The sequence below is a fragment of the Vineibacter terrae genome (assembly GCF_008039615.1).
GTDB classification, from domain to species: Bacteria; Pseudomonadota; Alphaproteobacteria; order Reyranellales; family Reyranellaceae; genus Vineibacter; species Vineibacter terrae.
Window position 1 is genome coordinate 1 of record NZ_VDUZ01000040.1, and the last position, 56,096, is coordinate 56,096.

General features: G+C 69.1%; 50 protein-coding genes, 2 pseudogenes and 1 riboswitch (1 of these 53 running past the window's edge). Of the genes and pseudogenes, 17 read left to right on the forward strand and 35 right to left on the reverse strand.

The genetic code is table 11. The annotated features are described in order from the left end of the window. Positions 1-133: 133 nt before the first annotated feature. The 11 genes from FHP25_RS28725 to FHP25_RS40975 all read right to left on the reverse strand — a co-directional run bounded on the left by FHP25_RS28725 (position 134) and on the right by FHP25_RS40975 (position 12,579). Positions 134-1,687, reverse strand: coding sequence for an alkaline phosphatase D family protein (locus tag FHP25_RS28725; protein ID WP_147850428.1), 1,554 nt, complete (start codon positions 1,685-1,687; stop codon positions 134-136). 4 nt (positions 1,688-1,691) lie between these two features. Next, positions 1,692-2,891, reverse strand: a complete 1,200-nt coding sequence (locus FHP25_RS28730) for an ABC transporter permease (RefSeq protein WP_218578677.1) — start codon at positions 2,889-2,891, stop codon at positions 1,692-1,694. A 5-nt stretch (positions 2,892-2,896) separates the two neighbouring features. Beyond that, the gene (locus FHP25_RS28735; protein WP_147850430.1) at positions 2,897-3,895 is read right to left on the reverse strand and encodes an ABC transporter permease; all 999 of its coding nucleotides are present in this window, start codon (positions 3,893-3,895) and stop codon (positions 2,897-2,899) included. A gap of 61 nt (positions 3,896-3,956) precedes the next feature. Then, positions 3,957-5,978, reverse strand: a complete 2,022-nt coding sequence (locus FHP25_RS28740; protein ID WP_178133853.1) for an ABC transporter substrate-binding protein — start codon at positions 5,976-5,978, stop codon at positions 3,957-3,959. Positions 5,979-5,980: 2 nt separating this feature from the next. Next, entirely contained in the window at positions 5,981-7,987 is a 2,007-nt protein-coding gene (locus FHP25_RS28745; protein WP_147850432.1) for an ABC transporter ATP-binding protein, read from the reverse strand. Beyond that, entirely contained in the window at positions 7,984-8,484 is a 501-nt protein-coding gene (locus FHP25_RS28750; protein WP_147850433.1) for a hypothetical protein, read from the reverse strand. Before FHP25_RS28750 ends, FHP25_RS28745 begins: the two co-directional genes overlap by 4 nt. A gap of 28 nt (positions 8,485-8,512) precedes the next feature. After that, complete coding sequence (locus FHP25_RS28755) at positions 8,513-9,304, reverse strand: polysaccharide deacetylase family protein (RefSeq protein ID WP_178133854.1); 792 nt, start codon at positions 9,302-9,304, stop codon at positions 8,513-8,515. Beyond that, complete coding sequence (locus FHP25_RS28760; RefSeq protein WP_147850434.1) at positions 9,301-10,479, reverse strand: glycosyltransferase family protein; 1,179 nt, start codon at positions 10,477-10,479, stop codon at positions 9,301-9,303. Before FHP25_RS28760 ends, FHP25_RS28755 begins: the two co-directional genes overlap by 4 nt. A 129-nt stretch (positions 10,480-10,608) precedes the next feature. Next, on the reverse strand, positions 10,609-11,202 hold the full coding sequence (locus FHP25_RS28765; protein WP_147850435.1) for a histidine phosphatase family protein: 594 nt from the start codon (positions 11,200-11,202) through the stop codon (positions 10,609-10,611). Continuing rightward, positions 11,199-12,383: a glycosyltransferase family 4 protein gene (locus tag FHP25_RS28770; protein ID WP_147850436.1), complete on the reverse strand. Its 1,185-nt coding sequence runs from the start codon at positions 12,381-12,383 to the stop codon at positions 11,199-11,201. The genes FHP25_RS28765 and FHP25_RS28770 overlap by 4 nt, the downstream gene beginning before the upstream one ends. Positions 12,384-12,417: 34 nt before the next feature. Further along, positions 12,418-12,579, reverse strand: coding sequence for a hypothetical protein (locus tag FHP25_RS40975; protein ID WP_178133855.1), 162 nt, complete (start codon positions 12,577-12,579; stop codon positions 12,418-12,420). Positions 12,580-13,029: 450 nt separating this feature from the next. Between FHP25_RS40975 and murA the strand changes: the two are divergent. Beyond that, positions 13,030-14,221: pseudogene (murA, locus tag FHP25_RS28775) on the forward strand (UDP-N-acetylglucosamine 1-carboxyvinyltransferase). 118 nt (positions 14,222-14,339) lie between these two features. On the opposite strand, the gene FHP25_RS28780 reads toward murA, so the two are convergent. After that, positions 14,340-15,464 (reverse strand): protein kinase family protein, encoded by a 1,125-nt coding sequence (locus FHP25_RS28780; protein ID WP_147850437.1) that lies wholly within the window; start codon positions 15,462-15,464, stop codon positions 14,340-14,342. Between the two features lie 388 nt (positions 15,465-15,852). Here FHP25_RS28780 and FHP25_RS28785 point away from each other — a divergent pair. Continuing rightward, positions 15,853-16,947: pseudogene (locus tag FHP25_RS28785) on the forward strand (IS110 family RNA-guided transposase); the annotation flags it as partial. 688 nt (positions 16,948-17,635) lie between these two features. Beyond that, entirely contained in the window at positions 17,636-18,280 is a 645-nt protein-coding gene (locus tag FHP25_RS28790; protein WP_147850438.1) for a glutathione S-transferase family protein, read from the forward strand. Between the two features lie 236 nt (positions 18,281-18,516). Here FHP25_RS28790 and FHP25_RS28795 read toward each other — a convergent pair whose 3' ends face one another. After that, the gene (locus FHP25_RS28795) at positions 18,517-18,915 is read right to left on the reverse strand and encodes a hypothetical protein (protein WP_147850439.1); all 399 of its coding nucleotides are present in this window, start codon (positions 18,913-18,915) and stop codon (positions 18,517-18,519) included. A 170-nt stretch (positions 18,916-19,085) separates the two neighbouring features. Here FHP25_RS28795 and FHP25_RS28800 point away from each other — a divergent pair, with 170 nt between their 5' ends. Together FHP25_RS28800 and FHP25_RS28805 are read left to right on the forward strand one after the other, a co-directional pair. After that, the gene (locus tag FHP25_RS28800) at positions 19,086-20,219 is read left to right on the forward strand and encodes an MGDG synthase family glycosyltransferase (protein WP_218578680.1); all 1,134 of its coding nucleotides are present in this window, start codon (positions 19,086-19,088) and stop codon (positions 20,217-20,219) included. A 145-nt stretch (positions 20,220-20,364) separates the two neighbouring features. Continuing rightward, complete coding sequence (locus FHP25_RS28805) at positions 20,365-21,213, forward strand: enoyl-CoA hydratase/isomerase family protein (protein WP_178133856.1); 849 nt, start codon at positions 20,365-20,367, stop codon at positions 21,211-21,213. Here the strand turns inward: FHP25_RS28805 and FHP25_RS41545 are convergent. The 4 genes from FHP25_RS41545 to FHP25_RS28825 form a co-directional block, all read right to left on the reverse strand. Then, complete coding sequence (locus FHP25_RS41545) at positions 21,210-21,503, reverse strand: pilus assembly protein HicB (protein ID WP_218578682.1); 294 nt, start codon at positions 21,501-21,503, stop codon at positions 21,210-21,212. The genes FHP25_RS28805 and FHP25_RS41545 overlap by 4 nt on opposite strands. 648 nt (positions 21,504-22,151) lie before the next feature. Continuing rightward, positions 22,152-23,246, reverse strand: a complete 1,095-nt coding sequence (locus FHP25_RS28815) for a malate/lactate/ureidoglycolate dehydrogenase (RefSeq protein ID WP_147850441.1) — start codon at positions 23,244-23,246, stop codon at positions 22,152-22,154. A gap of 202 nt (positions 23,247-23,448) precedes the next feature. After that, positions 23,449-24,252: an enoyl-CoA hydratase-related protein gene (locus FHP25_RS28820; protein WP_147850442.1), complete on the reverse strand. Its 804-nt coding sequence runs from the start codon at positions 24,250-24,252 to the stop codon at positions 23,449-23,451. A gap of 13 nt (positions 24,253-24,265) precedes the next feature. Then, a complete protein-coding gene (locus tag FHP25_RS28825) occupies positions 24,266-25,129 on the reverse strand; it encodes a DUF2272 domain-containing protein (RefSeq protein WP_178133857.1) in 864 nt (287 codons plus the stop codon). 127 nt (positions 25,130-25,256) lie between these two features. On the opposite strand from FHP25_RS28825, the gene FHP25_RS28830 reads away from it, so the two are divergent. Next, positions 25,257-26,627, forward strand: coding sequence for an MFS transporter (locus FHP25_RS28830; protein ID WP_178133858.1), 1,371 nt, complete (start codon positions 25,257-25,259; stop codon positions 26,625-26,627). A gap of 136 nt (positions 26,628-26,763) precedes the next feature. Here the strand turns inward: FHP25_RS28830 and FHP25_RS28835 are convergent, their stop codons facing one another. Further along, positions 26,764-27,672: a LysR family transcriptional regulator gene (locus tag FHP25_RS28835; RefSeq protein ID WP_147850445.1), complete on the reverse strand. Its 909-nt coding sequence runs from the start codon at positions 27,670-27,672 to the stop codon at positions 26,764-26,766. An 80-nt stretch (positions 27,673-27,752) separates the two neighbouring features. On the opposite strand from FHP25_RS28835, the gene FHP25_RS28840 reads away from it, so the two are divergent. Then, entirely contained in the window at positions 27,753-28,181 is a 429-nt protein-coding gene (locus FHP25_RS28840) for a hypothetical protein (RefSeq protein WP_147850446.1), read from the forward strand. A 15-nt stretch (positions 28,182-28,196) separates the two neighbouring features. Here the strand turns inward: FHP25_RS28840 and FHP25_RS28845 are convergent, their stop codons facing one another. The 4 genes from FHP25_RS28845 to FHP25_RS28860 all read right to left on the reverse strand — a co-directional run bounded on the left by FHP25_RS28845 (position 28,197) and on the right by FHP25_RS28860 (position 32,631). After that, positions 28,197-29,354 (reverse strand): CaiB/BaiF CoA transferase family protein, encoded by a 1,158-nt coding sequence (locus tag FHP25_RS28845; protein ID WP_147850447.1) that lies wholly within the window; start codon positions 29,352-29,354, stop codon positions 28,197-28,199. 35 nt (positions 29,355-29,389) lie between these two features. After that, complete coding sequence (locus FHP25_RS28850; protein WP_147850448.1) at positions 29,390-30,580, reverse strand: CaiB/BaiF CoA transferase family protein; 1,191 nt, start codon at positions 30,578-30,580, stop codon at positions 29,390-29,392. Between the two features lie 206 nt (positions 30,581-30,786). Next, positions 30,787-31,965, reverse strand: a complete 1,179-nt coding sequence (locus FHP25_RS28855; RefSeq protein WP_147850449.1) for an acyl-CoA dehydrogenase family protein — start codon at positions 31,963-31,965, stop codon at positions 30,787-30,789. Positions 31,966-32,112: 147 nt separating this feature from the next. Further along, positions 32,113-32,631, reverse strand: coding sequence for a MaoC family dehydratase (locus FHP25_RS28860; RefSeq protein ID WP_147850450.1), 519 nt, complete (start codon positions 32,629-32,631; stop codon positions 32,113-32,115). A gap of 189 nt (positions 32,632-32,820) precedes the next feature. On the opposite strand from FHP25_RS28860, the gene FHP25_RS28865 reads away from it, so the two are divergent. Continuing rightward, positions 32,821-34,101 (forward strand): hemolysin family protein, encoded by a 1,281-nt coding sequence (locus FHP25_RS28865; protein ID WP_147850451.1) that lies wholly within the window; start codon positions 32,821-32,823, stop codon positions 34,099-34,101. 134 nt (positions 34,102-34,235) lie between these two features. Here the strand turns inward: FHP25_RS28865 and FHP25_RS28870 are convergent, their stop codons facing one another. From FHP25_RS28870 to FHP25_RS28880, 3 genes are all read right to left on the reverse strand, one after another. Further along, positions 34,236-34,841, reverse strand: a complete 606-nt coding sequence (locus FHP25_RS28870; protein ID WP_147850452.1) for a CarD family transcriptional regulator — start codon at positions 34,839-34,841, stop codon at positions 34,236-34,238. 553 nt (positions 34,842-35,394) lie between these two features. Beyond that, the gene (gene fdxA / locus FHP25_RS28875) at positions 35,395-35,730 is read right to left on the reverse strand and encodes a ferredoxin FdxA (RefSeq protein WP_147850453.1); all 336 of its coding nucleotides are present in this window, start codon (positions 35,728-35,730) and stop codon (positions 35,395-35,397) included. Positions 35,731-35,827: 97 nt separating this feature from the next. Then, positions 35,828-36,025 (reverse strand): succinate dehydrogenase assembly factor 4, encoded by a 198-nt coding sequence (locus FHP25_RS28880; RefSeq protein WP_147850454.1) that lies wholly within the window; start codon positions 36,023-36,025, stop codon positions 35,828-35,830. Between the two features lie 121 nt (positions 36,026-36,146). On the opposite strand from FHP25_RS28880, the gene htpX reads away from it, so the two are divergent. Further along, positions 36,147-37,160 carry a zinc metalloprotease HtpX gene (gene htpX, locus FHP25_RS28885; protein ID WP_147850455.1) on the forward strand — a complete coding sequence of 338 codons (1,014 nt, stop codon included), beginning with the start codon at positions 36,147-36,149 and terminating at the stop codon, positions 37,158-37,160. Between the two features lie 163 nt (positions 37,161-37,323). Here the strand turns inward: htpX and FHP25_RS28890 are convergent, their stop codons facing one another. Continuing rightward, entirely contained in the window at positions 37,324-39,072 is a 1,749-nt protein-coding gene (locus tag FHP25_RS28890) for an ABC transporter ATP-binding protein/permease (protein WP_147850456.1), read from the reverse strand. A 142-nt stretch (positions 39,073-39,214) separates the two neighbouring features. Between FHP25_RS28890 and FHP25_RS28895 the strand changes: the two genes are divergently transcribed. The 3 genes from FHP25_RS28895 to FHP25_RS42295 all read left to right on the forward strand — a co-directional run bounded on the left by FHP25_RS28895 (position 39,215) and on the right by FHP25_RS42295 (position 42,612). Beyond that, entirely contained in the window at positions 39,215-40,546 is a 1,332-nt protein-coding gene (locus FHP25_RS28895; protein ID WP_147850457.1) for an RsmB/NOP family class I SAM-dependent RNA methyltransferase, read from the forward strand. A 650-nt stretch (positions 40,547-41,196) separates the two neighbouring features. Then, on the forward strand, positions 41,197-41,685 hold the full coding sequence (locus FHP25_RS28900; protein WP_147850458.1) for a hypothetical protein: 489 nt from the start codon (positions 41,197-41,199) through the stop codon (positions 41,683-41,685). Positions 41,686-42,483: 798 nt separating this feature from the next. Further along, positions 42,484-42,612, forward strand: coding sequence for a hypothetical protein (locus tag FHP25_RS42295; protein WP_269434412.1), 129 nt, complete (start codon positions 42,484-42,486; stop codon positions 42,610-42,612). Between the two features lie 79 nt (positions 42,613-42,691). Here FHP25_RS42295 and FHP25_RS28905 read toward each other — a convergent pair whose 3' ends face one another. The 3 genes from FHP25_RS28905 to FHP25_RS28915 all read right to left on the reverse strand — a co-directional run bounded on the left by FHP25_RS28905 (position 42,692) and on the right by FHP25_RS28915 (position 45,413). Beyond that, entirely contained in the window at positions 42,692-43,513 is an 822-nt protein-coding gene (locus FHP25_RS28905; RefSeq protein WP_147850459.1) for an exodeoxyribonuclease III, read from the reverse strand. 119 nt (positions 43,514-43,632) lie between these two features. Beyond that, entirely contained in the window at positions 43,633-44,235 is a 603-nt protein-coding gene (locus FHP25_RS28910; RefSeq protein ID WP_147850460.1) for a DsbA family protein, read from the reverse strand. Between the two features lie 2 nt (positions 44,236-44,237). Continuing rightward, entirely contained in the window at positions 44,238-45,413 is a 1,176-nt protein-coding gene (locus FHP25_RS28915; RefSeq protein WP_231712518.1) for a M20 aminoacylase family protein, read from the reverse strand. 103 nt (positions 45,414-45,516) lie between these two features. Between FHP25_RS28915 and FHP25_RS28920 the strand changes: the two genes are divergently transcribed. Next, on the forward strand, positions 45,517-46,449 hold the full coding sequence (locus tag FHP25_RS28920) for a diacylglycerol/lipid kinase family protein (RefSeq protein WP_178133859.1): 933 nt from the start codon (positions 45,517-45,519) through the stop codon (positions 46,447-46,449). Between the two features lie 263 nt (positions 46,450-46,712). Then, positions 46,713-48,455 carry a SulP family inorganic anion transporter gene (locus tag FHP25_RS28925; RefSeq protein ID WP_147850463.1) on the forward strand — a complete coding sequence of 581 codons (1,743 nt, stop codon included), beginning with the start codon at positions 46,713-46,715 and terminating at the stop codon, positions 48,453-48,455. A 172-nt stretch (positions 48,456-48,627) separates the two neighbouring features. Here the strand turns inward: FHP25_RS28925 and FHP25_RS28930 are convergent, their stop codons facing one another. After that, the gene (locus FHP25_RS28930; RefSeq protein ID WP_218578683.1) at positions 48,628-48,852 is read right to left on the reverse strand and encodes a DUF1127 domain-containing protein; all 225 of its coding nucleotides are present in this window, start codon (positions 48,850-48,852) and stop codon (positions 48,628-48,630) included. A gap of 145 nt (positions 48,853-48,997) precedes the next feature. Between FHP25_RS28930 and gcvA the strand changes: the two genes are divergently transcribed. Continuing rightward, positions 48,998-49,882: a transcriptional regulator GcvA gene (gcvA, locus tag FHP25_RS28935; RefSeq protein ID WP_147850464.1), complete on the forward strand. Its 885-nt coding sequence runs from the start codon at positions 48,998-49,000 to the stop codon at positions 49,880-49,882. A gap of 29 nt (positions 49,883-49,911) precedes the next feature. Here the strand turns inward: gcvA and FHP25_RS28940 are convergent, their stop codons facing one another. After that, positions 49,912-50,139 carry a hypothetical protein gene (locus FHP25_RS28940; RefSeq protein WP_147850465.1) on the reverse strand — a complete coding sequence of 76 codons (228 nt, stop codon included), beginning with the start codon at positions 50,137-50,139 and terminating at the stop codon, positions 49,912-49,914. Beyond that, positions 50,139-50,999 (reverse strand): DUF4846 domain-containing protein, encoded by an 861-nt coding sequence (locus tag FHP25_RS28945; RefSeq protein WP_147850466.1) that lies wholly within the window; start codon positions 50,997-50,999, stop codon positions 50,139-50,141. The genes FHP25_RS28940 and FHP25_RS28945 overlap by 1 nt, the downstream gene beginning before the upstream one ends. 146 nt (positions 51,000-51,145) lie before the next feature. Between FHP25_RS28945 and FHP25_RS28950 the strand changes: the two genes are divergently transcribed. Next, on the forward strand, positions 51,146-52,261 hold the full coding sequence (locus FHP25_RS28950) for an LLM class flavin-dependent oxidoreductase (RefSeq protein WP_218578686.1): 1,116 nt from the start codon (positions 51,146-51,148) through the stop codon (positions 52,259-52,261). Positions 52,262-52,380: 119 nt separating this feature from the next. Here FHP25_RS28950 and thiE read toward each other — a convergent pair whose 3' ends face one another. Then, entirely contained in the window at positions 52,381-53,004 is a 624-nt protein-coding gene (gene thiE / locus FHP25_RS28955) for a thiamine phosphate synthase (RefSeq protein ID WP_147850468.1), read from the reverse strand. Positions 53,005-53,401: 397 nt separating this feature from the next. Between thiE and alkB the strand changes: the two genes are divergently transcribed. Then, on the forward strand, positions 53,402-54,055 hold the full coding sequence (gene alkB, locus FHP25_RS28960; RefSeq protein ID WP_147850501.1) for a DNA oxidative demethylase AlkB: 654 nt from the start codon (positions 53,402-53,404) through the stop codon (positions 54,053-54,055). Between the two features lie 47 nt (positions 54,056-54,102). Here the strand turns inward: alkB and thiM are convergent, their stop codons facing one another. Both thiM and FHP25_RS28970 read right to left on the reverse strand, forming a co-directional pair. Then, positions 54,103-54,930 (reverse strand): hydroxyethylthiazole kinase, encoded by an 828-nt coding sequence (gene thiM, locus FHP25_RS28965; RefSeq protein WP_147850469.1) that lies wholly within the window; start codon positions 54,928-54,930, stop codon positions 54,103-54,105. Then, positions 54,923-55,019: riboswitch (TPP riboswitch) on the reverse strand. (Overlaps the previous gene by 8 nt.) Positions 55,020-55,166: 147 nt before the next feature. Beyond that, positions 55,167-56,096, reverse strand: the 3' portion of a protein-coding gene (locus FHP25_RS28970; protein ID WP_147850502.1) for a peptide chain release factor 3. Its footprint extends 693 nt past the window's final position; only the last 930 of its 1,623 coding nucleotides appear in the window; its start codon lies beyond the right edge, outside the window; the stop codon is at positions 55,167-55,169.

Consider the following 56,096-nt stretch of genomic DNA (forward strand, 5'->3'; position numbering starts at 1 on the left):
ATGTCCAGCAACGCGCCTTCGATCTGCTCGACCTGACACCCTCGCTGTAGGCAGCACGAAACACTTCGCAGTCAACAAATCCCTGCGATCACAACAACTTGCTCAATTCCCTCAGGGGTAACTTCGGTCTAACCTATGCGCCGACGATCCCGGGCCGGCCGCTCTCGACCGTGAAGCTCCGGAGCGTGCGCGCGGCGGTGAGCCGGTCGCCCACGTCCTCGATGATCCGCAGGTCGGCCACCAGCCGGTCGCGCGTGAGGCTGACGGCGAGATGGCCGCGGTGGCGGTTGTTGAACAGCCGCAGATGCGGGTTCTCCGCCAGGCGTGCGGCGAACCAGGCATCGTCGCGCTGCGGCGCGCCCGAGGTGATGGACGTGCCGGCGAACTCGGCCGCGACCGGCGCGTTGCCGGCCGCGGGATCAAGCAGGTCGGCTGCGATGTGGGCATGGAAGTCGCCGGTCAGCACGACGGGGTTGGACAGCCGCGCTGCGCGCATCGCCGCGTAGAGCCGCGCCCGTGCCGCGGGGTAGCCGTCCCACTGGTCGGTGCGCCACTGCTCGCCGGGCCCGATCTGGAAGTCCAGCGGCGCCATCAGCACCGGGTTGGCGAGCAGGCTCCAGCGCGCGCCGCCGGCGCGGAAACCGTCGTAGAGCCAGCTTTCCTGCGCCTGGCCCAGCAGGCTGAGCGCCGGGTCGAGGCGCGCGGCGCAATCCGGACCGACGATGCTGGAGCCGCCGCGGCCGGGTCGCGGGCACGGCTGTGGGCTGCGGTGCTGCCGGCCGTCGAGCAGGTCGATGCGCGCGAGGTCGCCGAACCGGACGCGGCGATGGATCGTGGCGCGCGGCCCTTGGGGCCGCAGCGCCGGGCGCACGGGCATGTGCTCCCACCAGGCGCGGTAGGCGGCGGCGCGCAGCGCCAGGAACGCGGTGCGGTCCATCAGGCCCTGCGACTGCGCGTCGGCGTAGTCGTTGTCGACCTCGTGGTCATCCCAGATCACGAGCCAGGGCGCGGCGGCATGGGCACGCTGCAGGTCCGGATCGGCGCGGTAGAGGGCATAGCGGCGGCGGAAGTCGTCGAGCGTGACCGGGTTGTCCAGCACATTGTGGCGCCGTGGCGGGGTGCCGCCCACGGACGACTCGTAGATGTAGTCGCCGAGGAACACGACGGCGTCGAGCGGCCGGCCGCGCTCGCGGATGGCGTCGCGCCAGGCGCCGTAGTAGCCGCCTTCGTAGTGCTGGCAGGAGCCGACCACCAGGTCGAGCCGCTCGACCGGCGCGCCCGGCGCCGCCGTGGTGCGGGCCCGGCCGATGGCGCTGACATGCCCTGGCGGCAGCAGGAAGCGATACCAGTAGTCGCACCCCGGCTGCAGGCCGCTCACCTCGACATGCACCGTGTGCGCATCCTGCGGCAGGGCCACCACCTCGGCGCGGCGCAGGATGCGGCGGAAGCCGGGGTCGCCGGCGACCTGGTAGGCCAGCCGGAAGGCATCGCCGGCCAGGGGCGCCGGCGTCACCGGGTCGGCCAGCACCCGTGTCCAGATCACGAAGCCGTCGGGCGTCGGCTCGCCCGACGCCACCCCCAGCCCGAACGGGTTGCGGTCGAAGCGGGGATTGGCCAGCCCGCGGCCCGGCGCCGCCACCGCGACCGCCGCGCCGGCCGTCAGCAGATGGCGGCGCGACAGGCTCATGCGCTCAGTGATACGGGTCGGCGGCGTCGCGCAGGCCGTCGCCGAAGAACTGGAACGACAGGATCACCAGGATCACCGGCACCACCGGCAGCATCAGCCACCAGTTCACGGCCACGACATTGATGTCGGTGGCCTCGTTGAGCAGCACGCCCCAGGAGGTGATGGGCGGCCGCAGGCCCAGGCCGAGGAACGACAGCGCCGTCTCGGCCAGGATCATCGACGGGATCGACAGCGTCGCCGAGGCGATCAGGTGGCTCATGAAGCTGGGGATCAGGTGGCGCCCGATGATGCGCTGCGGCGAGGCCCCCATCAGCGCCGCCGCGGTGGCGAAATCCTCCTCGCGCAGCGACAGCAGCTTGGAGCGCACGGCGCGCGCCAGCCCCGGCCAGTCGAGCAGGGCAAGGATGATGGTGATGCCGAAATAGACCAGCAGCGGCGACCAGGTCACCGGCAGCGCCGCCGACAGCGCCAGCCACAGCGGCAGGTGCGGGAAGCTTTTGATGATCTCGATGGCGCGCTGGATGATGTTGTCGATCCAGCCGCCGTAGTAGCCGGCGATGCCGCCGATCACCAGCCCGAGCACGAAGCTGAGCGAGATGCCGAACAGGCCGACCGTCAGCGAGATGCGCGCCGCGTAGACGATGCGCGAGAACATGTCACGGCCCAGCCGGTCGGTGCCGAGCAGGAACAGCGTGCCGCCTTCCGACGGGCAGGCGAGATGGAAGCGGCCCTCGATGAGCCCCCAGAACTCGTAGCTCTCGCCCAGGCAGAAGAAGCGCACGGGATGGGTCGTGCTCTTGTCCTCCGTGTAGATCCGCTGCAGGGTGTCGGGGTCGCGCTCCATCTTGTAGCCGTAGGTGAACGGCCCCACGAAGCTGCCCTCGTGGAACAGATGGATGCCCTGCGGCGGCGCGAAGATGTGCCTGATGTGCCGCGTGTGCTGGTCGTAGGGCGCGATGATCTCGCTGACCAGCGTGACCAGGTACATGAACAGCAGGAAGCCGCCGCAGATCACCGCCGGCTTGTGGCGGCGCAGGCGCCACCACATCAGCTTCCACTGCCCGGCCATGTAGAAGCGTTCCTGCTCCGCCGTCAGCTTCTCGGCGACGTACGGATCCCACGGCTCCTTCGACACGACATGTGCCGGCGGAGGGGCGGGGGGCGGGGTCGCGACCGCGCCGGCCGCCTGTCGCGCCTCGTCCATGGCCGTCATTTCTCCCTGCCGCCCTGCAGGCGGATGCGCGGGTCGAGCGCGGCCAGCAGAAGATCGGAAATCAGCGTCCCGATGACCGTCAGCACCGCCACGAGCAGCAGGAAGGTGGCGGCCAGGTTGGTGTCCTGCGTCTTGAGCGCGTTCAGCAGCATCGGTCCCGTCGTCGGCAGCGACAGCACCACCGAGACGATCACCGACCCCGAGATCACCTCCGGCAGGATATGGCCGATATCGGACACGAAGGGGTTCAGCGCATGGCGCAGCGGGTACTTCATCAGCAGCTTCAGCGGCGGCAGGCCCTTGGCGCGGCCGGTGGTGACGTACTGCTTCTGCAGCTCGTCGAGCAGGTTGGCGCGCAGGCGGCGGATCATGCCGGCGGTGCCGGCGGTGCCGATCACGATCACCGGGATGATCAGGTGCTCGAGGACGGACCGGGTCTTGGCCCAGCTCCAGGGCTGGTCGATGTATTGCGGGTCCATCAGGCCGCCGACCGAGACGCCGAAATAGCGCTTGCCGACATAGAGCAGCACCAGGGCCAGCAGGAAGTTGGGGATCGCCAGCCCGATGAAGCCGATGAAGGAGGCGATGTAGTCGCCGGGCCGGTACTGATGGGTGGCGGCGTAGACGCCGATGATGAACGACACCACCCAGATGAAGATGATGGTCGAGATCTCCATCACCATGGTGAGCGCGATGCGCTCGCCGATCAGCTGCGATACCGGCTGGTTGTCCTGGCACGAGAGCCCGAAATCCCAGGTCAGCGTCCCCGACGCCCAGATGGCGTAGCGCTGGATCCAGGGCTTGTCGAGGTCGTAGAGCTGCTCCAGCTGATGCACCTTCTCCATGGCATTGGAGCCGCCGCTGGAGAGGATCTCGTCGATCTGCGCCGTCACGCAGTTGCCGGGCGGCAAGGTGATGATGAAGAACACGAGGAAGCTGATGATGACCAGGGTGGGCACCATGATCAGGAAGCGCTTGGCGACATAGCGCAGCACTAGCCTGGCTCCCGCGGCGCTGCCGCCGCATCCCGCTTCCCCGTCGACACTGCGTGCACCATCACTTCTTCTCGCTCAGCCAGAACGTGTCGGGCCGGTAGGCGCCGAAAAAGGCGTAAGGCTCCCAACTATAGACCCCGCTGTGCGGGACGTTCTTCAATTTCGACGTCACCACCACGGGCTGCTTGACGCCGCTGACGATGCCGATTGTGTACTGGAAATCGGCATGGATCTGCAGCATCCGGTGCCAGATGCGCTCCTGCTCGCGGCAGTCGGCGGTGCGGCTCCACCGCTCGGCCAGATCCGACAGCTCGCGCACCACCTCGAGGCTTTCGGGGATCGCCTCGCCCGACTTGCCGCCGGTTTCGCGGTACTGGCCGAACTTGGGGCACCACAGGACAGCCTGCGACAGGCAGGCGAGCTCCGCCGGATTGGAGCGGGCATCCGGCACGCTGTTTTCCAGGCCGCCCCAGATGGTCATCATCGCCTCGCCGCTGTAGATGCGGCCGCGCAGGATCTCGCGGGTCTGCGGCCGGGTCACCAGCTCGACCCCGATCTTCTTCCAGCTGTCGGCGATCAGCCGCAGGACGTCGGTCTCCTCGGTGCTCTCGCCGGCGGTCTCCAGCACGATCACCATCGGCCGGCCGTCGGGCAGCAGCCGCACGCCGCGCCCGTTGCGCTTGCGCACGTCGCCCTCGCTGCCGTCGGGCAGCGTGAAGCGCACCTTGTCGAGGACGCGGTTGGCTTCCTTGTAGTCCAGGCGGGTGTACTTGCTGCGGTATTCGTCGCGGAACAGCGGCGATTCGGGCCGCACCGTGTTGTTCGACGGCGTCGCCATGCCGACATAGAGGATCTCGTTGATCTCCTCGCGGTCGATGGCCATCGACAGCGCGCGCCGGACATTGGGCTCGCGCAGCACCAGCTGCCAGATCGGCTCGGCGTAGTTGAGGTTGGGGTAGAGCGCGAGATGCGAGCCGAGCCCGGTCTCCCACAGCCGCACATCGAAGCCGAACTGCTTCGCGCCCTGGCGCAGGAAGGTGTAGTTGTCGAAGCGCAGGTAGCGGGCCTGCAGGTCGCTTTCGCCCGAGCCGGCCTTCAGCGGAATGAGGCTGGGCGACACCAGGTTCATGTGGACCCGGTCGATATAGGGCAGCTGCACGCCGCGGGCATCGACGCGGTGGTAGTACGGATTGCGCACGAAGGTGATGCGGTTCTGGAACGGCGGCCGCGACTCCAGGATCCACGGCTGCAGCGACGGCAGGTCCGGGTTCTCGTTGCGGTACATGTCGTCGAGGCGGTTGTGCAGCGACGCCCAGGTGCGCTGCCGCAGCGCGTCGATCTTCTTCTTCAGCTCGACCGGGTCGGCGTATTTCTGATGGTACTGCTTGAGGTAGTGGGCCGGCCGGTAGATGAAGAGCGGCGCCGGCCGCGCCTGCGCCGGCAGGAAGAACGGGTTGGGCTTGTCCCAGGTGTAGCGGATCGTCGTCGCGTCGATGACCTCGACCTTGGGCGGCTGGCCGTCGACCAGCATCTCCAGCGGCGGTCCGCTGGGCGACAGCTCGGCGTTGTTGGCCACGTCCTCCCAGAAATAGCGGAAGTCCTCGGTCGTGAACGGCGCGCCGTCCGACCAGCGATGGCCGGGGCGCAGCTTGAGCGTGAAGATGCGCCCGTCCTCGACATCGACGTCCTGCAGTATGTCGGGCACCAGGTGCAGGCGCTCGTCGAAACCCACCAGCCGGGCATAGCCGTAGACCACCATCATCCGCACCTCGCGGGCGATGGCCATCAGGGTGACGATCTCGCCGCCGGACCGTCCGGGGCCGTCCTTGCCGGCGAAATGATCGACCACCGACGGCACGCGCGGCATGCGCTCGGCGACGGTGGCGATCTTGCCGGCCTTGACGCTCTCGGCCAGGAACGGCGTCTCCTGCAGGGCCGGCAGCCGCGCGGTGTTGTCGACGATCTGCTGGGGCGCCGGACAGGCGTCGTCGGCGGCCGCGGGCAGGGCGGTGCCGGACAGCAGGGCCGCGGCGAGTGGCACGATCAGGCACCGCAGCCAGCCGGCCCGGGATGTCTGCCGCATCGTCACGCCGCCTTCTCGGTGGTGCGGCCGGTCAGCGCCGCCGTGGCGCGCACGAAATGATCGTTGCCGAGGTCGAGCCAGTCGAGCGGCTCGCTGCCGCTGTCGCGGAACGGCACCGGCCATTCGGCTGGGATCGAGGCCTTGCCCTCCATCAGCGCGGTGAGGTCGAGCTTCTTCGACGGGTCCGGCTCTGGCACGGCCGACACCAGCGCCTGGGTGTAGGGATGCACGGGATTGCGGAACAGCTCCTTGCCGGGCGCCAGCTCGACAAGCCGTCCGGCGCACATCACCGCGATGCGATCGGCGATGTAGTCGACCACCGCCAGGTTGTGGGAGATGAAGAGGTAGGTGAGCCCCAGGCGGTCCTGCAGGTCGCGCAGCAGGTTCAGGATCTGGGCCTGGATCGAGACGTCCAGCGCCGAGACCGGCTCGTCGCAGATCACCATGTCGGGGCGCAGCGCCAGCGCGCGCGCGATGCCCAGGCGCTGGCGCTGGCCACCGGAGAAGGAGTGCGGATAGCGGCTGAGATGGCGGCGATCGAGCCCGACCAGCTCCATCAGCTCGCCGACCATCTCGCGGCGATGCGCGGCGTCGCCGACATCGTGGATCACCAGCGGCTCGCTGATGATGTCGAACACCGTCATGCGCGGGTTGAGCGAGCTGAACGGGTCCTGGAAGATGAACTGCAGCTTGCGGCGGAATTCGATCAGCTCGTGGTTGCGCAGCGCCAGCACGTCGATCTTGCGGCCCCAGTCGTCGTAGACCACGCCACCGCCCTGGTCCGACATGGCCTGGTCGGCGGTGATGGCGCGCATCAGGATCTTGCTGAGCGTGGTCTTGCCGCAGCCGCTTTCGCCCACCAGGCCCAGGCACTCGCCGCGCCGCACGTCGAAGCTGACGTCGTTGACGGCGTGCACGGTGCGCGTGCGGCCGATGCCCCATAGCGCTTCGAAGAGCGTGTCGGCCTTCTTGATGGCGTAGGTCTTGTGCAGGTGCCGCACCGACAGCACCGGCGCGGCGGGATCGTAGCCTGACGCATGCGCGACCGGCTTCTTCTCGGCCAGCAGATGGCCGGTGGCCGGCTTGATCTCGCGGATCGGCACCAGCCGCTCGTCGTCGGGCATGCCGAAGCGCGGCACGGCGTTGAGCAGCGCCTTCAGGTAGGGATGCTCGGCGTTGCGGAAGATGTCGTCGATGCCGCCGCTCTCGACCACGCGGCCGCGATACATCACCACCACTTCCTCGGCGACGTTCGCCACCACGCCCAGGTCGTGGGTGATCATCAGCATCGCCATGCCGAGCTCGGCCTGCAGATCCTTCATCAGCTTCAGGATCTGGGCCTGGATGGTGACGTCCAGGGCCGTGGTCGGCTCGTCGGCGATCAGCAGCGCCGGGCGGCAGACCAGCGCCATGGCGATCATGGCGCGCTGGCGCAGGCCGCCGGACAGCTCGAAGGGGAATGTGCGCAGCGCCCGCTTGGGATCGGGGAAGCCGACCATGCGCAGCATCTGCTCGGTGACCTCCAGCGCCTGCTTGCGGTCGAGCTTCTTGCCCGCCGGCGTGCGCAACCCGTCGCCGATCTGCTCGCCGATCGAGTGCATGTCCGACAGGCGGCTGCCGTGCAGCTGCACCGCCTCGCCGATCTGATCGCCCACGGTGTGCAGCGCCGACAGCGAGGTCATCGGTTCCTGGAAGATGATCGAGATGCCGCCGCCGCGAATGGCGCGCATCTCCGGGCCGTCGCGGCGCAGCTTGGCGATGTCGATCGGCGCGGTCCGGTTGGTCCGCGGGTCCTGGAACAGGATCGAGCCGCCCACGATCCTGGCCGCCTTGGGCAGCAGCCCCATGATGGCCTGGCTGCAGACCGACTTGCCCGAGCCCGACTCGCCCACCAGGGCGACGGTCGCGCCGGGGTTGATGGTGAAGCTGACGCCGTCGACGGCTTTCAGGGTGCCGTCGTGAACGCGGAAGTGGACCTTGAGGTCATCGACCCGCAGCAACGCGTTCATGCCGGCGTCTCCGCACCGGCGGGCAAGGCGATGTCGAGCGCCGCGAAGTTGGCGCGTGTCGCGGGGCTGATCTCGAGGTTGTTGGCGACCCCGGCGCGAGCGGCCAGACGTGCTACGTCGTTGAAGCCGTCGAGCGACGAATCGAGCCGCAAGGTGCGGCCATTCCCCGCCAACGTCATATGCATCCATCCTCCCTTCCGGTCGCGCCGGGTCGCGTAGTAGGCGAGCTTCAGCCGCTCCAACCGCTCCCACGCGATCCTGCCACCGAACGGGCCACGCGCCGCAATCCCTGAATCGTCGGCCACGATCTGTGTCGCATGCCGCAGCGCCGTGCGCGCGCCGAACAGAAGGAACAGCGCACCCAACGCAGCCAGAGCCAATGTGACAGCATTGCTGGCCACGAACAACAGCGGCAGGAAGCAGATGGCGACACCGACGGCGGCGCGCGCGTAGTCGGCGTAGAGCGCCGGACGGGCATAGTGCAGCGTCACGGTCATGGCCTCGCCGCGGCGGCGCGAAGATGCGTCATGAGCGAACGTCCTGGGGTTGGGGGAAAACCTCCGCTGGCGGGACTATGCGTACCGCAGGATGAGCGCACAATCGACTCCATAACCGGTCCAAAAACGTCCAGATGTCGTCGTCGTGCACCAGGTGATGCGTGAGCATGCCGGTCGGCTCGTCGGCGATCGGCGACGAGGCCGCCGCGGTCCGGCGCGCGCGCAGGGTGTCGACCAGCAAGCCCACGATGAAGTCGTCACCGAGGAAGCCCTGCGTCGGGCGCCAGCGGATCGGGCCGGCATGGGTGTTGACCTGCAGCAGCCCGCGCACGGGGTTCACCCGTGTCCGCGCCGTGTAGGTCGACAGGCCACGATAGCCGATTTCCGGCAGCGCCGGCACCAGGGCCGGCGCGATGCGGTTCCACGGCGGCACCAGCACCGGCAGGAAGCGCTCGCCGAAGCCCTGCATCATCGCCAGCAGGCCGGTGCCCAGCTCGCCGATCACCACCTGCGCCGGCCGATGCGGGCCCAGCTCGACGCTCTTCTCGCCGGCCGGGGCATGGTTCTGGTGCGCGTAGCCATGCTGCAGCACGGCGACGTCGGCCGGCTCGGCCTGCAGCCGCGCCGTCAGCGACGCCTGCAGCGTGGCCGGAATGACGGCCAGCGCCAGGCCGATGCCGTAGGACGCGCGCATCGCCAGAAGCCGGTCCAGCGCCGGGCTGGCCGCCACCGCGTCGTCGTCGCGCCACCACAGGGTGGCTGAGCGCCCGGCATCCGCCCAGCGCGACAGCTCCTCGTCCAGGCTCGCCCACACGCTCACGCCGTCTTCCTTTCGCGCGCTGTCAGCCATTGCTCGATCAGCGACACCGTCTTGGCGATGCCGCCGGCGTCGATCCTGGGAAAGGTGCGAATCGACGGGCCATCCAGGGCGCGGTCGATGCCGGTGGCCAGCGTCCGGGGCGACAGGTCCGCTTCCGGCACCACCTGGAAGACGCCGCGTTCGGCCAGCAGTTCCGCCCGTAGCTCCTGCTCGGTCTCCAGCCCGCCGGCATAGGGCACGATGACGGCCCGGTCCGCCACCGACAGCGTCTCGATCATGGTGTTGTAGCCGCCTTGCGAGATCGACAGCGTGCAATTGCGCAGCAGGGTGGTGAAGTCGCGGCGGGCCGGCTCGATCACGACGCCGTCGCCGGCCGCCTGCGCCCGGGCGCGCAAGGCCGCGACGTCGGCGGCCGGCATCGCCGGTCCGCACAGGAAGCGCCAGGGCGCCTCGCGCATCCGGCTGAACGGGCGCGCGGCGAGGGCCGCCTGCAGCAGCGGCCCGCCCACCGCGCCGCCGCCGGCCGACACCAGCACCTCGCCGCGCCCGCCCTGCGTCGAGGCATCGCCTGCCGGCAGGCCGTCGATGACATAGCCGGTGTGGAAGGTGCGGTCGGCGATATCGCGCCAGCGCGGGAAGGTGCGCGCGAAGGGGATGAAGGCGGGATCGCCGTGCACCAGGGTGTAGTCGAAATAGCGGCCGAACAGGTCGATCATCTCGTCGACCCGCTCGGGCTTGGGCGAGCGCACGAGGATGTCGCGGACCGACGACACGACCAGGGGCCGCCGCGGCAGCGCCCGGGCCGCCTCCACCAGCGGCACGAGCTCGAAGCGCAGCTGCCGGCGGCCGAACGGGAACAGCTCGGTGATCAGCAGGTCGGGCCGGTGCTGCCGCAGCGTGTCGAGCAGCAGCGCGACGCGCCGGTCCTTGAAGGCATCGTCGATCACGACGTCATGGCTGTCGACCAGGATCTTGAAGCGCTTGTCGGTCGCGCGCACCGGCGGCAGCTGCACCAGCCGCGCGCCGCCGAGATCGAGGCCCGGCACCGGCAGGCCGCCCGAGGTGAGGATGACGTCGTGTCCCGCCGCCGCGAGGTGGCGCACCAGCGTCGCGGCGCGGCGCAGATGGCCGATGCCCAGCAGATGCTGGACGTGGAACAGGATGCGCGCGCTCATGGGGTGTCTCTTGCCGGACCGCGCGCGTCCACGCGCGCCTCGGCGCGGCAGCGCCGACTGCCTTTCGCTCTTCGCTTCGCTGCGAGCGAATGCGGGCGTGGACGCCCGCGGTCCGAAAGACGAACGGCGCTAGGCATGCGTCAACGCCACGTTGAGCCGCTCGACGGCGGCCGATCCGTCGGCCTGGGCGCGGAAGACATGCATCGATTGCCAATCCAGCTTCAGGGGTTGCCGGCCCTTCATATCCCATCCCGTGGCCAGGGCCAGCACGACGCGGATGACGCCCTTGTGGCTGACGGCGACGGTGTCCCGCCCGTCGGCCGCCAGCGCCGCCAGCCAGGGCCGCAGCCGCGCCATCACCTGGCGCGGGCTCTCGCCGCCGGGCGGGACCAGGTCGATGCCGCGGGCCTCGTTGCCTTCCATCTCGGCGCCGAACCGCTGGCGCAGCTCCGCCAGCCGATAGCCCTCCCAGGCGCCGAAGCTCATCTCGCGCAGGGCCGGCTGCGGCTCGGCCTCGAGTCCGCCGCGCAGCAGCTGCGCCGTCTCCATGGCACGCGCCAGTGGGCTGGACTGCCAGCGCCAGCCGGCGACGTCGGCGGGCAGGACCCAGCGCTGCACCTGCGCCCGGCCTTCCGCCGACAGCTCCACGTCGGTCATGCCCTGCAGCCGCTTCTCGACGTTCCACGCGGTGGGGCCGTGGCGCAGGAAAGCGACGCGGGTCATGGTGCCGTCTCGCATGCTGCGGCACGGCGGGCCTGCATGGCGTCCAGCGCCCCGCCGATGACCCGGGCGGCGGCATCGAGATCATGGTCGCGCGCGATGCGCGCGACCGCGGCGCGGCCCATCGCCGCGTGGCGCGCCGGGTCGTCGAGCAGGACGCGCAGGCAGGCCGCGAACGCGGCGGCATCGCCCAGTGGCGTCAGCAGGCCCGTCTCGCCGTCGGCGACCACGGCCGGCACCCCGCGCGTGCGGCCGGCAACCACAGGCAACCCGGCCGCCTGCGCCTCCAGCAGGCTGATGCCGTAGGCTTCGTTGACGGCCGGCCAGGCATAGAGGTCGGCACCGGCGTAGAGCGCCGGCAACGCCTCACCGGCCTGGGAGCCGGCGAAGGCGACACGATCGCCCAGCGGCGCGAACAGGCGCTCGACCTCAGCCCGCGCCGGGCCGTCGCCCACCAGCAGCAGCCGCCAGTCGCGATCCACGACCGCCGCCATCGCATCGGCCAGCACGCGGTATGACGCCAGCTTGTCGGGCGGACGCATCATCGCGACCGTGATCAGTACCGGCGCCGACGCCGGCCAGCCGAAGCGCTGCCGCAGCGCCGCGCCGGCCGATGCCCGGGCGGCGGCGTCGGAGCAAAACGGCGCCGTATCGAGGAACGGCGGCACGATGGTCATGATCTCGAGTGCCGCGAGCAGCGGCAGCAGGCAGGGCCCGTCATCGGGATTGAGGGTCAGGATCAGGTCGGCCGCGCGCACGGCAGCTTCCGTGGCGCGATGGCCGAGGTCCCAGGGGCCGCCCGCGCGCTTGGGGGCATAGGACGCTTCGGCGATCACGTAGGGGATGCCGAGCGCCGCGGCGACGGCGGGGCCGAGCCAATCCGGCCTCTTGTACCAGGCATGATAGGTGAACCAGGCGGTCGGCCGCATCGGGTCGTGCGCCGCCAGCGCCGACCACTGGGCGATCAGAGCCGCGGCCCGTTGCTGCGCCGCCGCCTGCAGGACCGGCAACGACTGCGGCGCCATCGGCGGCAGCCCGCTGCCGGCGCAATAGGCGTCGAGCGGCTGCACCGCGTGGCCGAGCCGCCGCAGCAGGGCCACGAGCGCCCGTCCCATGGCACGGTCGCCCGACGGTGTCGGGTGGTCGAGCGGCTTCAGCGGCGTATGAAAGGCGAGGCGCAGCATGGCAGCATGACACTGTCCCACCCCGGCTTGGGCTTCAACTGTTTCGGGGTTCATGAGAATTCTCAAATAATAACAATGACTTACCGTTTTCAGGTCGAAAAACCGCGTGACGGAAATGTCGGAAAATACGAAAATTCGGCGCTGCCGGTGCAGTCAACCGCGCACGGACATGCAGGGCAATGGCGACAGCAGCCATGCGGCGACTCCTGTTTCCGAGGGTGGTGCCTGACGGCGGCTCCGTGCGTGGAGCGGACGACACGCCCGAAGATCGGCCCGGCGACGGCCTCGCCCCTTGCGCCGGGGCCCACGAAAGCGCCCGTTGGCCCCGGCGGCGGGAACGCAGACTACTGTCATGCTTATAGATAATTCTCCGCGAGAGATCAATTCATTTCGTCGAGTCGACACCGCACCCGACAGCTCACCCTCGTCCCTGCTGCGCGCGGAATGACAGTCCAGATTTTCCGGGCGCAAGCTCTCCCTTAGGCTGGGGGCGCGAATCAGTGGAGCCGCGCCAATGCATGATCCGTCCTTGACCGCCTTGCATGCGGCGGCGCCGTGATGGCGTCCGCAGCAGGGCCAGCGGCTCGCCATACGCGGCGGCCGGCCGCTGGCGGGAACCTATGCGATCAGCGGCGCCAAGAACGCCGTGCTGCCGCTGATGGTGTCGGCATTGCTGACACCTCATCTCGTGACATTGCGCAACGTGCCGGCCAGCCTCGACGTCGCCGTGCTGGCGGCGCTGCTGCAGCGCCTTGGCGCCGGCCTGCAATGGTCGACCAGCGCCGGCACGCTCTGCCTCACCATCTGCGCCGATCGCATCCTGGCGGGGAGCATCGAGCCTGACCTGGTCGCGCGCATGCGCGCATCGGTGCTGCTGCTGGGCGCGCTGCTGGCCCGCTGCGGCGAGGCGCGCCTGCCCTTGCCCGGTGGCGACGCCATCGGCCTGCGCGGCATCGATTTTCATGTCGCCGGCCTGCGGGCGATGGGCGCGCGGGTCGAGCTGGCCGATGGCATGATCCACGCGCGCGCGCCGGCCGGCTTGAAAGCCGCCGATATCCGCCTGCCGCTGCCTTCGGTCGGCGCCACCGAGAATCTCATGCTGGCGGCCGTGCGCGGACGGCACGACCGTGATCCGCAACGCCGCGCGCGAGCCGGAAATCGCTGATCTCGCCCGCTGCCTTGTCGCCATGGGCGCGACGATCACCGGCCTTGGCAGCCATACGCTGACCATCACGGGCGGCGCGTGTCTCATGGGAGCCGTGCATACGGTCATGCCCGATCGCATCGAGCTGGGCACGCTCGCCTGCGCGGCGGCGGCCACCGATGGCGAGATCCTCCTGCAGCACGCGCAGCCCGACTTGCTGGGCGCCGCCGGGCCTGTGCTGGCAGCCGCCGGCGTCGAGCTGTGCCCGACCGGTCACGGCGTCGTGGCGCGGCGCTCCGCGACTGGCGTGACCGGCACGGATGTCGTGACCCAACCCTATCCCGGCTTCGCCACCGACCTGCAGGCGCCGATGATGGCATTGCTGGCGGCAGCGCGCGGTGCCAGCGCCATCACCGAAACGATCTTCGAACAGCGGTTCCGGCATGTCGACGAGCTGCGCAAGATGGGTGCCGACATCACCGTGCGCGGCCGGACCGCCTGGGTACGCGGCGTGCCGTCGCTGCGGGGCGCGGCCGTATCCTGCACCGACGTCCGCGCGGCGGCGGCGCTGGTGATCGCGGCGCTGGGCGCCTCAGGCGAGACGGTCATCGACGGGCTGGACCACCTCGATCGAGGCTATGATCGGATCACGGAAAAGCTCGTGGCATGCGGCGCGGTGATGACCCGGGCATGAGCCGCGCCGCCGGCCGCGGTGGCAACAGTCTCGATGCAGGGGCGATCGCATATGGCTCTTCTGCCGTCCCGAGCGCCGCGAGGGATGACCGGTATGTCAGCGACCGATGTTCCAGGTTCTAGACGTGCCTGCTGCGGCGCTTGAAATCCTTGTAGGCGGCAAGCGACTCCAGGAGCAGCGCATCGGCGCCGTCGCTCGCCATGTGATACTCGTTGACCAGGACCCATTTGCGGTAGGCTTGGTCGTCGCGCGCGTCCTTGATGGCCTCCTGGGTCGCCTCTTCCGTGCCTTCGCCTTCCGCCATGAGCCGAAGAAGGCGTTTGCGGACGCGGAAGCTGCGGATCGTGTCCTCCGTCGCGCCATCCTTGCGTAGCTTGTCCTTCCAGCCTTGGCCGCGGGCCAGCAGCGCCTGCATGGCCTCGTAGGCGCCATTCGCAACATTGGTCTGGAAGGTCGGCTTGCCGGAGCGTGCCTGCTCGATCTGCGGTCCGGCATCGGGATGGTCGTTCTCGGCCGTGGACAGGAACAGGTCGAACAGCAGGCCCGCTTCGTGCTTCGCCAGCTCGACATTGCCGGCAGCCAGGCTGCCCCACTGGACACCCATGCCGCCGAGGTAGCGGCCCCAGGGCGCCGTGGCGTCGAAGACGTGTGGCTGGAAGGCGTTGTCGATCGCCACGGCATTCGGCGATCCGTCGCTGCTTTTGGCCATGAACAGGTTCTGCTCGTGGTACCAGCCTGCGAGCTTCGGATCGAAGCCGATCTTGCCGGCAAACATCCGGTCCGGGTTCCCGGCGAACGCATCCGCCGCGATGACCTTGCCGAGCGCGATCTGGAACGATCGATCCTGGATGACGGCCAGGAATTCATCCACGGCATCTTCGCGCTTCGCCTTGAGCGTGGCGCCCTCGGCGAACTCCATCAGCAGCACGTGCTTGAAGCTCGATTTTGCCGATTCGAACGCCTTGCGCAGCGCCGCCAGCTCGAAGGCGATGTTCGCAACCGCATGCGAGAGAATGCCGACGTCGATCCTCGATGCCAGACGCACCCCGGGCGTGCTGCCGCCTGCCACCTTCATGATGCGCGTGCCGGCAAGCGCTTCCGTCGGAGCCTCATTCTGGAACTTCACGACGAGCTTCTCGCCGCTGTCGTTTTCGAGCAGGAAGAGAACCCCCTTGTGGCCCCCCTTCAACTCACGCATGCCGGTCAGCTTTCCCGGCGCAATGGGGTTTTCCGAGAGCTTCATGACCGCCTCCCTGCGCAATTGGCCGGCCATCGCTGCCGGCCCCGCAATGACGTCAGGGACCCGAGTGTGTTGCACGTTCCGGTTGAGGTCAATTCGGCCGAGCCGCCATCGGTCCAGGCTGGACTGGATCGGCGGATGCTTCGGCGCCGCAGACCGTTACTGCCCGGAACTGCCGCGCCGCTGCCGCGCGCAGGCCCATCAGCCGGGTCGCGTCGCGTAGCTCGTGCCGGCGATCTCCGGCGGCAAGGTGCACGGTGCGCCATTCGCGGGAGATCCCTTGCTGCGCTCGAGTCCATATGTCCGGTCAGGCGACCGGCCCCCTTGCATGCGAGAACGAGGATTGCGGCGGGAGGTCCGCCGCCGAGCCTCAAGCATGAGGAGACCGGTCATGGAGAAAGATACGCTGTACGTAGGTCTGGATACAGACAAGAAGCATATCGACGTGGCGGTGGCGGAGCCGTTGCCGGCCGGCGAGGTGCGGTACTGGGGCAAGATCGCCAACGATGCCGCATCGGTGGAACGGCTGCTCAAGCGGCTGTGTCGGGACGGTCGGGATGTGGTGCTGTGCTACGAGGCCGGGCCCTGCGGCTACGGGCTGTACCGGCAGCTTGCGGGACGGCCTGGGGTGCGCTGCGATGTGGTGGCGCCCTCACTGATCCCGCGCCGGCCGGGCGAGCGGGTGAAGACGAACCGGCGCGATGCGCTGGCCCTGGCGCGGCTGCTGCGGGCGCAGGAGCTGACGGCGATCTGGGTGCCGGACGCGGCTCACGAGGCGATGCGCGATCTTGTGCGGGCCCGGGCCAGCGCCGTGACGGCGGTGGTGCGCTGCCAGCAGCAGATCGGCGCGTTCCTGCTGCGCCAGGGGATCCTCTACACGGCCGGCCGGCCGTGGACGAAGAAGCACCGGCAGTGGCTGGGCACGCTGCGCTTCGAGCAGGCGGCGCACCGGCTGATGTTCGGCGAGGCGCTGCTGGCGCTGGACCAGGCGGCAGCGCGGCGCCAGCGCTTGACCGAGCACATCGAGGAGCTGGTGCCGAGCTGGCCGCTGGCGTGGCTGGTGGAGGCGCTGCAGGCGCTGCGCGGCTTGCGGCTGATCAACGCCGCGGTGCTGGTCAGCGAGATCGGCGACCCGCGGCGCTTCGCGACCCCGCGCAAGCTGATGGGCTTCCTGGGCCTGGGCGTGTGCGAGCATTCGACCGGCGACAGCGTCCGGCGCGGGCGCCTGACCAAGACCGGCAGCAAGCGCGACCGCAAGGCCCTGATCGAGGCCGCCTGGACCTATCGCGCGCCCGCCCGCAAGCCCAAGGTGCAAGCCTCACGCCAGAATGCCGCCGTGCAGGCCATCGCCGAGAAGGCCAACCATCGGCTGAGCCGGCGCTACCGCTACCTGGTCCGGCGCGGCAAGCTCTCCAAGGTCGCGGTCGCTGCCGTGGCGCGCGAGATGCTGGGCTTCGTCTGGGCCATCGCTCACGCCGCCGCGCCGGCACAGCAGCAGCCCCACGCCACAACCGTGGCCCACACCACCAGGGGTTTGCGAGGCATGCGGAAATCTTCGGTGATACGCACGCCTGCGATGCCCCCCAACAGCGACGCCGGCAAGCAGTGCCCGCCGGCGTCGGCCGCATCACCGTGAGTTCCCGGCCGGCTATTCCTTGGCAGGTTGCTCCCCAGCAGCGCCTGCCGCCGCTTCGCCGGCCGACCGCAGCTTACGCCCTCCCGTCCACCACCACCAGGAGACCCCCCGTCTCGACAGCCTCGATGCATCGGCCTGGGAGCAGGCCGCAGGTGAGGGGAGCCCTCGTTGTCATCCAGAGCGGCCCAGCCGGGCTACGCACGATCTCGAGTCCGAAGGCAGCCCCTGTGACGAAACCTTGGTCATGTGAAACTTACGCATCAGAGATCGATCAACCGTCGCAGCTCAAGCCTGCTCCCAGACCCATGCACCGACTTCACACGCCCTCGCCTGTGCCGGACCACTCGGCGCAAAACTATTCTGCGGCCTGGGCCTTGAAAGACCGGACATCAGGGATGACGGAAGGGGAACTGGCGGCGTTGCGCCCTATGCGTCCGCGGCCCCGCTCCGCCTGGAGCAAAAAATTCGGCGGCGCTGTCGACTCGGCGCCGGCTCGCACGTCCTTGGGGTATCGCGCTGATGCAAAGGAGCACGGTACATGATCACGATCTCCGCCTTCCGATGGGTTCCCGATTTCGCGCAGGGCCAGGTGCGCGATCTGCGCGCGCGCTGGGCGCTGGAGGAGGCTGGCCTGCCTTACAGGACGCGCCTGCTCGAGCAGGGCGACCAGGACAAGCCGGACTATCGCGCGCTGCAGCCCTTCGGCCAGGTCCCGATCCTCGAGGAGGACGGTCTCGTCCTGTTCGAATCGGGCGCCATCGTGCTGCATATCGGCGAAAGGAGCGAAACGCTCCTGCCGAAGGACAAAGTCGCCCGCGCCCGCGCGACGCAGTGGCTGATCGCGGCGCTCAACTCGATCGAGCCATTTCTCATGAATGTGGCGCTGATCGATATCTTCTACGCCAACGAGGAATGGGCAAAGCTGCGCCGGCCGGGTGCCGTCGAGTTCGCGCAGAAGCGCCTGTCGGCGCTCTCCCGATCGCTGGGCGACAAGCCCTATCTCGATGGTGACCGCTTCACGGCCGGCGACCTCATGATGACGACGGTGCTGCGCATCCTCAAGGATACGGACATCGTCACGAGCGACAGGCGGCTTGCAGCGTATATCGAGCGCTGCACCGCGCGGCCAGCCTTCAGGCGCGCCTTCGACGCGCAGATCGGGGATTTCAGGCAAGCCGCGTAGCCGGCCATCACAAGCCGGCCTGACAGCGGCGCGAGCCGGCCCATGCCTGGCCGGTTCGATCATCCGGGGCCGTCGGCGCGTCGGCGCTTGTGATCTTTCTTCCTCCAAAGGGCAGGGCGATCGCATATGCTGCCGTTCACCCCTCGCACCGCTGCCGCGGGGCGAGGAGACGGCACCGGTGCTCTCGTATGCGATCGGGATGACTGTCGCGACTCAGCTTCGACCGACAGCCGGTACTACTGCGATGGAAGGCCCCGCCGGCCATCGTCGATGATGAAGCAGAAGACGCGCCCATAGGTCTCGCAAAGATGCGTGCCGCCGTCCGGCGTCGGCATGACGATGATCTTGCTGCGCGGCACGACCAGCCACTCGCGACCGTCCCACACGCGATAGCTCCCGTCGGCGCCGCGCTCGGACGGGGCCGGACGGCAGTCGCCGGTCTGACCGTCGGCGGAGCCGTTGCAGCAGCGCGAGCCGGTGTCGGGCTGGCGCAGATCCTTGTACCAGTCGTGGTGCTCGGCGTGCCCATCGCCGTGCCGGCCCGAAGGCGCAGGCGACTGCGCCGCGGCATCCGGCGGCCAGACGATCATGCAACCGCAGGCGATGACTGCCAGCCGATCCCTGAGCTTGCGCATGGATCCTCCAGGCTGGAGGCGCATCCCTATCAATAGGCCATTCCGGGGGGAGGGGCGAGTCCCGTCGCTGCCGGCCGTGGCCGACCGGACGGCGGATCCGGCAGATGATGCTATCCTGGACAGCTGGGTTCACCAGCGTCCGTGGGGCATGCACCGTGAAGAAGATCCTCATGTTGAGCGTGAGCGCAGGCGGCGGCCATGTCCGCGCCGCGGAGGCATTGCGGGCGCACGCTGCCACGCATCCGGCCGGCATCGAGGCCACGCATCTCGATGTGATGGATGTCGTGTCATCCGGCTTCCGCGCGCTGTACACGGACCTTTACGTCGACCTGGTCAACAACCAGCCGGCGCTCTGGAGCTATCTGTACCAGAAGACCGACGAAGCATCGCCGCGATCGCTCGCCCAGCGGATTCGCCGGGCCGTCGAACGGCTCAACTGCCGGGCGCTGCACGCATACATCAGGCGCCACGCGCCCGACGCGATCATCTGCACGCATTTTCTGCCGGCGGAGCTGCTGTCGCGGGAGCTGCGCCAGGGCAACCTGCATGTGCCCGTCTGGGTGCAGGTGACGGACTTCGATCTTCATCGCATGTGGCTGGTGCCGGGCATGCGGGGCTACTTCGCCGCCAATGACGAGGTCGCCTGGCGCATGGTCGAGCGCGGCCTGTCCGCCGACGCGGTGCATGTCAGCGGCATCCCGGTGATGCCGGCCTTCGGCCTGCCGCCGGACCGCAAGGCCTGCGCTGCCGAAATCGGCCTCGATCCCGGGCGCCAGACGTTCCTGATGATGGCCGGCGCCGCCGGCCTCGGCGGGCTGGATGCGCTGGCCGCACGCCTGCTGCGCGTGGCGAGCGATTTTCAGCTGATCGCTCTGGCGGGGCGCAACGAGAGCATGCTCGATGCCTTGCGCGCGGTGGCGAAGGCGCACCCCGCACGGTTGTTTCCCCAGGGCTTCACGCATCGGGTCGAGCGCCTGATGGCCTGCACCGACCTCGTCATCACCAAGCCGGGCGGGCTGACCACGTCCGAGTGCCTCGCCATGGGCGTGCCGATGATCGTCAACTCGCCGATCCCAGGCCAGGAGGAGCGCAACGCCGACTACCTGCTGGAGCAGGGTGTCGCGTTGAAGGCGATCGATGCCGCCGCCCTGGAATACCGCATCCGCCTGCTGCTGGAGCACCCCGGGCACCTCGACGCGATGCGGCGCCGGATCGTGCCGCTGGGCCGTCCGCATGCGGCAAGGGTCGTGCTGGACACAGTGCTGGCGGCGGATTCGCCTGATGGCATCGATGCCCGGGCGTGAGCGCAGCGGCGGGTTGCCCGGCGCCACCATTCCACACCAGCTCAGGCGAGCGATAGCGGCCCACAAGGCGAAACCGCGGCGGACTTGCACGGGCGCATGCGGATCGGCTGCCATAGAGTTGAGCTCCCCGAACGACGAGGCACCCATGGGACCGAAGCTGGTCGACTATCTTACCTACGAGCCGGAGGAGAGCGGCATCCTCTGGATCAGGTTCAACCGCCCCGACCGCCTGAACGCGCTCGTCGGCACGGCCGAGGAGAACGGCACGGTGAGCAAGGTGGGCGAGTACATGCGCGCCGGCGACGACGATCCCGACATCCGGGTCATCGTGCTGACCGGCGTGGGGCGCGCCTTCTGCGCCGGCGCCGACCTCAGGTCACGGCCGTCGCCAGACGTGACCGGCCCCAACTTCCCCGGCAACCGCGGCCCGCATGAAGGGCCGGACGCCGCGCGCGAGCACTTCTTCCACGGCCTCACCAAGCTGCATCGCGACATCTCGCTGATCCGCAAGCCGACCATCGCGATGATCAACGGGCCCGCGGTCGGCGCCGGCATGGACATGGCGCTGCACTGCGACATCAGGATGGGCTGCGAGAAGACCCGCTTCGTCGCCTATCACAACGCCGGGCAGATCATCGAGAACGGCGGCTCGTACTATCTGCCCAAGATGGTGGGGCTGGGGCGGGCGCTGGAGTTCGCCTACACCGGCGAGCTCGACGCCGAGCGCGCCCATGCCTGGGGCCTGCTCAACCACCTGGTGCCGTCGGAGCAGCTGGAGGAGGCAACGCGCGCGTTGTGCCAGCGCATCATCGGCATCCCGCCGCTGGTGCAGTGGGTCGGCAAGCGCGTCATGCGCGCGGCGCTCGACAGCACGCTGGAGACCACCATGGTCCTGACCTCGAACGCCGGCGGAATCCTGCAAAGCTCGGAGGACGCCCAGGAGGCAAGGCGCGCCTTCGCCGAGAAGCGCCGGCCGGTGTTCAAGGGCCGCTAGCGCCTGGCCTTGACCGGTCGGCCGGCCGGCCGGGTTTCAGGGCCGTCAATGCGATCGGCCTCGCCGGGTGCCTCCTGCCGTGCACGGTCGAGATAGTACAGAAGATCGGTCGGTTTCGCTGCTCCTGCGCGTGCCTTCAAGAAGGTAGCGGCCGTCTCCACGACCCCCACCTTCTCAGCGACCGCGGCTGCGATCCATTGATTAAGCGAAACGCCATCCTGCAGTGCAAGCCGCGCCGCAGCATGTTTCACCGACTCCGGCAACTTCAACGGGTAGGTCTTCTTGCTCATGGCATCAACTCCTGCAAAAGCTGAGCTGGTGTCCGTACGGGCACGCCGAACAGGGCAGCAGCTTGCTCGAAGTCCCGAGTCTTGTGCGTCACAAGGGCGGCTGCTCTACCGTTCACCGCGGCCTCAGGCTCTGCTCGTCGATGTCCCACGGGCTGCCTTTTGGTTGCGTATAGACGCTAATATGCGCAAGTACGGCGAATCTATACGCAACCAACCCGCATCGACGCAATCATGGTTGCGCATAGGCAAGAGAGCTTGCGCATAAAGGTCAACGGCCGATCAAGGTTCGGGCTATTGCCGGCTATCGGTTGAAGGTGAGTCGTGACTGTCATCCCGGGAGTGTGTGACTTTAATCCTTCCCCCGGAGGGGGAAGGTGTCCCGAAATGACGTTTCGACGCTGTCGCGTCGAAACGTCAGAGGTGGATGGGGGATGTTTGAACGAATTCGCTGGTCCTCAGTCACACCGAATCCGTTGCAACATCCCCCTTCCGGCGCTTCGCGCCACCTTCCCCCTCCGGGGGAAGGATAAGATCACAAGCTCCGAGCGCCGCGAGGGATCTCCCGCGAATGGCGCACCGTGCGTCGCTTGCAGGAGATCCCTCGCTGCGCGGGATGACGGGTGTATCAGCGATCGGCGCTTCCAGACGCTAGACGCCCGCGAGGGCCTTGACCTCCGCCTCGCTGAGGCCCACCAGCCGGGCCGTGTCGCAGAGCTGGCCCCAGGTCGTCTCGTCGATGGCGATGCCCTTGGCCAGGCGGTCGGTGCGGCGCTGGCGCTCGGGCTCGCCCGGAACCAGCACGGAGGCGACGCCGGGCTGCGGCCGCGACGACTTCACCCAGGCGACGAAGTCCTGCGTGTCCTGCCGCCAGACCTCGCTGCCGCCCAGCCTGGCCGGGTCGATGATGATCGACAGCATGTTGTTCACGATGTCGCCGGTGTTGTGCTTGATCGTCTTGGGCGAGTGCGTCAGGCCGCCGGTCAGGGCGCCCGCGAGGATGTCGCAGATCACCGCCAGGCCGCCGCCCTTGTGCAGGCCGAACGGCAGGATAGCGCCGAACGGGCCGTTGCCCCACATCACGCCCGGATCGGTGCTGGGATTGCCGTCGTGGTCGATCAGCAGGCCGGGCTCCATCTGCTCGCGCTTGTTGTAGGCGACGCGCACCTTGCCCATGGCGACCTGGCTGGTGGCGAAATCGAGCACGATGTGCTCGCCGTTGTCGCCGGGGATGGTGCAGCAATAGGGATTGGTGGTGAAGCGCGCCTCGGCGCCGGCAAACGGCGCCACCAGCGACTTGTGGCCGTGAACGTTGACATAGTGGGTCGAGATCAGGCCGGCGTCGGCGCACTGCTCGCCCCAGGCGCCGATGCGGCCGATATGGTGGCAGTTGCGCAAGGCCACGACGCAGACGCCGTGCGCCTTGGCGCGCTCGATGCCGAACTGCATGGCCTCGCGCGCCACCACCTGGCCGTAGCCCTTGCCGCCGTCGACGGTGATGAGGGGGCCGTTGTCGAGCACGATCTCGGCGTGCCAGTTGCGCTTGCAGTCGCCGGCGCGGGCGTTCTCGATGTAGCGCGGCACCATGCCGACGCCGTGGCTGTCATGGCCGAACAGGTTGGCGAGCACCAGGTTCTCGGCGACGATGGTCGCCTCCTGCGCGTCGCTGCCGTCCTTCTCGCAGATGGCCTTGACGAAATCGGTCAGCCGGTCGGCCCTCACGATCACTTCACCGACATTGGCCATGGGACGTTGTTCCTCCTGGATTGCGACACGGTGGGGTCATAGCACAGGACGCAGGGGCGTGCCGCTCTGCCTTCCGTCATCCCGAGCGTAGCGAGGGATCTCCTGCGAAAGACGCACGGTGCGCTTGCCGCAGGAGATCCCTCGCTACGCTCGGGATGACGGCTTGGGCTGCCGCAGGGCTTCGCGCCATCGACGAAGCTGACTACCCCGGGTACCAGCTCGGCTTGCGCTTCTGGCGGAAGCTGTCGAGGCCTTCGGTGGCCTCCGGCGAGCGGCGCTTGGCGGCGTGCTGGCGCACCAGGCCGTCATAGGCGACGTCGCCGACATCGAGGCCGGCATAGGCGCGCGCCACGGCCTTGGTCTGGGCGTTGGCGTCGGCGGCGTTCATCAGCAGCATGTCGATGAAGGCTTCGGCCGTCTTGTCGAGATCGGCGGCGGTGCAGACCTCGTGCACCAGGCCGATGCGGCGCGCCTCGGCGGCGCCGAAGCGCTCGCAGGTGAGGGCGTAGCGGCGCACCTGGCGCACGCCGATGGCGGCGTTGAGCTGCGGCACGATGATGCCGGCCATCAGGCCCCAGCGTGTCTCGGTGATGGAGAACTGCGCATCCTCGGTCGCGATCACCAGGTCGCAGGCGGCGACGATGCCGGTGCCGCCGCCGAAGCAGCCGCCCTGCACCAGCGCCAGCGTCGGCACGGGCACGGCGTCGAGCCGGCGGATGGCCTCGGCGGTGGCGCGCGAGACGCGCACGTTCTCGTCCTCCGATTGCGCCGCCACGGCGCGGATCCAGGCCAGGTCGGCGCCGGCCTGGAAGTGCTTGCCGTTGCCGCGCAGCACCACCAGGCGCAGCTTGTCGTGCTGTCCCAGCGCGTCCATGGCGGCATGCAGGCCGTCGATCATGGCGCCGTCATAGGCGTTGTTGACGTGCGGGCGGTTCAGCACGACCGTGGCCACGCCCCGCGCGTCGATGGACCACAACACGGGCTTCTCGCCGGCGACTGCGCTCATGACTGTCATCTCCTCAAGGCAACCTGTTCTCGACCACGATGAACCAGGGCCGCTCGATCGTGCGCAGCGGGCGGCCGTCGGCATCGAGCGGCAGCAGCGACCTGGACACGGTGTCCTGCACATTGCCGCCGATGGCGCTCATCGTGCGCCGCCGCGCGTCGATCTCGACCACGATGTCGCAATGGCCGAAATCCATGGCGTCCAGCGCCGCGTCCCAGCTCTGCTGCGCGCGCGTCCCGCTGGGCAGGAAGATGACGCGCAGCACCGCATCGGCCTCGCCCCGCCGCGTGGCGCAGATCAGGTCGCCGGGCCGCGGCGCGTAGGTTTCCAGCGGATGCGGCACGAACAGCGGTATCTGATGCCGGTCCGGCGCCGCGGCATAGGCGCGGTAGCGGCGCAGGATGTCCTTGAGGTAGGCCGAATGCAGCGGATCGAAGCGGAAATCGCGCGCCTGCACGCCGGCGCTGCGCAGCGCCGCGGAGATGAACACCGCCGACCAGGCATTGCTGCAGACCGGCAGCTGCGGCGGGTCCTGGCGTGAGGATGCCAGCTCGGAGCGGTCGGGCGTTCCCGTCACCGGGGTCCAGTAGGCGCTGCGGATGTGCTCGCACAGGCGCCGTTCCGGCGCGGCGTCCTCGGGCCAGCGCGCCGGCTCGGGCGGTCCGACGCGGCGCAGATCGACGACATGGCCGCGTCCGCGCGCACCGAAGGCCTTCCACTCGCCGTCGAGCCACGCCAGCAGCGCCTGATGCGCTCCCGGTGCGTAGCGTTCGCGGGCGTCGCCGGTTTCCGGCGGCGGCTCGGGCGCGACGGCGGCGCATGCCGTGAGCGACAACGCCACTGCCGCGCCGATGATGGAATGACGCAGGCCAACCATGGTCGGGCCGGACCGTAGCACGGTGCGCGTTCGGCGCCATGCCGCGAAAACGCCATGCGGCGTTGCGTCCCCCGGCCGGCTGCGCCATCGTGCGCCACCACAGCCGGAAGAAGCGTCGGGAGGGGGCATGCGTCTGTCGCGCGTATCGTTGTTGGCGTTCATCTCGCAGGCTTTGCCGGTCGCCGGGCTGGGCCTGCCGATCGTGGTCTACCTGCCGCCTTTCTACGCCGACGAGATGGGGCTGGGGCTGGCGACGGTCGGCTGGATCTTCATGATCACGCGCTTCTTCGACGTCGCCATCGACCCGGTGTTCGGCCTGCTCGCCGACCGCCACGGCACGCGCTTCGGCCGCCGCAAGCCGTGGATCGCGCTGGCGCTGCCCATCCTGATGCTGAGCGTCTGGATGATCTTCGCGCCGGCCGGCACGGTGGGCGGCACCTACCTGCTGTTCTGGCTGCTGGCGATGTATGTGGGCTGGACCTTCGCCACCATCTCGATCCTGGCCTGGAGCGCCGAGCTGGCCACCGACTATGACGCGCGCACGCGCATCCAGGGCGCCTACCAGGCGGCGCTGATGGTCGGGCTGATCACGGTGCTGATCATCCCGGCGGCCTACGAGCTGATGGGCGCCCCGGCGCTGCGCGACAAGATGCGCGGCGTCGGCTGGTTCATCATCGTGCTGCTGCCGATCACCTTCATCGCGGCGCTGGCCTGGGTGCCCGAGACCAAGGTGAGCGAGCGCGCCGAGGCGCATTGGCGCGACGTGGTCGGGGCGCTGGTCGGCAGCCGGCCGTTGCGGCGCCTGCTGGCGGCTGACCTGCTGGTCGGCCTGTCGAGCGGCGTGTCGGGCTCGCTGATCGTCTTCATCGCGCGCGACGCGTTCGCGCTGGGGGATCGCTCGGGCGTGCTGATGCTGGCCTATTTCGTGACCGGGTGCCTGGCCATCCCGTTCTGGGTGTGGCTCAGCAAGCGGGCCGAGAAGCACACGGCGCTGATCTGGGCCCAGCTCTACTCGCTGGTGCTGCTGCCGGTGTTCCTGGTGGCGCCGCCGGGGAACTTCTGGGCGGCGCTGGCGATGATCGCGCTGTTCGGCCTGCCCTATGCCTCGCACCGCTTCCTGATGAAGGCGATGATGGCCGACATCACCGACGACGACCAGGTGCGCACCGGCCGCATGCAGGCCGGCGTCTATTTCGGCCTGCTGGCCATGACCGAGAAGATCGGCCTAGCCCTGGCGGTCGGCATCACCTATCCGCTGCTGGAGTGGATCGGCTTTCGCACCGGCACGCGCAACGACGACGCGGCGCTGCATGGCCTGGTGCTGCTGTTCGTGCTGCTGCCGGCCATCCTGCACGTGTTGGCGGCGCTGGTGCTGTGGCGCTTCCCGCTGGGCCGCGCCGCCCAGCGCGACCTGCGCCGGCGGATCGAAGGAGATTCCCTCTCCGCCCGCGAAGCGGGGGGAGAGGGCGGGGCCCATCGCGAAGCGATGGGAGGGTGAGGTGGGTGCTCGAACGAAGGTGATCCATCCTGCCTGATCCAGCCTCGCTTCAACACCCACCTCACCCTCCCATCGTGCTGCGCACGATGGGCCCCTCCCTCTCCCCCCGCTTCGCGGGCGGAGAGGGGTAGCTCCGTCACAACTCCCAGGGCGGGGGATCGAACTTGGCGGACAGGAAGTCGACGAACGCCGTCACCTTGGGCGGCAGCAGGCGGCGATGCGGATAGACGGCGTGGATCGGCACCGCGTCGTCGGGCGTGAAGGGCGTGAGGACCTGCCTGAGCCGCCCCTCGCGGATGGCCTTGGCGACCGTGAGCCGGGTGAGCCGCACGACGCCGACGCCGGCTTCGGCGAGATGGTAGAGCATGTCGCCGTCGTCGGCGCGGCAATTGCCGCGCACCTGCACCTCGCGCAGCTCGCCGTCGATCACGAACGGCCAGCGGTTCATGTGCATGCGGTCGCGGAAGCCCAGGCAGTTGTGGCCCGACAGGTCGGCGGGATGCAGCGGCTCGCCATGCGCCGCCAGGTAGGCGGGCGCCGCCACCACGACCCGGCGGTCGGCGCCGATCTTGCGGGCCACGAAGCTCGAATCGGCCAGCACGCCGATGCGGAAGGCGACGTCGAAGCCTTCCTGCACCAGGTCGACGACCCGGTCGGTGAAGGAAAGGTCGAGCTCGACGCCGGGATGGAGCTTCAGGAACTCGGGCACCAGCGGCAGGATCTGGTGCGAGCCGAACGCCAGCGAGGTGGTGACCTTGAGCAGGCCGCGCGCCTCGCCGCCGCGCTGGCCGATCGCGGCCTCGGCGGCCTCGACATCGCTTACGATGCGGGCGGCGTCGCGGTAGAACGCCTCGCCGGCCTCGGTCAGCGCCAGCTTGCGCGTCGTGCGGTTGAACAGCCGCACGCCCAGCCGCTCCTCCAGGCGCGTGATGAGCTTGCTGATCGCGGACGGCGTCAGGCCCAGCTGCGGCGCGGCGGCAGAGAAGCCGTTGGCCTCCACCACCTTCACGAACGCCGTCATGTCGCCGATACGATCCATCGCCATGATTGTTGACGTAAATTCACGATGACGCGGATTCTGACGTCAGTTATGAGCGAATCAACCTAAATCCGGTACGATGCGCCATGGCGAAGAAACCCGCACCGCTGCCCAACGCGTTGAAGCCCTGGGCCGAAGCGCAACAGCGCTTTCACCTGTCGCACGCCCACGTGCAGATGGCGCGCGAGCTAGGCCTCAATCCCAAGAAATTGGGCAAGCTTGTCGGCACCAAGCAGCAGCCCTGGAAGCTCAAGCTGCCGGACTATATAGTCAAGCTCTACGCCAAGAACTTCGGTAAGACGCGGCCCGATGTGGTCCGGTCCCTGGCCGAGGTGGCGTCGGCGCAGGCTGACAAGAAGGCGGCAGGACATGATCGCAAGGCCGCGATGCGGGTGTCGCTGGCCAGCTTCGAGGCGCACCATCCGCCGTGGCCCGATGATGACCAGCTGATCCCCGAGGCTCCGGACTACGAAGGCGTTGTCGACGAAGCCGAGTCGCCGCCAATGTGGACCTGATCGCCGACCGGCGCCTCAGATCACATCCTTCTCGCGCAGCCGCGCGATCTCGTCGTCGGCATAGCCCAGGTCGCGCAGGATCGCGGGCCCGTGCGCGCCCAGCTCGGGCCATGCGAAGTCGATGCGGCCCGGCTCGTCGCGGAACTTGATGGGGATGCCCAGGTGCTTCAGGCCGCGCCCGTCGGTCACCACCATCTTGCGGTGCTGCACATGCGGATCGTGGATCGCTTCCAGCATGTCGTTCACAGGTGAGACGCAGACGTCGCGGCCCTTGAACCAGTCCATCCACTGCGCCAGCGTCTTCTGCCGGAAGGTCTGGCGGAAGAAGTCGCGCACCGGGTCCTCGACCGGTCCGGGGCCCTGCTGGCAGAGCGCGACCAGGTCGGGACGGCCCAGGTCGGTCAGCAGGTTGCGGGTGAACTTCAGCTCCGAGCCGCCGAGCACGAGATGGCGCCCGTCGGCGGTCTCGTAGATGTTGTACATCGCATGTCCGCCCCAGGTGCGCTCGTGGCGCGGATTGGGCATGCGGTTCTCGCCGAACACCGGGCCCATCACGTTGGGCATCCAGGCCAGCAGCGTGTCCATCATGGCGATGTCGATGTAGTCGCCGCGGCCGGTCTGGGTGCGCCGCAGCAGCGCCATCAGGATGCCGTTGAGCGCCATCAGCGAGGCCGTGGCGTCGGCCGCCGGCACCGCCGGCATGGCCGGCCTGCCGTCGGCGCCGGTGTTGGCCGCCAGCAGCCCGAGCTCGGCCTGGATGCCGAGATCGTGCGTGGGACGGTCGCGCGACGGGCCGTCCTGGCCGTAGGCCGAGATCGAGCAGTAGACCACGCGCGGGGCGCGCGCCTTCACCGCCTCGTAGCCCACGCCCAGGCGGTCGACCACGCCGGGCCGGAACGACTCGACGATCACGTCGGCGCGCTCGGCCAGCCGCATGAAGATGTCGACGGCCTGCTTCTGCTTGAGATCCAGCATCAGGCTGCGCTTGCCGCGCTGCGTGTTGCGGAAATACACGGTGCTGCCGGCCTCGCGCACGCCGATCTGCCGCGTCGGCTCACCGCCGGGCGGCTCGATGCGGATCACGTCGGCGCCGTGGTCGGCCATCATCATGGTCAGATGTGGGCCGGGCAGGAAGGACGACAGGTCCAGCACCTTGATGCCGTCAAGCTTCATCAGAGACATTCCTGGATGGTGGTTCGATGGGCATGCTAGATCACGCCGTCGCGCTGCAGCGCCTCGATCTCGGCCGCGGTGAAGCCTGATTCGGCCAGCACATCGGCGCCGTCGGCGCCCAGCGCCGGCGCGGCGCGCGCCGGCAGAGGCTCGCCGTCGAGGCGGATCGGGTCGGCCAGCAGGTGCAGCGTGCCCAGCTCGGCATGCGGCATCGACTGGACGCCGCGGCGCTCGTGCAGGAAGCCGTTGTCGAGCGCCTGGGCCAGCGTCAGCACCGGCGCCAGCGGCACGCTGCCGGCCAGGCCGGCCATCCATTGCGCCGTCGTGCGCTGCGTGAAATGCCCGTCGAGCACGTCGCTGAGCGCGGCGCGGTTGGCGCGGCGGTCGGCGGGCGTGGCGAAGCGCGGATCCGTGGCCAGGGCCGGCGCGCCGATGCCGGCGCAGAGCTTCTCCCAGAAACGCTGGGTCTGGCACATCACGAACAGCCAGCCGTCGGCGGTCGGGAACAGCTGCGACGGCGCGATGGAGGGATGCGCCGAGCGCGGCAGGCGCGTGGTCTCGGCGCCGTGGTTCAGGTACCAGGCGGCGGGGTAGGTCGTCTGATGGATGGCGGTGTCGTAGAGCGACACGTCGACGTCGCGGCCCTTGCCGTCGCGCCGCGCGCCGACGATGGCCGCCAGCAGCCCCAGCGCCGCGGTGAGCCCGGTGAGGTGGTCGACCACCGACAGGCCCATGCGCGCCGGCGCCGCGTCGGGCTCGCCGGTGACGGCGACATAGCCGCACTCGGCCTGGAGCAGGTAGTCATAGCCGGGCCGGTCGGCGCGGCTGCCGCCGCGGCCATAGGCCGAGAGGTGGCCGCAGACGATGCGCGGGTTGTGCGCCGCCAGGTCGGCATAGGCCAGGCCGAGGCGGCCGGGCTGGCTGCCGCGCAGGTTGTTGAACACGGCATCGGCACCGGCGACGAGGCGATGGAAGACCGCCCGGCCGCGCGCCGCCTTGAGGTCCAGGCACAGCGAGCGCTTGTTGCGGTTGTAGGGCTGGAAGAACGTGCTGTCGTGCGCGCCCAGATGGTGCGGGCCGACCCCGCGCGACATGTCGCCGCCCGAATCGCGCGCCTCGATCTTGATGACGTCGGCGCCGAGGTCGGCGAGGTGCACGGTGCCGAACGGGCCGGCGCCGTAATGCTCGACGGTCAGGATGCGGATGCCGGCCAGCGGCAGGGTCACGGCGCGGCTCCCCCTTCAGGCATCATTGAGGCTTCGGCGCCTCTGGCGACGGGCCGGACCGCGCCGCTCCAGCGGCGCACCGGCGCGCAGCGCCGGATCATGAGCGTCGCTGGAGCGACGCGGTCCCAGCCGTCGCCAGCATCGCTCGTGGTCGCACGAACCACGGCAAGATCCCTCGCTGGCGCTCGGGATGACGTCAGCCCTGCTCACACCGGGTTCCGCTCGATGAGCTGGCGGGCGATGATCAGGCGCTGGATCTCGTTGGTGCCTTCGCCGATGCACAGCAGCGGCGCGTCGCGATAGTAGCGCTCGACGTCCATCTCCTTGGAATAGCCGTAGGCGCCGTGGATGCGCAGCGCCTCGGTGGCGTTCTCCAGCGCCGCCTCGGTGGCGAACAGCTTGGCCATGCCGGCCTCCATGTCGCAGCGGCGGCCGTCGTCATAGGCCCTGGCCGCCTGCTCGACCAGCAGCCGCGCCGCCTCGGTGCGCGTGGCCATGTCGGCGAGCTTGAGCGCGATCGCCTGGTGCTGGTGGATCGGCTTGCCCATGGTCTTGCGGATCTGGGCATAGCCGGTCGCCGCCTTCAGCGCCGCGGTGGCGACGCCCACGCCGCGCGCCGCCACGTTGATGCGGCCCAGCTCCAGGCCGCCGGCGGTGTGCACGAAGCCCTTGCCCTCGACGCCGCCGATCAGGTTGGCGGCCGGCACGCGATAGTCCTGGAAGATCAGCTCGGCCGAATCGATGCCCTTGTAGCCCAGCTTCTCGAGCTTGCGGCTGACGGTGAAGCCCGGTCCCTTCTCGGCCACGAACATCGACAGGCCCTTGTGCCGTGGCTCGATGTCCTGGGTCTTCACCAGGATGGCCACGCAATGGCCGTGGATGCCGTTGGAGATCCAGGTCTTGGTGCCGTTGATCACGTAGTGCTCGCCGTCGTGCACGGCGCGGGTGCGGATGGCCTGCAGGTCGGTGCCGCAATCGGGCTCGGTCAGCGCCAGGCCGCCGCGCAGCGTGCCGGAGGCGAATTGCGGCAGGTAGCGGCTCTTCTGCTGCTCGGTGCCGAAACGCTGCACGGCCGAGGCCATGATCAGGTGCGAGTTGAAGATGCCGGACAGCGACATCCAGACCTCGGCGACCTCGGTCACGATCCTGGAATAGGTCGACGCGCCCAGCCCCAGCCCGCCATAGGCGCGGCGGATGGTGGCGCCGAACAAGCCGAGCTCGGTCATCTGCTCGACCATCTCGGCCGGCCAGACGTCGTCATGCTCGAGCTGGCGCGCATAGGGCTTCACGTCGCGCGCCAGCCACTTGCGCACCGAATCGAGGATCTGGGCTTCTTCCTCGGGCGTGACGGCCTCGTTGTCGAGGCGTTCTGTCGCTTGGGTCATGTCGGTTCCTGGTTCCTCCCCCAGCGAAGCTGGGGGAGGTGGCCGAAGGCCGGAGGGGGAGACAACGAGGTCTTGGCAACTGAGACCACGTCGGCTCCCCTCCGCCCCTTCGGGGCACCTCCCCAGCAAAGCTGGGGAGGAAAATTCTCAATAGTTGGCCTTGTCGTCGACGGCGTGGCCGCGCTTGGGGATCAGCATCTGGCGGGTGAACTCCATCACCATCCTGCCGTCCTGCTTGTGCGCCACGGTCTTCACCGTGACGATGCCGGCGGTGGGCCGCGAAGCCGATTCGCGCTTGGCCAGCACCTCGGTCTCGGCATAGAGCGTGTCGCCGTTGAACACCGGCGCCGGCATCTTGATGTCGGTCCAGCCGAGATTGGCGATCGTCTTCTGGCTGACGTCCGATACCGACATGCCGGCCACGATCGACAGCGTCAGGCACGAATTCACGATCGGCTGCCCGAACTCGCTGTGCCTGGCGTACTCCTTGTCGAAGTGCAGCGGGTGCTGGTTCATGGTCAGCAGGGTGAACCAGGTGTTGTCGGCCTCGCAGATCGTGCGGCCGGGCCGGTGCTCGTAGATATCGCCGACCTCGAAATCCTCGTAGTAGCGCCCATAGGACTCGCGGCTGCGCCGCTCGCCCACGGGCCGCGCCGTCGCGACCATGCGTCTCCTCCATCTGGCGGGCGCAGACTATCGCATCGGACCGCGCTCAACGCACGCGTCTGGCGCATGGCCGTGCTGCTGCATCTTCCGCGGCGGCGAGGGATGACAGATCGCCGTCTTGCCGTCCGGGTTCGAACCGGCGAGTGTGGGGCTGCCGCCGAGCGCTGCCTCGGCCATAGAGAGGAGATCATGATCGCCGTCGAGATTGCCATCGTTGTGGTGCTGATCATCATCAACGGGCTGCTGTCGATGTCAGAAATGGCCGTGGTGTCGTCCCGGCGCGGCTTGCTGAAGCCGCTGGCGGACCGCGGCAACAGGGGCGCGCGCCAGGCGCTGGCGCTGGCCGACGCGCCCGGTCGGTTCCTGTCGACGGTGCAGATCGGCATCACCTTGATCGGTGTGCTCGCCGGTGCCTTCAGCGGCGCCACCCTGGCGGACAAGCTGGCCGGCGTCCTCGAAAGCTACGGCCTGCCGCACCAGACCGCCGACAACACGGCGTTCGGCCTGGTCGTGGCGGCGATCACCTACCTGTCGCTGATCATCGGCGAGCTGGTGCCCAAGCAGATCGCGCTGCGCTCGCCGGAGCGCATCGCCGCCGGCATCGCCGGGCCGATGGCGGTGCTGGCCAGGATCGCCACGCCCGCCGTGGCGCTGCTCGACTGGTCGTCCGCCGTCGTGCTGCGGCTGTTCGGGCGCGCCGGCGCCGAACGCCGGCACGTCACCGAGGAGGAGATCCGCTCGATGATCGCCGAGGCCGAGTCGGCGGGCATCGTCGATGCCGACGAGCGGCGCATGCTGGCGGGCGTGATGCGGCTGGCCGACATCTCGGTGCGCGCCATCATGACGCCGCAGCTCGACATCGAATGGGTCGACGTGAGCTGCACCGACGCGGCCCTGATGCGCGTGATCCGCGACTCGGAGCGCACGCGGCTGCTGGCCTGCGACGGCAATCCCGACAATGTCGTGGGCGTGCTGCACGTGCGCGAGTTCCTGCTCGACCGCCTGGACGGCGGCAGCAAGCCGCTGCGCGAGCTGCTGCGCCAGCCGGTGCTGCTGCCCGACACCCTCGATGCGCTGCAGGCGCTGGACCGCCTGCGCGGCCCCGACGTGCTGGGGCTGGTGGTCGACGAGTACGGCCACGGCGAGGGCATCGTGACCCCGGCCGACGCGCTGCAGGCGATCCGCGCCGGCACCGTGACGGGCGTGGCGGTGGGCGAGCCCGCGATCGTGCAGCGCACGGACGGCTCGTGGCTGGTCAGCGGCGCGCTGGCGGTCGAGACGCTGGAGGACGCGCTGGGCGTGCCGGTGCCCAAGGACCGCCGCTACCACACCGTCGCCGGCCTGATCCTGCACGAAATGCGCCGGGTGCCGGCCACGGCCGAGTCGATCGTGATCGACGGCTGGCGCCTGGAGGTGGTCGACATGGACGGCCGCCGCATCGACCAGGTGCTGGTGGCGAAGGTGGACTGAAGTGTGGGAGCGCCGGCTTCCAGCCGGCTCATGATCCGGCGCTTCGCGCCGATGCCGGCTGGAAGCCGGCGCTCCCAAAAACATGACGGGCGGCCCTGGGGCCGCCCGTCATGTTCGAAACAGGTGAGACGGTCTTACGCCGCCTGCTTCAGCATGGTGTTCAGCACGCCCTGCAGCTTCTGCGTGGCGGTATCCTTGTCGATGCGCTCGACGGCGGCGAGCTCGCGCGCCAGACGGTCCAGCGCCGCCTCGTAGATCTGGCGCTCGCTGTAGGACTGGTCGGGCTGGCCGGCGTTGCGATGCAGGTCGCGCACCACCTCGGCGATCGACACCGGATCACCGGAGTTGATCTTGGCCTCGTACTCCTGGGCGCGCCGGTTCCACATCGCGCGGCTGACGCGCGAGCGGCCCTTCAGCGTCGTCAACGCGCTGTCCATGATCTTGCGCGAGCTCAGCTTGCGCAGGCCGGAGACCTTCGCCTTGGCGACCGGCACACGCAGCGTCATGCGGTCCTGCTCGAAGGAGATCACGAACAGATCGAGCTTGTGGCCGGCGATCTGGCGCTCCTCGATATCGACCACGCGGCCGACGCCATGAGTCGGGTAGACCACGAAATCGCCCTTGTCGAACACGAGGTCCGACGCCTTGGGCTCGGGGGCCTTGATGGGCGCCGGCTTTGCTGCCGCCGGCGAGGGCTTGTTCGCTGCCAACTTGACTGCGGGGGACTTGCTGCTCTTCATCTCGCTCTTCGCTTTGGGTTCGGTTGTCTTGCTGCGGGCGTCGCTCTTCCCTCGCGCCACCAGCCTTGTCCGGGCATCAGGCTTGCTCCTGCTGGCGCTCTTCGCCTGCGCTCGGGCCGCGGCACGGATCTTGGCCGCAGTCACACTCTTTTTGGTGGCCATCTCGGGTTCCCTCTCCGCCTGCATTGGCCGCCGCCGATCTTCGGAACCACACACGCCACACGACGCGGCCCCAACCCGCGTCACCTATCCAGCCTCTCGATCTCAGCCGTCCCGTAACCTCACGCATACGCATGGAACAAAGCACCCCGCCCCGCCTGAAGCGGTGTCCCTGTTCCCCCTTCGACTCCGGCTGAGACCGACCGGTTGGATCGGGCGTGCGGTGGTCCCCTCGAACCGCCGTCATGCGATTATTTTAATACCACAAAGGGCGCACGGAGTCGCGTGCAATGTTGCAATTTAGCAACGCTTGCGGCGCAGAGGGGAGCGTTAAGCCATGCACCTAGCGCACGGCTCCGCACCAAATGATAAGTCGCTCACCCGTCAGGGCAGGTCAGCGCTTCGCCGGCTCGGGGCTGAACAGGGTCTCAAACTTGTCCGGCACGCCCCTGAAACTATCGGCGTCGGCCGGCGCCTCGCCCTTCCGGGTAATATTTGGCCACTTGGCCGAATATTCCCTGTTGACCTCCAGCCAACGCTCCTGGTCGCCGTCGGTATCGGGCTTGATCGCCTCGGGCGGGCACTCGGGTTCGCAGACGCCGCAGTCGATACATTCGTCCGGGTTGATGACGAGCATGTTCTCGCCTTCGTAGAAGCAGTCGACCGGACAGACTTCCACGCAATCCATGTACTTGCACTTGATGCAAGCTTCAGTGACGACATAGGCCATAGACGGCTCCACGGAGACCCGGGACGCAGGTGCTGCGCGCTCTTAGCCTGCGTTGCTGCAGTGCGCAAGGACGCTTGCCCGCCTGCATACGGGCAATTCAGAAGTCAGTGACCCGGCCATTGAACTGCCAGTCGCCGTAGCGGGTCGGCTCGGGCCCCGGCGGGCCGCCGATCTCCGGCGTCGGGGCCGCCGGCGCGGGCTGGCGCGGCTGCGTCGGCTTGCCGCTGCCGGCTTGCGTTTCAGCGGTTCCGTCCGCCGGCGCGGCGGGCAGAGGTGACGGTGGAGCGATACCCATGATGTCTATTATATGGTCGCCGCGCGCCTTTCCGCCAAGGCTTGATCGTTGCGCGTCTGTTCCCATGTTGAGGCCGGTCGCGGACGCCCTCGGGATGCCGGCGTCGCGATGGAGGGCATCGATGAACTACGTGCGGACCGGTCTGCTGCTGGCAGCGCTGACGGCGCTGTTCCTGGTCGTCGGCTACGCGCTGGGCGGCCAGAGCGGCATGCTGATCGCGCTTGCCATTGCCGTGGTCGGCAATGTGGCGTCGTTCTGGTTCAGCGACAGCATCGTGCTGCGCCTGTACGGCGCGCGCGAGGTCGGGCCGCAGGACGCGCCGGTGTATCACGGCCTCGTGCAGCAGCTGGCGCAGCGCGCCGGCCTGCCGATGCCGCGGGTCTATGTCATCGACACCGACCAGCCCAACGCCTTCGCCACCGGCCGCTCGCCGCAGCACGCCGCCGTTGCCGCCACCACCGGCCTGCTCAACGGCCTGTCGCGCGAGGAGATCGCGGGCGTGATGGCGCACGAGCTGGCGCATGTGAAGCACCGTGACACGCTCACCATGACGGTGGCGGCGACGATTTCCGGCGCCATCGGCGCGCTCGGCCAGATCTTCATGTTCCAGTCGCTGTTCGGGCGGCGCGACGAAGGCGACCGCGGCGGCGGCCTGGGCGCGATCGGGGCGGTGGCGGCGATGATCCTGGCGCCGCTGGCGGCCTCGCTGGTGCAGATGGCGATCAGCCGCAGCCGCGAGTACGAGGCCGACCGCGGCGGCGCCGAGATCTGCGGCAACCCGCTGTGGCTGGCGTCGGCCCTGGGCAAGCTCGAGACCCTGGCGCGCGGCGGTGTCGTCAACGAGCCGGCCGAGCGCAACCCGGCGACGGCGCATATGTTCATCGTCAACCCGCTGTCGGGCGGCGGCTTCGCCAGCCTGTTCTCGACGCACCCCTCGATGGCGGACCGCATCGCGCGTCTGCAGCAGATGGCCGGCGCCATGCCGGCGGCCGGCGGATCCTATTACGGCGGCGCCACGGCGGCGCGCCCGTCCGGCCCCTGGGGCGCCGCGCCGGAGATGCCGCCCCGCCGCGGTCCGGCCCGGCCATGGAACACCGGCCCGGTCGAGCGCCCGCGCCGCGGCCCCTGGGGCTGATCAAGCCTGGGCCTTACGGAGAGCACGCATTTTCCTCCCCAGCGAAGCTGGGGAGGTGCCCCGAAGGGGCGGAGGGGAGCCGACGTGGTCTATGCAACTGAGACCACGTCGGCTCCCCCTCCGGCCTCCGGCCACCTCCCCCAACTGCGTTGGGGGAGGCCTCTTACGTCCGGGCTTCGGCCAGCACGCGCTGGCCGTCGCGGCCGGGCGCCAGGGTCAGCAGGCGATCGTGCCATTGCCGCAGGGACGGGCGGTGGCCGATCGAGATGATGGTCGTGTCCGGCAGCTTCTCGTGCAGCAGGCGGTAGAGCTGGGCCTCGTGCGGCTCGTCGAGCGAGGCCGTGGCCTCGTCGAGGAACAGCCAGTCGGGCCGGTAGAGCAGCGCCCGGGCGACGGCCAGGCGCTGCTGCTCGCCCGGCGACAGGCGCTGGGCCCAGTGCGCCGGCTCGTCGAGCTTGTCGGCCAGCGGCGCCAGGTCGACGGCGCGCAGCGCCGCGGCGATGGCGTCGTCGTCGGCCGCCGTGGCGTGCGCCGGGTACATCACCGCCTCGCGCAGCGGGCCGATCGGCAGATAGGTCTTCTGCGGCAGGAACAGCACGCGCACGCCCTCGGGCAGGCCGACCTTGCCGCGGCCCCAGGGCCACAGGCCCGCCAGCGCCCGGAACAGCGTGCTCTTGCCGCTGCCCGAAGCGCCGGTGATCAGGGTGCGCTCGCCGGGCTTGAGGTCGAGGTTGACGTCGGCCAGCAGCGCCTGCCCGTCAGGCAGGTTCAGCGACAGGCCGCGGGCGGTGAGGTCGGGCTCGGCGTGCGGTGCGCGGGTGATGGTCTGCAGCGCGCGGGCGTGGGTGATGGCGCCGTCGAAGCCCTTGAGGCGGTTGATCACCGCGCCCCATTCGGCGATGTCGGTGTAGGCCGAGACGAAGTAGCTGAGCGAGCCCTGGACCTGGCTGAACTGGTCGGCGATCTGCATCAGCTGGCCCAGCTCGAAGGCGCCGCTGAAGTAGCGCGGGCTGGCGGCGACGTAGGGGAAGATGATCGCGATCTGGTTGTAGCCGGTGGTGAAGAGGGCCAGCCGCGTGCGGGCCCGGATATAGGCCCACCAGATGTCGATCACCTCGCCGAAGCGGGCGCGCAGGCCGGCGTTCTCGCGCGCCTCACCCTGGTAGAGCGCGATCGGCTCGGCGTTCTCGCGCAGGCGCATCAGGTCGAAGCGGAAATTCGCCTCCAGGCGCTGGCGTTGGAAGCCCAGGTTGATCAGCGGCCGGCCGATGACGTGCGTCAGCCAGGTGCCGGCCACGGCATAGAGCAGCGCCACCCAGACCATGTAGCCGGGGATGCTGACCTCGGTGCCGAACAGCGGCAGCACCAGCGGGCCCGACGTTTCCCACAGCAGGAACAGGAAGGTGAACAGCGTCGCCACGGCGCTCACCAGCCCGATCGACAGCGACATGGTGTAGCTCACGAACAGCCGCACATCGTCGGCGATGCGCTGGTCGGGGTTGTCGACAGAGTGGGCCATCTCGATGCGGTAATAGGCGCGGCCCGCCAGCCAGGAATCGACCACGCGGCCGGTCAGCCATCGCCGCCATCGCACCTGCAGCCATTGATCGGTGTAGAACGCGACCAGGCTGGCGGCGATGTAGACGACGGCCAGGCCGCTGAACACCCACAGCTCATGGATGAAGGTGGGCCAGTCCTTGTGCTGCAGGGCGTTGTAGAAACGGCCGTTCCACAGGTTGAACTGGACCTGCATGTAGACCAGGAACAGGTTGATCGCGACGACGACGGCCAGCAGGCTCCAGGCCCATCTCCGGTCTTCCGAGCGGAAATAGGGCAGCGCCAGCGTCCACAGATCCCGCGTGAAGGCGCGGATGCGGCCAAGGCGCGTCAGGTCGGTGCGGCTGGCGTCCATCGGGCGCGTCCTTGCGTCGAAATGGCTGAGAAGGCGGGTTTCTCGGGCGCAGCGAAGCGATAATCGTTATAGCAGGGTCCGCTTCGCGGCATGGCGCGCGGGGCGAGGAGATTGAACCGCCCAAGATGATGCCTGGCTGAGCATGTCCCGTTCCGACCCGGCCACCGATGTCGCAGCCGACCCGCTCGCCAGCCGGCGCCTGGTGCTGCAGGTGCTGGACGCCGTGCTGCGCCGCGCCCAGCCGCTGGAGGACACGCTGGCGCGTCATGCCGCCTTCGCGGCGCTGGACGCGCGCGACCGCGGCTTCGTGCGGCTCCTGCTGGCGACCGTGCTGCGCCGGCTGGGCGAGGTCGATGCCGTGCTGGCCGCGTGCCTGGAGAAAGGCCTGCCCGAGACGGCCCGCATGGTTGTCGACACGCTACGGATCGGCGTGGCGCAGCTGCTGTTCCTCGACACGCCGGCGCACGCCGCCGTCGACACGTCGGTGCGCCTGGTCGCGGGCACGCCGCAGGACCGCTTCAAAGGCGTGGTGAACGGCGTCCTGCGCCGCGTGGCGCGCGAGGGCGCCAGCCTGCGGGCGGATGCGGCGGACGCGGCCCGCCTGAACACGCCGGCCTGGCTGTGGCAGTCCTGGACGGCAGCCTACGGCGCGGCCGCGGCGCAGGCCGTGGCGGCGCAGCATCTGTGCGAGGCGCCGCTCGACTTCAGCCTGCGCGACCCGGCGACGGCGGCATCATGGGCGGCGCAGCTGGGCGCCGACATCCTGCCCGGCGGCACGCTGCGGCGGGCGGCCGGCGGCCGCATCGAGGACCTGCCCGGCTATGCCGACGGGACGTGGTGGGTCCAGGATGCGGCGGCGGCCCTGCCGGCACGCCTGCTGGGCGACGTCGCGGGCCGCGCCGTGGTCGATCTTTGCGCCGCGCCTGGCGGCAAGACGCTACAGCTGCTGGCGATGGGCGCGCAGGTTACGGCGGTCGACATCTCGGCCCGGCGCCTGGCGCGCCTGGCCGACAACCTGCGCCGGGCGCAGCTCACCGCCGAGCTCGTCACGGCCGATGCCGCGCGCTGGCAGCCAACGGCGGCGGCCGATGCCGTGCTGCTGGACGCGCCCTGCAGCGCCACCGGCACCCTGCGTCGACATCCCGACATCGCCCGCACCAAGGGACCGGCCGACGTCGCGCGGCTGGCGGCGGTGCAGGACCGCCTGCTGGCGGCAGCCGCCGGCCTGCTGCGGCCGGGCGGGCTGCTGGTCTATGCCGTCTGCTCGCTGCAGCCGGAGGAGGGGCCGCAGCGCGTGGCGGCCGCGCTGCACGCCGGGGTGCCGCTCGAGACGGTGCCGATCGCGCCCGACGAGCTGCCGGGGCTGGCGGATGCCGTCGGCCCGGCGGGCGACGTGCGCACGCTGCCGTCCTTCTGGGCAGCGCAGGGGGGCATGGACGGCTTCTACGTCGCGCGGCTGCGCCGGCGCGGGTGATCGGATATTGCAACCGATGATGCGGCCGATCACGGAAATGTCAGCGCAATCTGCTAACGTCTTTTTAACGATGCCAAGTTGTTGATATTATTTAAGTAAGGTAAAAATCCCTATCGTGCATGATATATTTTCGACTGCGTTGCAGACTGGCTTTGACATTCTACTCACGAAAATATACAACCATTCTGTGTCCGACATTAGCGGCACGTGCGCTGACCGGTCGGTGGGCGCACCGCGTGGTTCCAGGTTGGCTGAGGCGTAACGGAGCGATGTCCCCGCTCCGGTCAATTCAACCAAAGGTATGGAAGGTCAGCAATTTCGGTCTGATCGACGCGGGCATGATCCGCGTCCGTCCCTCACTCAAGCACCCTCGCCCGTCGCGGTTGGTTGGAACCGTCTGATGAGCACAGGGCGCCGGATGTCCATCTCTGCAGCGCCGTTCGTCTTCTCCTCTCTCTCTCCGACGGCATGATGGGATGGGTCTTCAGCGACGGCGGGCGAGGTGCAATCTGAGCGGTGGCGTTGATCGGAATGGCGCAATGACGGCTTTCCCTGCTGGCGGCAGGTAATCAATAAAGCAGGACGGAGCGGCGGCTGCGGGGTGTCCCCAAACGCGATCGCGGCCTCGACATCCGTCCAAGGAAGGAAAGATGACTGTCCTCCAAGGCAGCGGCACGTTTGCTGCCGCGACCGGCTGCGCCGCGCTGTCCTCCAGCGGCAATGCTGGCGGCGATAACCGCGACGGCGAAGACTGGTACTATGTCGGCGGCGCCGACAACTACGCCCGGCGGATCGAGACCGCGTCGCCCACCGGCGAGCGCAACAACCATATCGTGCTATGGGGCTGCCGCGGCGATGACCTCGGGGCTCGCACGGCTTTGTCGCCGGTGCCAGGTTGTGAGCTGGGCGGGAGCTGCGGCACCGTCGCCATCACCTACGGTCCGGGTGCCGATCCCGCGACCGCCACCATCACGATCGGAACGGCCAGCGTCGAGTTTGATCCGCGCACGGTAGCCGATGTCACCGTGTGGCGCGCCGACGCCGAAATCGACGGGCAGCGCTCGGCGCTGCTGTTCACCTGGGACACTGCGGCTCGACGCGGTGCCGGTGCTTTCGTCTTCGCCGGCTTCACCGGCTGATCACAAAGAGCTTGGTTGTCCATCGCCGGCGCCGTCGGCGAGCGTCTTTTCCGCGGCAGAGTGCGTGTTGCGCCGCGGCGGCGGGAGAAGGGCGGGTGGTACCCCACGCCCTCCGTCCTTCCCCGCCAGCCTTTTTTGGCAAGCTGGACGTCATGGCAGTTGGTAGTCAGCTCAATATGCGAGAATCAGCACAGTAGATGCGTGGTTGTATAAAAGTGTAGAATGCAACTTTTGCGTTCGAGTTTTTGACGATCTATTGACGTTTCTCTTTGACGATGCTGAAGAAGTGAGTTATGTTGTGTTCATTCTGGACATAAACGGTGATAGAGCTGTGATCGTGCCGGAGGGGAAGGCCGGCGCTTCTTTCAACAAGGCAAGCCAGGACATTTGAAGGCTGAGCGATCGGACGGAGCGGGCATCGACATGCTGCCGTCCCGTCCATCGAGTTTGGCGCCCGACCGCGGCCGTCACTGGCGGCCGTGATCCGGGGAGGCAGCGCCCGGCGCAGCAGGTGCATCGCCAACGGCGAGGGCACCGGCAGATGCGGGCAATGCCGTCTGGCGCCGGCTTGAGCGGATCCGTCCGATCGCTCGCCACCAGGGTCCAGGCCCAGCGCACGGGGATAGGACATGCGTGATCTGATCGGACATCACTGGGATACGGCCATGGCGATGGCGCTGCTCGCCGGATGCGTCTACCTCGTCGCGATGGGCTAGCGCGGCAGCTGCCGGAGAGCAGCGGCGAGGCCACGGAAGGCGCCTCTGACGCAAGACGCTGATGCATTGGGGGGATTGCGCGATGCCCGAGACGGCTGTGACGTCAACTGACGATTCTGTCCTGCGCCGGCTGGCGGTCATCGCGTCCGGGGTGACCCTGGTGACGGCCATCGCGGTCCTTGGCTGGGCCATCCTGGTGGTGCATCTGTGAGATGGCGGGCATTGCCGCCCGCCCCAGCGCGTGACGTAGGACCTCGCCGGAAGCGCCGTGACAGCGCCTGCGGCCGAGGTCAGACCGCGAAGGTGGCCAGCACCGGCACGTGATCGCTGGCCTTGTCCCAGTCGCGCGTGTCCTTGACGATGCGGTAGGCGGTGATGGCGCTCTCCAGCGCCGGCGTCGCCAGGATGTGGTCCAGCCGCCGGCCGCGGTTCGACTTCCGCCAATCCCGGTTGCGGTAGCTCCACCAGCTGTAGAGCTTCTGGTCGTCCGGCACGAAGCGGCGCGGCACGTCGATCCAGTCGCGCGACTTCACCATCCGGCCGAACAGCTCGACCTCGACCGGCGTGTGCGACACGACGTCGAGCAGCTGCTTGTGGCTCCACACGTCGTGCTCCAGGGGCGCCACGTTGAGGTCGCCGACGGCGATGGCGCGCCGGCCCTTGCGCGCGCCGGCCTTGGGGGCTGCGGCGCCGAACCAGTCGGCGATCTCGCGGTAGAAATCGAGCTTGTGCGCGAACTTCACGTTCTGCTTCGGGTCGGGTATGTCGCCGCCGGACGGGATGTAGAGGTTGTCCAGCGCGACCGGATCGTCGCCGGCATCGAGCCAGGCCCGGATGTGGCGGCAATCCTCCTTGCCGCAACGGTAATGGATCGCGGTGCCGGTGAACGGCACGCGGCTGACGATCGCGACGCCGTTGTAGCCCTTCATGCCATGGACCAGCCGGTGGCCGTAGCCCAGCTCCTCGAAGGCGGCGTGCGGGAACAGGTCGTCCGGGCATTTGGTTTCCTGCAGGCACAGGACGTCGGGCTTCTCCTCCTTCAGGAAACGCTGGACGTTGAGGATGCGCAGGCGCACGGAGTTGATGTTCCAGGTCGCGATGGTGAGAGGCATGGCCGCAGGGAATGGCTGAGAGGGCGCGGGGAACCTAGTACCTGGAATTGCCGGGCGCAGATACACCCGTCATCCCAGGCGCATCGCGCTCGGGATGGCGGCTGCCTTCTGGATGACAGCTACGGGCGGCGCAAGCCCAGCGCATCGAGCCGCTCGCGCACGAGCTCGATGCGGTCGCTGCCCCAGAACAGCTCGCCGTCGATGACGAACATCGGCACGCCAAAGACGCCGGCGGCCTCGGCCTCGGTGCGGATCCGGTCGTGCTCGGCGCCGCCCGCGCCGCCGGCGAAGGCAGCGAAGCCGTCGGCATCGGCGCCGGCACGGCGCAGCACGGCGGCCACCGCCGCGATGTCCTCGATGTCGAGGTCGCGCTTCCAGAACAGCTCGAACGCGAGATCGAGATAGGCCCGCAGCACGCCCTGCCGCTCGGCATACAGGATGCCGATCTGGGCCGGCCGCGACTGGAAGATCTTCTGCGGCCCGCGCAAGGTCAGGCCCTGCTTGTTGGCGTAGCGCCGCGCATCCATGTACGAGTAGCGCACGCGCCGCCACTGATGCGGCGAGCGATCCGTCACCGATCCGAGATAGGACGGTATGTCGAGCGTGTAGGGCAGCCAGCGCAGATCGATGTCGTAATCATCGGCCAGGCAGTAGGCGGCTGCCTTGGCGATGAAGGCGTAAGGGCTCTTGATGTCGGTGTAGAGCAGGACTGTCTTGGGCATCGTCAATCGCGCCTGGCGAGCCGGGCCTCGACCACGCGGGCCCACAGCGTGGCGCCCAGCGGCAGGGCGGCATCGTTGAAGTCGTAGCCCGGGTTGTGCACCTCGCAACCGCCTTCATCGCCGCCGTTGCCGATCAGGATGAATGCGCCCGGCACCTTCTCCAGCATGTAGGAGAAATCCTCCGAGGCCATGACGTAGTTGCCGTTGCGGTTGACGTTGTCCTCGCCGACGATCGATGCGGCGACGTCGCCGATCCATTGCGCCTCGGTCGGGTCGTTGACCAGCGGCGGGAAGGCGACGCGCACCTCGGTGCGGGCCTCGCCGCCCAGGCTGGCGGCGATGCCGCCGGCGATGCGCTCGATCTTCTGCTTGATGGTGGCCATCACCTCCTTGCGGAAGGCGCGTACGGTGCCGCGCAGAACAGCCGTCTCGGGGATCACGTTGTAGGCGTCGCCGGCATGCATCTGGGTGATGCTGATGACGCCCGAATCGATCGGCGCGATGGTGCGCGAGATCACCGTCTGCAGCGCGGTGATGATGTGGCCGCCGATCACCACCGGATCGACACCGCTCTCGGGTCGCGCGCCATGCGCGCCCTTGCCCTTGATGTGGATGTCGAACAGGCCGCCGCCGGCCATCATCGGGCCGGAGCGGATCTGGAACTTGCCGACCTCGAGCTTCGGCCGGTTGTGCAGGCCGAACACGGCCTCGCACGGGAACTTGTCGAACAGCCCGTCCTTGACCATGGCCTCGGCGCCGCCGCGGCCTTCCTCTGCGGGCTGGAAGATGAAATGCACCGTGCCGTCGAAGTTGCGGGTGGCCGCAAGATAGCGCGCCGCCCCCAGCAGCATGGTGGTGTGCCCGTCATGGCCGCAGGCATGCATGCGCCCGGCATGCTGCGAGCGGTGGGCGAAGGTGTTGGCCTCGTCCATCGGCAGCGCGTCCATGTCGGCGCGCAGGCCGACGGCGCGCGGGTTGTTGCCGACGCGAATGGTGCCGACGACGCCTGTCCTGCCGATGCCGGTCGTGACCTCGCAGCCGAATTGCCGCAGCTTCTCGGCCACGATCCGGCTGGTGCGCTCCTCCTCGAAGCCCAGCTCGGGATGGGCGTGGATGTCACGGCGCCAGGCGGTCAGGTCGTCGGCAAAGGCCGTGATGCGCGGATCGATCGTCATCAGCATGTTCCCGTCGAAGGCAGGTCGGCGGGCAGTCTAGGATACGCTCCGGTGAAATGCGATGCTGCCATCACGCGCCGCCAAGAGCGCCCCGGACGGGAACGGCATGAAGACCAGGGTCATCGTCAATCTCATGGCCAACAAGGGCAGCGCCGGGCGGCGCTGGCCGTCCTGGCAGCGACAGCTCGAGGCCGTGCTGGGCCCGCTCGACGTCGCCGTCACAAACGGGCCCGGCGACGGCACGATCCTGGCTCGCGCCGCGCTGGCGGGTGGCTGCCGGCGCCTGATCGCGGCCGGTGGCGACGGCACGGTCAACGAGGTCCTCAACGGCATGGTGGCGCCGGACGGCCGGATCGCGCCCGACGCCGTGCTGTGCCCGCTGCCCCTGGGCACCGCCAACGAGCTCTGCCGGGCGCTGGGGCACCTGGCGGCGCCGGACGGCGCGGTGCGGGCGCTGGCCTCGGGCCGCACGCGCCGGATCGACGTGATCCGGAGCGTCTTCCAGGGTTTCGACGGCCGGCCGGCGACACGCTACGGCTACCTCGTGGCCAGCTTCGGCGGCGCCGCCACGATCAGCCATCGCACCTCGGCCTCGCCGTGGCTGAAGAAGCTGGGCCAGGTCGCCTACTTCCTGATGACGCCGGTCGTGAGCCTCACCTATGCGCCGCGGCGCGTGACGGTGCAGGTCGACGGCGCCGCGCCCGCCGAACGCACGATCTTCACCGGCATGATCGCCAGCGCCGAGAATGGCGGCGGCGGCCTCAAGCTGGCGCCGGGCGCCGTCATCGACGACGGCCTGCTCGACTTCATCGAGTTCGGGGCGCTCAGCCGCGCCGAGATCCTGCTCAAGGTCATGCCCGGCCTCTACCAGGGGCATCACGTGCGGCATCCCAAGGTGTCGAGTCATCGCGGCCGGGCCTTCCGCTTCGCCTGTTCCGAGCCGACCCTGGTCGACATCGACGGCGAGACCGTCGGCAACCTGCCGCTCGACATCACCGTGATGGAGCGCGGGGTGCAGGTGCCGGTGCTGCCGGGTTGATCCGGGCTCATTCTTCTTTTCTTCGCCCCCGCCCGGCTATCCGCATAGGGCCTTTCTGTCATCCCGAGCGCAGCGAGGATCTCCCGCGAATGGCGCACCATGCGTCCTGCCGCAGGAGATCCTCGCTGCGCTCGGGATGACAAGAGGCCATGTGCGATGGGCCTGCCGCTGGCGGGAACAGGGGCCGCGATTGGTCAGGCGCGTGCGATGCGGCCGATCTACGATGGCGCGATGACAGAGCCTGCCAGCCAGGAGAACCGACCATGACTGTCGCGCGCAGCGGCGCCCTGGCGCGACGGCTGCTGCCCGTGCTGAGCTGGCTGCCGGCCTACAAGCGCGGCTGGCTGATGCCTGACGTGCTGGCCGGCTTCGCGCTGTGGGCGGTCATGATACCGGAGGGCATGGCCTATGCCGGCATCGTCGGCGTGCCGCCGGTCATGGGCCTCTACACCATCGTGCCGGCCCTGGTCGCCTATGCGCTGCTCGGCACCTCGCGCGTGCTGGTCGTCGGTCCGGACACGGCGACAGGCCTGATCTCGGCGTTGACCGTGGGCGCCATCGCGGCAAAGGGCAGCGCCGACTTCAACACGCTCACGTCCACCCTGGCGGTCCTTATCGGCGCGTTCTTCCTGCTGTTCGGCGCCCTGCGCATGGGCTGGGTGGCGGCCTTCATCCCGATGCCGGTGATGCGCGGCTTCATCGAGGGCCTGGTCTGCGTCACCATCATCGGCCAGGTGCCGCATCTGCTGGGCATCGAGGGCGGTTCCGGCAACTTCTTCGCCAAACTCTGGTCGGTGCTGCAGCACCTGCCGGACGTCGCCCCCGCGCCGGCGTTGACCGGCTTGCTGAGCCTGGCGACGCTGCTGCTTCTGCGCCGGCTGGTGCCGCATGTTCCCGCGGCCCTGATCGTCGCGGTCGCGGCCACGCTGCTGGTCGACCTGCTCGACGGCGACGGGGCGGGCATTTCCGTGGTGGGCGCGCTGCCGTCCGGCCTGCCCCACCTGGTGATGCCGCGCATCGACTGGGTGATCATCGAGCAGCTGGCACCGGGGGCGCTTGCCATCGTGATGGTCGGCTACGCCGAGGCGCTGGGTGGCGCCAAGGCCGCCGCGATGCAGGGCGGCGGCGACATCGACCCGAACCAGGAGCTGGTGGCGCACGGGCCCGCGAACATCCTGAGCGGGCTGCTCGGCGGCTTCCTGGTCGTCGGCAGCCTGTCCAAGACCTCGGTGGCGATGGCGGCCGGCGCCCGCAGCCAGGTCGCCAACCTGGTCGCGGCCGTGCTGTGCTTCCTCACCCTGATCCTCCTGACGCCGCTGTTCCGTGGCATGCCGCATCCGGCCCTGGCGGCCATCGTGATCGCCGCGATGCTGCATCTCTCCAAGCCCCGCTATCTGCGCGACCTCTACGGGCGCAGCCGCTGGGAGCTGGCCGTCGCCGCGGTCGTCATCGCCGGCGAGCTGACCCTGGGCGTCCTGCACGGCATCGGCCTGGGTGTGCTGCTGGCGCTGCTGATGCTGATCTATCTCACCAGCCATGCCCAAGGTGCGGTGCTGGGCCAGCTGCCGGGCACCGAGGCCTATCGCGACATCAAGCGCCACCCCGAGGCCATCACCTTTCCAGGCCTGCTGATCTGGCGCGCCGGCGGCGACCTGTTCTTCGCCAGCATCGGCCATCTCGGCGCGGGTGTCAGGGCAGCGCTGGCGGCGCGCCGGCCGCCGGTGCGCCATGTGCTGGTCGACGCCGAGTCCGTGAACTTCATCGATTCAAGCGCCTGCGACGCGCTGCTGGGCGTGATCAAGGACCTGCAAGGCCAGGGGATCAGCTTCGCCGTCGCCCGGGTGCGCGACGAGGTGCGCGAGCGCATGCGGCTTGCCGGCATCGAGGCCGCCATCGGCGCGGAAGCCTTCCACGAACGGGTGACAGACGGCATCCGCGCCTGGCAGGCGGCAGAGAAGGCGCACGGCGCGCGGCGCGTGCCAGATCCCGCGCGGGACTCAGGATGACGATGATGCGGAAGGACGAGGCGTGCGTGCGCGTCTCAGGATGCGCGGTTGCGGGGCTTGCGCGGCAGGTGGTCAGCCAGCGTCAGCCATGGCACGGCCAGAATGGCGGGCGCGGTCAGCCGATAGCGGACTGCGCCGCACTGGCATCCACCGCTGGCCGCCGGGTGCGCCATCAGCGCCAGAAGCCTTTCTCGCCCTCGGTCCGGGCGGTCGCTCGATCAAGTCCGATATCGGCCAGCATGCGGTCGTCGAGCGTCAGCAGCGTGCGCCGCGAACGCGCCATCTCGAGCCGGTTCTGCAGCCAGTCCAGCCCGGTGGCGGGCAGGGTGAAGACGCGGCCGAACAGCCGGCCGGCCGCCGCGGAGGTTTCGAGGTAGGTGTCCGCCATGAGAGCCATGGCTCAACTCCACTGAGGCTTTGCATCGGGACAATTCCCGGAGTGTCGGTGCCTCGTTGTCGGCAAGATGGTGCTCTTGCGTGATACCCACAAACGATGCTTTCTTGTCCTATGACACAAATTTCCTAACCCTCGAGGTCAAGACATGGCGCGCGCGCTGCCGCCGCTCAATGCCTTGCGCGCCTTCGAAGCGGCGGCGCGCCACGGCAGCTTCGTGGCCGCCGCCGACGAGCTCAGCGTCACGCCGGCGGCGATCAGCCACCAGGTCAAGGCGCTGGAGGAGCGGCTGGGCGTGACGCTGTTCCGCCGCCTGGCGCGCGGCCTGGCGCTGACCGCCGAGGGCGATGCGCTGCTGCCTGATTTGCGCGACGCCTTCGATCGCATGGCGCTGGCATTGGACCGGATCGGCCGCCAGTCCGGGGGGCGGGTGCTGACCATCAGCCTGGTGACGACCTTCCTGCTCGCCTGGCTGGTGCCGCGGCTGCATCGCTTCCAGACCAAGCATCCCGATATCGAGGTGCGCATGACCACGGCGCGCCATACCGTCGATTTCGGGCGCGAGGATATCGACGCGGCGGTGCGTTTCGCGGCCCGGCCGGAAGACGGCCTGTTCGCCATGAAGCTGTTCAACGACGTGCTGACGCCGCTGTGCGGCCGGCGCTACCGCGACCGGGTGAAGACGTTCGACGACCTGCGCAAGGTGCCGCTGATCGACACCGCCTATCTGCCGGAATGGCCAATCTGGCTGGAGGCGGTGGGCCTGCAGGCGCTGAAGCCGCGGCGCTCGCTGGCGTTCGATTCGACCAAGATCGCCGTCGAGGCTGCCATCGAGGGCGCCGGCGTCGCGCTCGGCCCGCCCAACCTGTTCCGCGAGGAGATCGAGGAGGGCCGCCTGTTCCAGCCCTTCCCGCAGGTGGTGGAGAGCGGCAAGGCGTGGTGGTTCGTCTGCCCCGCGACCACGGCCGACCGCCCCAAGATCAAGGCCTTCCGCGCCTGGCTCGACGAGGAGCTGGAACGGGATACGAAGTGACTGGGAGCGCCGGCTTCCAGCCGGCATCATCATTCCGCGCCGCGATATCGAGCGCTGTTCCAGCGCCATTCGCGAGGTGCCGACACCAGGCCCGCCTTCACCGGGTTGGTCTGGACGATGCCTGCGCCATCGAAGTGAGGCAGGTAGCCGCGCGAATACCAGCCCTTTTCGCTGGTTCCGTCATCACCTTGCGCCATTCGCTCGGCCTGCTTGTTGGACTCGGGCCGCTTGAGCCGGCTGGAAGCCGGCGCTCCCATCACCGCTCCGGGAAGCGGCGCAAATCGGCGGGGGCGAAGGTCCATTCCGGCGTGACGATTTCCTTCTCACCGGTGATGCGATACCAGGCGCCGCCGCCCGGGTTGTTCAGGACATGGATGTTCTGGGCCGGCATGAAGCTCTGCAGCAGCAGGGCGCGGCGCTCGCCGGTGCCGGGATTGACCACGACATCCACGATCAGCACCGCATGGCCGGGCATGCCGGGCTGGATCAGCACATCGCCAGGCTCGAAGGCGCTGGGGTCGCGCAGCTGCACCAGCTCGCGCTGCAGCGATACCGAGCCGGCATAGGTGAAGATGATGTCAAGCCAGCTGCGAAAGCCGCGCCGCGTGTCGGTCTTGGGGCCGACCGACGTCCAGCTTACCATGTTGCCCTGGACCAGCGGCCGGCGGCCCGCCAGCCAGTCGGCATAGGCGTAGAGGTCGCCGCTGGTGAAATGGAACGCGATCTCGGACAGGCGTTTCGTGGCGCGCAGGTACTCGGCCCGCAGACGGATGATGGCGTCGGCGCATTGCTGCAGGTTGGTGCGGCCGACATCGATGTCGATCACGGCCGCGACGCCGCTCTGATCCGGCTTGAGACGGCCGTCATAGAGCCTGACCGGCTCGCCGGCCGGCCGCAGCGGCAGCTGGCGCAGCCATTCGCCGAAGGTGTTGGACGTGGTGCTCAGGCGCTGGAAGCCGGCCGGCGCCGGAAAGCGGTCGACCAGCGTGTCCAGCGCCGGGCCTGCCAGCCATTCGGGTGCCGGCCACTCGGCCGACTGCGCGGCGGTGGTGTGCGACCATGCCGCCATCGGCAGGGTCGCGATCGTTCCGGCGAGAAGAAAACGTCGTGAAATCATGGAGTTGCTCTATGAGGGGTGGATGCGTCGGAAATGCGGCAGCCATGCGGCAGGCAGCCGGACTCCCGACTCGCCAAGGCATGAACGGCTGTTTACCATGAGGCAGGTGCCAAAGATTTGAACGGAGGAGCGCCATGCATGTCGGGATGGCCGTCGTTTTTCAGAACACCAACAAGCATTTGACGGATCGCCAGGTCTACCTGAACGAGCTGGCGCTGGCCGAGATGGCCGAGCCCATGGGATTCGAGTCGATCTGGTCGGTCGAGCATCATTTTACCGACTACACTATGTGTCCCGACGTGGTGCAGTTCCTGTCCTATATGGCCGGCAGGTCCAAGACGCTGCGGCTGGGATCGATGGTGGTGGTGCTGCCGTGGCACGACCCGATGCGCGTCGCCGAAGAGGTGTCGATGCTCGACAACCTGTCGGGCGGCCGCATGATCCTGGGGCTGGGCCGGGGCGCCGGCAAGGTGGAATTTGACGGCTTCCGGGTCGACATGGGCGAAAGCCGCGAGCGCTTCGTGGAATACGGCGAGGCGCTGCTGCAGGGCCTCGAGCGCGGCTACATGGAATACGACGGCAAGTTCTACCAGCAGCCGCGCGCCGGGATCCGGCCGGCGCCGTTCAAGAGCTTCCGTGGCCGCACCTATGCCGCTGCCGTGTCGCCGGAGAGCGCCCGCATCATGGCCAAGCTCGGCGTCGGCCTGCTGATCATTCCGCAGAAGCCGTGGCGCGAGGTGGAGAAGGAGCTCACCGAGTACAACAAGCTGTTCCTGGAGATCAACGGCGTGCCGGCGCCCAAGCCGATCTCCGCCGGCTGGACCTTCGTCGACGCCAGCGCCGAGCGCGCCCGCGAGATGGCGCTGCAGTACATCGGCGGCTACTACCGCACGGTACTCGACCACTACCAGTTCGCCGGCGAGCACATCAAGAACACCAAGGGCTACGAGTACTACGCCAAGATGAACGACAAGCTGGCCGTCTACGGCGACCAGAAGGCGATCGAGTTCTTCGCCGACCTGCAGGTCTACGGCACGCCGGAGCAGGTCTACGACAAGATCATGAAGATCCACGATCAAACCGCCAATAAGGCCTATGTCGGGGTGTTCGGCTATGCCGGCATGCCGCACGAGGAAGCGGTGCGCAACGTGACCATGTTCGCACGCGAGGTCATGCCGCAGCTCAAGAAATTCAAGGTCGTGGAGGACGTCGACTGCTCCGCCGCGCTGCCTGACCTGCGCTTCGCCCAGGCCGCGGAGTAGCTGGGAGCGCGCCACTCCCGTGGCGCACGCCGGCCCGTAGGGCCGGATCATGTCCTTCGTCGCGTGGGAGCCGGCGCTGCGCGCCGGTGCGCCGCTGGAGTGGCGCGCTCCCGGCGCGCTCAGCCGCCGATCCGTGCGCGCAATTGCGCAGCGGCGTGCGTCACGTCGTGCGCCGCCATGACGGCCGACACGACGGCGATGCCGTCGGCGCCGGCCGCGATCACGCCGGCGGCGTTGTCCAGGCTCAGGCCGCCGATCGCCACGACCGGCAGGCCGCAGGCGGTGCGGATGGCGGCCAGGCCGTCGAGGCCGAGCGGCGGCGCGGCATCGGGCTTGGTGGCCGTGGCGAAGACAGGACCGGCGCCGAGATAGTCGACCGCGGCGAGATCCGCATGCGCGAGCTGTGCGGCCTGCTCGATCGACAGGCCGATAATCGCTTCGCGGCCCAGCAGGCGGCGCGCGTCGCGCACCGGCAGGTCGCGCTGGCCCAGATGCACGCCGTCGGCGCCGATGGCGTGCGCCACGTCGACGCGGTCGTTGATGATCAGCGGCACGCCCGTGCCCTCGAGCACCTGCCTGACCGCGCGCGCCTCCTGCACGAAGCGGCCGACATGATCGCCCTTGTCGCGCAGCTGCACCATCGTGACGCCGCCGCGCACCGCGGCCGCGACGATGTCGGGCAGCCGCCGCGTGCCGGCAAACGCCGGGTCGGCGACCAGATAGAGCCGCATATGCTCGCGCATGATCTCCCGCCTCGCGCGGCATTGCCGCTGCCGTTGTCAGTCAGCGCGAGCATAGCGGGGGATCTTTGTGAATGGAGCTTCGATCTTCCACCATGCCCGTCGTCTGTACTACTGACCTCGAGAATCTCCGCGAGCCGCGGCGATTTGGGTCTGCTCGCTGTCATCCTGAGCGCAGCGAAGGATCTTTTGAGCGGTTCTATCGCACGGGAATGATGATGGCGTACGGCGTCTCGACGGGGCGTGCCCGTGCGAAACGACGGTCCAAAGGATTCTTCGCTGCGCTTGGGATGACAGAAAAGGCCGGTGCGGCGATTTGGCCGCAAGCCGCGGAGTGCGGCGCGGCTGGCGAGAGGATTGAACCGGCGGCATGATCAAGGATCAGGAGCCGACGGCCGCCATGACCCCGGGTGACCTCTTCAGCGACCAGGCCGGCGTGCCGGCGTGCGAGGCCATGGCGCCACGCGCGGTCGTGCTGCGCGGCTTCGCCCGCGACGACGGCGCAGCGCTGCTGCGCGCCGTGGCGATCGTGACGGCGCAGGCGCCGTTCCGTCACATGGTGACGCCCGGCGGCTTCACGATGTCGGCGGCGATGACGAATTGCGGCCGCGTGGGCTGGCTCACCGACCGCAAGGGCTACCGCTACGATGCGGTCGATCCCGAGACGGGCCTCCCGTGGCCCGGCCTGCCCGAACCCTTCGTGGCGCTGGCGCGGCATGCCGCCGATGCTGCCGGCTTCGCCGACTTCGTGCCCGATGCCTGCCTGATCAACCGCTACGAGCCCGGGGCGCGGCTCTCCTTGCACCAGGACCGCAACGAGCGCGATTTCTCGGCGCCGATCGTGTCGGTCTCGCTCGGCCTGCCGGCGGTGTTCCTGTTCGGCGGCGCGCAGCGCAACGACCGGCCGCGCCGCTACCGGCTGGAGCATGGGGACGTCGCCGTCTGGGGCGGGCCGGCGCGGCTGGCCTTCCATGGCGTGGCGCCGCTGGCCGACGGCGACCACCCGCTCACCGGCCGGCAGCGTTTCAACCTGACCCTGCGCAAGGCGCTGTGACGCGGGAAGCGGCCGGCGTGACGCCGGGATGAACCGGCCAGCGGCGATCAGGTCGAGGGCGAGCTGGCCTCGACCCGCACGCCGGCGCGTACCACTGCCGCGTCGAGACCGTGCAACGTGTCCATCAACGCTGCACGCAAGCTGCCGGGCCCGCGCGCGGCCTTGGCTGCGGTCTCGCCGGCCAGGCCGAACACCGCCGTGGCGGCGGTGGCGGCGAGCAGGGCGTCCTTCTCGACGGCGGCGAAGGCGCCGGTCACCGCCGTTAGGGCGCAGCCCAGGGCGGTGACGCGCGTCATCAGGGGATCGCCGTTGGCGATGCGCACCGTGCGCGTGCCGTCGGTGACGAGGTCGACGGCCCCGGTCACGACCACGGTGCCGCCCAGCGTGCGTGCCAGCAGCATCGCGGAGGCTTCCGCCTCGGCGGTCGTCTGCGTGCTGTCCACGCCCTTCTGCCGCGCCTGCGCCAGGCCGGCCAGCGCGATGATCTCCGAGGCGTTGCCGCGCACGATCGTGGGCCGCAGGTCCAGAAGCTCAGTCGCCGTCTTGCGTCGGAAGGCGGTGGCGCCGACGCCGACCGGATCCAGCACCCAGGGCTTGCCCAGCCGCGCCGCGGTGCGCGCCGCCACGCGCATGCTCTCGACCCAGGCTGACGACAGCGTGCCGATATTGATGGTCAGCGCATCGGCGACTGTGACGAACTCGGCCACCTCCTCGACGGCATGCACCATGGCCGGCGAGGCGCCCACGGCCAGCACGGCGTTGGCGGCCGCATCCATGGCTACGAAGTTGGTGATGTTCTGCACCAGCGGCGCGCGCTCGCGCACGCGCTGCAGCAGCTCCCAGGACTCTTCGGCAAGGTTGTCAGCAAGGTTCATGCGAACCGTCTCCCTTCGCTGGCATGATCCAGATCAGGTTCGATGGGTTTGTCTCAGCTCCCCGGATGGGAGCACCCCAGCGGTAGGTGGAAGCTAACCCCTTCCCCGCTTGCGGGGAAGGTGCCGCGAAGCGGCGGATGGGGAGCCGACGTGGTCTTCGCAACTGGGACCACGTGGGGTCCCCTCCGACCCTTCGGGCCACCTCCCCAACTGCGTTGGGGAGGAAGAAGCCCTCCTCAGTGCCGTTCGCGGGTCTCGGCGAAGCGGATGGCGGGGAAGCGCTCGCGGATGGTGTTGAGCTCCCAGGCGTTGCGCGCGAGATAGACCGGCGCGCCGTCGCGGTCCTCGGCCATCGCCACGCGCTGCGCCGCCATGAAGGCGTCGAGCTCGGCCTTGCTGTCGGCGGAGATCCAGCGCGCCGTCTCGAACGGCGCCTGTTCCAGCCCGATCTTCACCTGGTATTCGGTCTCGACCCGGGTCAGCAGCACGTCGAGCTGCAGCGAGCCCACCACGCCCACGATCCAGTCGCCGCCCAGGGTACGGCGGAACACCTGCGTCACGCCCTCCTCGGCGAGGTCCTCCAGCGCCCGGCGCAGCTGCTTGGACTTCATCGGGTCTTCCAGGCGCACGCGCCGCAGGATCTCGGGCGCGAAGCTGGGGATGCCCGTGATGCGCAGCTCCTCGCCCTCGGTCAGCGTGTCGCCGACGCGCAGGGTGCCGTGGTTGGGCACGCCGATGATGTCGCCCGGCCAGGCCTCGTCGACGATCTCGCGCTCGCGGGCGAAGAACAGGATCGGGCTGGAGATGGTGATGGTCTTGCCGGTGCCGACCTGCTTCAGCTTCATGCCGCGCTGGAAGCGTCCCGACGACAGGCGCATGAAGGCGACGCGGTCGCGGTGGTTGGGGTCCATGTTGGCCTGGACCTTGAACACGAAGCCCGAGACCTTGGGCTCGGTCGGCACGATCGGGCGCGGCTCGGCCGGCTGCGGACGCGGCGGCGGCGCATAGGTGGCCAGCGCCTCGAGCACCTCGCGCACGCCGAAATTGTTGTAGGCGCTGCCGAAGAACACCGGCGTCAGATGGCCCTCGCGGTACGACGCCAGGTCAAACTCGGGATAGCCGATGCGCACCAGCTCGACGTCTTCCTTCAGCTTGGCGTGCTGCGC

Excerpts from the sequence above, each read along its gene's own strand:
- FHP25_RS28880 (WP_147850454.1), bottom strand. The coding sequence starts at position 36,025 with ATGGGTATCGCTCCACCGTCACCTCTGCCCGCCGCGCCGGCGGACGGA.
- FHP25_RS28940 (WP_147850465.1), bottom strand. The coding sequence starts at position 50,139 with ATGGGAGCGCCGGCTTCCAGCCGGCTCAAGCGGCCCGAGTCCAACAAG.
- thiE (WP_147850468.1), bottom strand. The coding sequence starts at position 53,004 with ATGCGCGAGCATATGCGGCTCTATCTGGTCGCCGACCCGGCGTTTGCC.
- FHP25_RS28920 (WP_178133859.1), top strand. The coding sequence starts at position 45,517 with ATGAAGACCAGGGTCATCGTCAATCTCATGGCCAACAAGGGCAGCGCC.
- FHP25_RS28870 (WP_147850452.1), bottom strand. The coding sequence starts at position 34,841 with ATGAAGAGCAGCAAGTCCCCCGCAGTCAAGTTGGCAGCGAACAAGCCC.
- FHP25_RS28840 (WP_147850446.1), top strand. The coding sequence starts at position 27,753 with ATGGCGAAGAAACCCGCACCGCTGCCCAACGCGTTGAAGCCCTGGGCC.
- gcvA (WP_147850464.1), top strand. The coding sequence starts at position 48,998 with ATGGCGCGCGCGCTGCCGCCGCTCAATGCCTTGCGCGCCTTCGAAGCG.
- FHP25_RS41545 (WP_218578682.1), bottom strand. The coding sequence starts at position 21,503 with ATGAGCAAGAAGACCTACCCGTTGAAGTTGCCGGAGTCGGTGAAACAT.
- FHP25_RS28765 (WP_147850435.1), bottom strand. The coding sequence starts at position 11,202 with ATGACCCGCGTCGCTTTCCTGCGCCACGGCCCCACCGCGTGGAACGTC.
- FHP25_RS28890 (WP_147850456.1), bottom strand. The coding sequence starts at position 39,072 with ATGGACGCCAGCCGCACCGACCTGACGCGCCTTGGCCGCATCCGCGCC.
- FHP25_RS28900 (WP_147850458.1), top strand. The coding sequence starts at position 41,197 with ATGACTGTCCTCCAAGGCAGCGGCACGTTTGCTGCCGCGACCGGCTGC.
- FHP25_RS28790 (WP_147850438.1), top strand. The coding sequence starts at position 17,636 with ATGATCACGATCTCCGCCTTCCGATGGGTTCCCGATTTCGCGCAGGGC.
- FHP25_RS28825 (WP_178133857.1), bottom strand. The coding sequence starts at position 25,129 with ATGGTTGGCCTGCGTCATTCCATCATCGGCGCGGCAGTGGCGTTGTCG.
- FHP25_RS28760 (WP_147850434.1), bottom strand. The coding sequence starts at position 10,479 with ATGAGCGCGCGCATCCTGTTCCACGTCCAGCATCTGCTGGGCATCGGC.
- htpX (WP_147850455.1), top strand. The coding sequence starts at position 36,147 with ATGAACTACGTGCGGACCGGTCTGCTGCTGGCAGCGCTGACGGCGCTG.
- FHP25_RS28945 (WP_147850466.1), bottom strand. The coding sequence starts at position 50,999 with ATGATTTCACGACGTTTTCTTCTCGCCGGAACGATCGCGACCCTGCCG.
- FHP25_RS42295 (WP_269434412.1), top strand. The coding sequence starts at position 42,484 with ATGCCCGAGACGGCTGTGACGTCAACTGACGATTCTGTCCTGCGCCGG.
- FHP25_RS28750 (WP_147850433.1), bottom strand. The coding sequence starts at position 8,484 with ATGACCGTGACGCTGCACTATGCCCGTCCGGCGCTCTACGCCGACTAC.
- FHP25_RS28930 (WP_218578683.1), bottom strand. The coding sequence starts at position 48,852 with ATGGCTCTCATGGCGGACACCTACCTCGAAACCTCCGCGGCGGCCGGC.
- FHP25_RS28830 (WP_178133858.1), top strand. The coding sequence starts at position 25,257 with ATGCGTCTGTCGCGCGTATCGTTGTTGGCGTTCATCTCGCAGGCTTTG.
- FHP25_RS28925 (WP_147850463.1), top strand. The coding sequence starts at position 46,713 with ATGACTGTCGCGCGCAGCGGCGCCCTGGCGCGACGGCTGCTGCCCGTG.
- FHP25_RS28795 (WP_147850439.1), bottom strand. The coding sequence starts at position 18,915 with ATGCGCAAGCTCAGGGATCGGCTGGCAGTCATCGCCTGCGGTTGCATG.
- FHP25_RS28740 (WP_178133853.1), bottom strand. The coding sequence starts at position 5,978 with ATGCGGCAGACATCCCGGGCCGGCTGGCTGCGGTGCCTGATCGTGCCA.
- thiM (WP_147850469.1), bottom strand. The coding sequence starts at position 54,930 with ATGAACCTTGCTGACAACCTTGCCGAAGAGTCCTGGGAGCTGCTGCAG.
- FHP25_RS28780 (WP_147850437.1), bottom strand. The coding sequence starts at position 15,464 with ATGAAGCTCTCGGAAAACCCCATTGCGCCGGGAAAGCTGACCGGCATG.
- FHP25_RS28800 (WP_218578680.1), top strand. The coding sequence starts at position 19,086 with ATGTTGAGCGTGAGCGCAGGCGGCGGCCATGTCCGCGCCGCGGAGGCA.
- FHP25_RS28770 (WP_147850436.1), bottom strand. The coding sequence starts at position 12,383 with ATGCTGCGCCTCGCCTTTCATACGCCGCTGAAGCCGCTCGACCACCCG.
- FHP25_RS28745 (WP_147850432.1), bottom strand. The coding sequence starts at position 7,987 with ATGAACGCGTTGCTGCGGGTCGATGACCTCAAGGTCCACTTCCGCGTT.
- FHP25_RS28805 (WP_178133856.1), top strand. The coding sequence starts at position 20,365 with ATGGGACCGAAGCTGGTCGACTATCTTACCTACGAGCCGGAGGAGAGC.
- fdxA (WP_147850453.1), bottom strand. The coding sequence starts at position 35,730 with ATGGCCTATGTCGTCACTGAAGCTTGCATCAAGTGCAAGTACATGGAT.
- FHP25_RS28895 (WP_147850457.1), top strand. The coding sequence starts at position 39,215 with ATGTCCCGTTCCGACCCGGCCACCGATGTCGCAGCCGACCCGCTCGCC.
- FHP25_RS28725 (WP_147850428.1), bottom strand. The coding sequence starts at position 1,687 with ATGAGCCTGTCGCGCCGCCATCTGCTGACGGCCGGCGCGGCGGTCGCG.
- FHP25_RS28815 (WP_147850441.1), bottom strand. The coding sequence starts at position 23,246 with ATGGCCAATGTCGGTGAAGTGATCGTGAGGGCCGACCGGCTGACCGAT.
- FHP25_RS28905 (WP_147850459.1), bottom strand. The coding sequence starts at position 43,513 with ATGCCTCTCACCATCGCGACCTGGAACATCAACTCCGTGCGCCTGCGC.
- FHP25_RS28845 (WP_147850447.1), bottom strand. The coding sequence starts at position 29,354 with ATGAAGCTTGACGGCATCAAGGTGCTGGACCTGTCGTCCTTCCTGCCC.
- FHP25_RS28820 (WP_147850442.1), bottom strand. The coding sequence starts at position 24,252 with ATGAGCGCAGTCGCCGGCGAGAAGCCCGTGTTGTGGTCCATCGACGCG.
- FHP25_RS40975 (WP_178133855.1), bottom strand. The coding sequence starts at position 12,579 with ATGGCTGCTGTCGCCATTGCCCTGCATGTCCGTGCGCGGTTGACTGCA.
- FHP25_RS28730 (WP_218578677.1), bottom strand. The coding sequence starts at position 2,891 with ATGGACGAGGCGCGACAGGCGGCCGGCGCGGTCGCGACCCCGCCCCCC.
- FHP25_RS28950 (WP_218578686.1), top strand. The coding sequence starts at position 51,146 with ATGGCCGTCGTTTTTCAGAACACCAACAAGCATTTGACGGATCGCCAG.
- FHP25_RS28865 (WP_147850451.1), top strand. The coding sequence starts at position 32,821 with ATGATCGCCGTCGAGATTGCCATCGTTGTGGTGCTGATCATCATCAAC.
- FHP25_RS28855 (WP_147850449.1), bottom strand. The coding sequence starts at position 31,965 with ATGACCCAAGCGACAGAACGCCTCGACAACGAGGCCGTCACGCCCGAG.
- FHP25_RS28910 (WP_147850460.1), bottom strand. The coding sequence starts at position 44,235 with ATGCCCAAGACAGTCCTGCTCTACACCGACATCAAGAGCCCTTACGCC.
- FHP25_RS28835 (WP_147850445.1), bottom strand. The coding sequence starts at position 27,672 with ATGGCGATGGATCGTATCGGCGACATGACGGCGTTCGTGAAGGTGGTG.
- alkB (WP_147850501.1), top strand. The coding sequence starts at position 53,402 with ATGACCCCGGGTGACCTCTTCAGCGACCAGGCCGGCGTGCCGGCGTGC.
- FHP25_RS28860 (WP_147850450.1), bottom strand. The coding sequence starts at position 32,631 with ATGGTCGCGACGGCGCGGCCCGTGGGCGAGCGGCGCAGCCGCGAGTCC.